At 58.9% G+C, this 56,284-nt stretch carries 57 protein-coding genes and 1 tRNA gene (2 of these 58 cut by a window edge); 30 read left to right on the plus strand and 28 right to left on the minus strand.

The genetic code is table 11. The annotated features are described in order from the left end of the window. The 11 genes from ychF to GLW01_RS06730 all read left to right on the plus strand — a co-directional run. A protein-coding gene (ychF, locus tag GLW01_RS06680; RefSeq protein WP_160898572.1) for a redox-regulated ATPase YchF crosses the window boundary here: on the plus strand, positions 1-94 show its 3' portion. The gene continues 998 nt to the left of window position 1, outside the view; 94 of the gene's 1,092 nt are visible here — the last part of the coding sequence; the start codon falls outside the window, past its left edge; its stop codon occupies positions 92-94. Between the two features lie 188 nt (positions 95-282). Then, positions 283-1,398 carry an alanine dehydrogenase gene (gene ald / locus GLW01_RS06685; protein WP_160898573.1) on the plus strand — a complete coding sequence of 372 codons (1,116 nt, stop codon included), beginning with the start codon at positions 283-285 and terminating at the stop codon, positions 1,396-1,398. A 40-nt stretch (positions 1,399-1,438) separates the two neighbouring features. Further along, the gene (locus tag GLW01_RS06690) at positions 1,439-2,794 is read left to right on the plus strand and encodes an alanine/glycine:cation symporter family protein (RefSeq protein WP_151441349.1); all 1,356 of its coding nucleotides are present in this window, start codon (positions 1,439-1,441) and stop codon (positions 2,792-2,794) included. A 102-nt stretch (positions 2,795-2,896) separates the two neighbouring features. Then, a tRNA-Met gene (locus GLW01_RS06695) sits at positions 2,897-2,973 on the plus strand. Positions 2,974-3,026: 53 nt separating this feature from the next. Next, the gene (locus tag GLW01_RS06700; RefSeq protein WP_160898692.1) at positions 3,027-3,824 is read left to right on the plus strand and encodes an undecaprenyl-diphosphate phosphatase; all 798 of its coding nucleotides are present in this window, start codon (positions 3,027-3,029) and stop codon (positions 3,822-3,824) included. Between the two features lie 97 nt (positions 3,825-3,921). Further along, on the plus strand, positions 3,922-5,571 hold the full coding sequence (locus GLW01_RS06705; protein ID WP_160898574.1) for a fatty acid--CoA ligase: 1,650 nt from the start codon (positions 3,922-3,924) through the stop codon (positions 5,569-5,571). Between the two features lie 71 nt (positions 5,572-5,642). Then, on the plus strand, positions 5,643-6,443 hold the full coding sequence (locus GLW01_RS06710; protein WP_151441676.1) for a dienelactone hydrolase family protein: 801 nt from the start codon (positions 5,643-5,645) through the stop codon (positions 6,441-6,443). Positions 6,444-6,466: 23 nt separating this feature from the next. Then, a complete protein-coding gene (locus GLW01_RS06715) occupies positions 6,467-7,588 on the plus strand; it encodes an MlaE family ABC transporter permease (RefSeq protein ID WP_160898575.1) in 1,122 nt (373 codons plus the stop codon). Then, positions 7,582-8,379 carry an ABC transporter ATP-binding protein gene (locus tag GLW01_RS06720; protein ID WP_202405602.1) on the plus strand — a complete coding sequence of 266 codons (798 nt, stop codon included), beginning with the start codon at positions 7,582-7,584 and terminating at the stop codon, positions 8,377-8,379. The genes GLW01_RS06715 and GLW01_RS06720 overlap by 7 nt, the downstream gene beginning before the upstream one ends. Continuing rightward, positions 8,380-9,321, plus strand: a complete 942-nt coding sequence (locus tag GLW01_RS06725; protein WP_151441678.1) for an MlaD family protein — start codon at positions 8,380-8,382, stop codon at positions 9,319-9,321. Continuing rightward, positions 9,318-9,926 (plus strand): ABC-type transport auxiliary lipoprotein family protein, encoded by a 609-nt coding sequence (locus tag GLW01_RS06730; protein WP_160898576.1) that lies wholly within the window; start codon positions 9,318-9,320, stop codon positions 9,924-9,926. Before GLW01_RS06725 ends, GLW01_RS06730 begins: the two co-directional genes overlap by 4 nt. Here GLW01_RS06730 and GLW01_RS06735 read toward each other — a convergent pair. The 4 genes from GLW01_RS06735 to dauA all read right to left on the minus strand — a co-directional run bounded on the left by GLW01_RS06735 (position 9,923) and on the right by dauA (position 13,929). Further along, on the minus strand, positions 9,923-11,005 hold the full coding sequence (locus GLW01_RS06735; RefSeq protein WP_160898577.1) for a hypothetical protein: 1,083 nt from the start codon (positions 11,003-11,005) through the stop codon (positions 9,923-9,925). The two genes, GLW01_RS06730 and GLW01_RS06735, sit on opposite strands and share 4 nt — an antisense overlap. A 7-nt stretch (positions 11,006-11,012) precedes the next feature. Further along, positions 11,013-11,450, minus strand: a complete 438-nt coding sequence (locus GLW01_RS06740; RefSeq protein WP_160898578.1) for a DUF488 domain-containing protein — start codon at positions 11,448-11,450, stop codon at positions 11,013-11,015. After that, the gene (locus GLW01_RS06745; RefSeq protein ID WP_160898579.1) at positions 11,447-12,118 is read right to left on the minus strand and encodes an META domain-containing protein; all 672 of its coding nucleotides are present in this window, start codon (positions 12,116-12,118) and stop codon (positions 11,447-11,449) included. Before GLW01_RS06745 ends, GLW01_RS06740 begins: the two co-directional genes overlap by 4 nt. A gap of 68 nt (positions 12,119-12,186) precedes the next feature. Beyond that, positions 12,187-13,929, minus strand: a complete 1,743-nt coding sequence (gene dauA, locus GLW01_RS06750) for a C4-dicarboxylic acid transporter DauA (RefSeq protein ID WP_160898580.1) — start codon at positions 13,927-13,929, stop codon at positions 12,187-12,189. Between the two features lie 147 nt (positions 13,930-14,076). Here dauA and GLW01_RS06755 point away from each other — a divergent pair, with 147 nt between their 5' ends. Beyond that, positions 14,077-14,307: a hypothetical protein gene (locus GLW01_RS06755; RefSeq protein ID WP_151441684.1), complete on the plus strand. Its 231-nt coding sequence runs from the start codon at positions 14,077-14,079 to the stop codon at positions 14,305-14,307. Between the two features lies 1 nt (position 14,308). Here GLW01_RS06755 and GLW01_RS06760 read toward each other — a convergent pair whose 3' ends face one another. The 4 genes from GLW01_RS06760 to GLW01_RS06775 all read right to left on the minus strand — a co-directional run bounded on the left by GLW01_RS06760 (position 14,309) and on the right by GLW01_RS06775 (position 18,574). Then, the gene (locus GLW01_RS06760; RefSeq protein ID WP_095617633.1) at positions 14,309-14,494 is read right to left on the minus strand and encodes a ribbon-helix-helix protein, CopG family; all 186 of its coding nucleotides are present in this window, start codon (positions 14,492-14,494) and stop codon (positions 14,309-14,311) included. A gap of 119 nt (positions 14,495-14,613) precedes the next feature. Beyond that, a complete protein-coding gene (locus tag GLW01_RS06765) occupies positions 14,614-16,320 on the minus strand; it encodes a sensor domain-containing diguanylate cyclase (protein ID WP_286173233.1) in 1,707 nt (568 codons plus the stop codon). A gap of 292 nt (positions 16,321-16,612) precedes the next feature. After that, a complete protein-coding gene (locus GLW01_RS06770; protein WP_160898582.1) occupies positions 16,613-17,491 on the minus strand; it encodes an alpha/beta hydrolase in 879 nt (292 codons plus the stop codon). 57 nt (positions 17,492-17,548) lie between these two features. Continuing rightward, on the minus strand, positions 17,549-18,574 hold the full coding sequence (locus tag GLW01_RS06775) for a Fe(3+) ABC transporter substrate-binding protein (RefSeq protein WP_160898583.1): 1,026 nt from the start codon (positions 18,572-18,574) through the stop codon (positions 17,549-17,551). Positions 18,575-18,762: 188 nt separating this feature from the next. On the opposite strand from GLW01_RS06775, the gene GLW01_RS06780 reads away from it, so the two are divergent. Beyond that, positions 18,763-19,908 carry an ABC transporter ATP-binding protein gene (locus tag GLW01_RS06780; RefSeq protein ID WP_237416516.1) on the plus strand — a complete coding sequence of 382 codons (1,146 nt, stop codon included), beginning with the start codon at positions 18,763-18,765 and terminating at the stop codon, positions 19,906-19,908. 20 nt (positions 19,909-19,928) lie between these two features. On the opposite strand, the gene GLW01_RS06785 is transcribed toward GLW01_RS06780, so the two are convergent. Further along, positions 19,929-21,578, minus strand: a complete 1,650-nt coding sequence (locus GLW01_RS06785; protein WP_295717028.1) for an ABC transporter permease — start codon at positions 21,576-21,578, stop codon at positions 19,929-19,931. A gap of 435 nt (positions 21,579-22,013) precedes the next feature. Between GLW01_RS06785 and GLW01_RS06790 the strand changes: the two genes are divergently transcribed. After that, positions 22,014-25,325 (plus strand): methylmalonyl-CoA mutase family protein, encoded by a 3,312-nt coding sequence (locus tag GLW01_RS06790; protein ID WP_160898585.1) that lies wholly within the window; start codon positions 22,014-22,016, stop codon positions 25,323-25,325. 51 nt (positions 25,326-25,376) lie between these two features. Here GLW01_RS06790 and GLW01_RS06795 read toward each other — a convergent pair whose 3' ends face one another. The 3 genes from GLW01_RS06795 to GLW01_RS06805 are packed head-to-tail and all read right to left on the minus strand — an operon-like array spanning position 25,377 to position 28,574. Further along, on the minus strand, positions 25,377-26,264 hold the full coding sequence (locus tag GLW01_RS06795) for a hypothetical protein (protein WP_160898586.1): 888 nt from the start codon (positions 26,262-26,264) through the stop codon (positions 25,377-25,379). Positions 26,265-26,275: 11 nt separating this feature from the next. Next, positions 26,276-27,382, minus strand: a complete 1,107-nt coding sequence (locus GLW01_RS06800; protein WP_160898587.1) for an AAA family ATPase — start codon at positions 27,380-27,382, stop codon at positions 26,276-26,278. Beyond that, complete coding sequence (locus tag GLW01_RS06805) at positions 27,375-28,574, minus strand: DUF262 domain-containing protein (protein ID WP_160898588.1); 1,200 nt, start codon at positions 28,572-28,574, stop codon at positions 27,375-27,377. Before GLW01_RS06805 ends, GLW01_RS06800 begins: the two co-directional genes overlap by 8 nt. 391 nt (positions 28,575-28,965) lie before the next feature. Here GLW01_RS06805 and dcm point away from each other — a divergent pair, with 391 nt between their 5' ends. The 3 genes from dcm to GLW01_RS06820 are packed head-to-tail and all read left to right on the plus strand — an operon-like array spanning position 28,966 to position 32,190. Then, positions 28,966-30,402, plus strand: a complete 1,437-nt coding sequence (gene dcm / locus GLW01_RS06810) for a DNA (cytosine-5-)-methyltransferase (protein ID WP_160898589.1) — start codon at positions 28,966-28,968, stop codon at positions 30,400-30,402. A 57-nt stretch (positions 30,403-30,459) separates the two neighbouring features. Continuing rightward, positions 30,460-31,674 carry a type II restriction endonuclease gene (locus tag GLW01_RS06815; protein ID WP_160898590.1) on the plus strand — a complete coding sequence of 405 codons (1,215 nt, stop codon included), beginning with the start codon at positions 30,460-30,462 and terminating at the stop codon, positions 31,672-31,674. Between the two features lie 30 nt (positions 31,675-31,704). Then, positions 31,705-32,190, plus strand: coding sequence for a very short patch repair endonuclease (locus GLW01_RS06820; RefSeq protein WP_340162438.1), 486 nt, complete (start codon positions 31,705-31,707; stop codon positions 32,188-32,190). On the opposite strand, the gene GLW01_RS06825 is transcribed toward GLW01_RS06820, so the two are convergent. Both GLW01_RS06825 and GLW01_RS06830 read right to left on the minus strand, forming a co-directional pair. Beyond that, a complete protein-coding gene (locus tag GLW01_RS06825; RefSeq protein WP_160898591.1) occupies positions 32,171-33,124 on the minus strand; it encodes an HNH endonuclease in 954 nt (317 codons plus the stop codon). The two genes, GLW01_RS06820 and GLW01_RS06825, sit on opposite strands and share 20 nt — an antisense overlap. Positions 33,125-33,284: 160 nt before the next feature. Beyond that, positions 33,285-34,643, minus strand: coding sequence for a hypothetical protein (locus GLW01_RS06830; RefSeq protein WP_160898592.1), 1,359 nt, complete (start codon positions 34,641-34,643; stop codon positions 33,285-33,287). A gap of 293 nt (positions 34,644-34,936) precedes the next feature. On the opposite strand from GLW01_RS06830, the gene GLW01_RS06835 reads away from it, so the two are divergent. The 5 genes from GLW01_RS06835 to GLW01_RS06855 all read left to right on the plus strand — a co-directional run bounded on the left by GLW01_RS06835 (position 34,937) and on the right by GLW01_RS06855 (position 38,077). Further along, a complete protein-coding gene (locus GLW01_RS06835; protein WP_160898593.1) occupies positions 34,937-35,953 on the plus strand; it encodes a hypothetical protein in 1,017 nt (338 codons plus the stop codon). A 9-nt stretch (positions 35,954-35,962) separates the two neighbouring features. Next, positions 35,963-36,388: a hypothetical protein gene (locus GLW01_RS06840; protein WP_160898594.1), complete on the plus strand. Its 426-nt coding sequence runs from the start codon at positions 35,963-35,965 to the stop codon at positions 36,386-36,388. After that, positions 36,385-36,906, plus strand: a complete 522-nt coding sequence (locus GLW01_RS06845; protein ID WP_160898595.1) for an ankyrin repeat domain-containing protein — start codon at positions 36,385-36,387, stop codon at positions 36,904-36,906. Before GLW01_RS06840 ends, GLW01_RS06845 begins: the two co-directional genes overlap by 4 nt. 269 nt (positions 36,907-37,175) lie before the next feature. Continuing rightward, a complete protein-coding gene (locus GLW01_RS06850) occupies positions 37,176-37,601 on the plus strand; it encodes a hypothetical protein (RefSeq protein WP_160898596.1) in 426 nt (141 codons plus the stop codon). Between the two features lie 65 nt (positions 37,602-37,666). Then, complete coding sequence (locus GLW01_RS06855) at positions 37,667-38,077, plus strand: hypothetical protein (protein WP_160898597.1); 411 nt, start codon at positions 37,667-37,669, stop codon at positions 38,075-38,077. A gap of 233 nt (positions 38,078-38,310) precedes the next feature. Here GLW01_RS06855 and GLW01_RS06860 read toward each other — a convergent pair whose 3' ends face one another. Genes GLW01_RS06860 through GLW01_RS06870 form a run of 3 tightly spaced genes read right to left on the minus strand, consistent with a single transcriptional unit; the run spans position 38,311 to position 40,484 of the window. Beyond that, complete coding sequence (locus GLW01_RS06860; RefSeq protein WP_160898598.1) at positions 38,311-38,931, minus strand: MarR family transcriptional regulator; 621 nt, start codon at positions 38,929-38,931, stop codon at positions 38,311-38,313. A 45-nt stretch (positions 38,932-38,976) separates the two neighbouring features. After that, positions 38,977-39,822 (minus strand): hypothetical protein, encoded by an 846-nt coding sequence (locus GLW01_RS06865; protein ID WP_160898599.1) that lies wholly within the window; start codon positions 39,820-39,822, stop codon positions 38,977-38,979. Next, positions 39,822-40,484 carry a hypothetical protein gene (locus GLW01_RS06870; protein WP_160898600.1) on the minus strand — a complete coding sequence of 221 codons (663 nt, stop codon included), beginning with the start codon at positions 40,482-40,484 and terminating at the stop codon, positions 39,822-39,824. Before GLW01_RS06870 ends, GLW01_RS06865 begins: the two co-directional genes overlap by 1 nt. Positions 40,485-40,900: 416 nt before the next feature. Here GLW01_RS06870 and GLW01_RS06875 point away from each other — a divergent pair, with 416 nt between their 5' ends. The 4 genes from GLW01_RS06875 to GLW01_RS06890 are packed head-to-tail and all read left to right on the plus strand — an operon-like array spanning position 40,901 to position 42,584. Continuing rightward, the gene (locus GLW01_RS06875; RefSeq protein ID WP_160898601.1) at positions 40,901-41,767 is read left to right on the plus strand and encodes a hypothetical protein; all 867 of its coding nucleotides are present in this window, start codon (positions 40,901-40,903) and stop codon (positions 41,765-41,767) included. Between the two features lie 9 nt (positions 41,768-41,776). Then, positions 41,777-42,202, plus strand: a complete 426-nt coding sequence (locus GLW01_RS06880) for a hypothetical protein (protein ID WP_160898602.1) — start codon at positions 41,777-41,779, stop codon at positions 42,200-42,202. Between the two features lie 8 nt (positions 42,203-42,210). Then, the gene (locus GLW01_RS15840) at positions 42,211-42,306 is read left to right on the plus strand and encodes a type II toxin-antitoxin system RelE/ParE family toxin (protein WP_353653835.1); all 96 of its coding nucleotides are present in this window, start codon (positions 42,211-42,213) and stop codon (positions 42,304-42,306) included. Continuing rightward, positions 42,303-42,584, plus strand: coding sequence for a helix-turn-helix domain-containing protein (locus tag GLW01_RS06890; RefSeq protein WP_160898603.1), 282 nt, complete (start codon positions 42,303-42,305; stop codon positions 42,582-42,584). The genes GLW01_RS15840 and GLW01_RS06890 overlap by 4 nt, the downstream gene beginning before the upstream one ends. 290 nt (positions 42,585-42,874) lie before the next feature. Here GLW01_RS06890 and GLW01_RS06895 read toward each other — a convergent pair whose 3' ends face one another. Next, entirely contained in the window at positions 42,875-43,609 is a 735-nt protein-coding gene (locus GLW01_RS06895) for a DUF429 domain-containing protein (protein ID WP_160898604.1), read from the minus strand. Positions 43,610-43,734: 125 nt separating this feature from the next. Here GLW01_RS06895 and GLW01_RS15500 point away from each other — a divergent pair, with 125 nt between their 5' ends. Continuing rightward, positions 43,735-43,902 carry a hypothetical protein gene (locus GLW01_RS15500; RefSeq protein ID WP_202405604.1) on the plus strand — a complete coding sequence of 56 codons (168 nt, stop codon included), beginning with the start codon at positions 43,735-43,737 and terminating at the stop codon, positions 43,900-43,902. Between the two features lie 109 nt (positions 43,903-44,011). Here GLW01_RS15500 and GLW01_RS06900 read toward each other — a convergent pair whose 3' ends face one another. Further along, positions 44,012-44,503 carry a metallophosphoesterase family protein gene (locus tag GLW01_RS06900; RefSeq protein ID WP_340162439.1) on the minus strand — a complete coding sequence of 164 codons (492 nt, stop codon included), beginning with the start codon at positions 44,501-44,503 and terminating at the stop codon, positions 44,012-44,014. A 221-nt stretch (positions 44,504-44,724) separates the two neighbouring features. On the opposite strand from GLW01_RS06900, the gene GLW01_RS06905 reads away from it, so the two are divergent. Then, complete coding sequence (locus tag GLW01_RS06905; protein WP_151440931.1) at positions 44,725-44,961, plus strand: YdcH family protein; 237 nt, start codon at positions 44,725-44,727, stop codon at positions 44,959-44,961. Positions 44,962-45,124: 163 nt separating this feature from the next. Here GLW01_RS06905 and GLW01_RS06910 read toward each other — a convergent pair whose 3' ends face one another. Genes GLW01_RS06910 through GLW01_RS06925 form a run of 4 tightly spaced genes read right to left on the minus strand, consistent with a single transcriptional unit; the run spans position 45,125 to position 48,604 of the window. Further along, positions 45,125-46,021: an acyltransferase gene (locus GLW01_RS06910; RefSeq protein WP_160898605.1), complete on the minus strand. Its 897-nt coding sequence runs from the start codon at positions 46,019-46,021 to the stop codon at positions 45,125-45,127. A 57-nt stretch (positions 46,022-46,078) separates the two neighbouring features. Continuing rightward, entirely contained in the window at positions 46,079-46,546 is a 468-nt protein-coding gene (locus GLW01_RS06915; RefSeq protein WP_160898606.1) for a hypothetical protein, read from the minus strand. Positions 46,547-46,580: 34 nt separating this feature from the next. Beyond that, positions 46,581-48,137, minus strand: coding sequence for a BCCT family transporter (locus GLW01_RS06920; RefSeq protein WP_160898607.1), 1,557 nt, complete (start codon positions 48,135-48,137; stop codon positions 46,581-46,583). Continuing rightward, entirely contained in the window at positions 48,137-48,604 is a 468-nt protein-coding gene (locus GLW01_RS06925) for a YbhB/YbcL family Raf kinase inhibitor-like protein (RefSeq protein WP_202405605.1), read from the minus strand. The genes GLW01_RS06920 and GLW01_RS06925 overlap by 1 nt, the downstream gene beginning before the upstream one ends. Before the next feature lie 224 nt (positions 48,605-48,828). Here GLW01_RS06925 and GLW01_RS06930 point away from each other — a divergent pair, with 224 nt between their 5' ends. Further along, on the plus strand, positions 48,829-49,953 hold the full coding sequence (locus GLW01_RS06930; RefSeq protein ID WP_160898608.1) for a hypothetical protein: 1,125 nt from the start codon (positions 48,829-48,831) through the stop codon (positions 49,951-49,953). A 27-nt stretch (positions 49,954-49,980) separates the two neighbouring features. Here GLW01_RS06930 and GLW01_RS06935 read toward each other — a convergent pair whose 3' ends face one another. From GLW01_RS06935 to GLW01_RS06955, 5 genes are all read right to left on the minus strand, one after another. Further along, on the minus strand, positions 49,981-50,424 hold the full coding sequence (locus tag GLW01_RS06935; protein ID WP_160898609.1) for a response regulator: 444 nt from the start codon (positions 50,422-50,424) through the stop codon (positions 49,981-49,983). Then, the gene (locus GLW01_RS06940; protein WP_151440925.1) at positions 50,421-51,545 is read right to left on the minus strand and encodes a sensor histidine kinase; all 1,125 of its coding nucleotides are present in this window, start codon (positions 51,543-51,545) and stop codon (positions 50,421-50,423) included. The genes GLW01_RS06935 and GLW01_RS06940 overlap by 4 nt, the downstream gene beginning before the upstream one ends. Further along, on the minus strand, positions 51,538-53,595 hold the full coding sequence (locus tag GLW01_RS06945) for a putative bifunctional diguanylate cyclase/phosphodiesterase (protein ID WP_160898610.1): 2,058 nt from the start codon (positions 53,593-53,595) through the stop codon (positions 51,538-51,540). The genes GLW01_RS06940 and GLW01_RS06945 overlap by 8 nt, the downstream gene beginning before the upstream one ends. A gap of 131 nt (positions 53,596-53,726) precedes the next feature. Next, positions 53,727-55,238, minus strand: coding sequence for an ATP-binding protein (locus tag GLW01_RS06950; RefSeq protein ID WP_160898611.1), 1,512 nt, complete (start codon positions 55,236-55,238; stop codon positions 53,727-53,729). 125 nt (positions 55,239-55,363) lie between these two features. After that, complete coding sequence (locus tag GLW01_RS06955) at positions 55,364-55,807, minus strand: hypothetical protein (protein ID WP_160898612.1); 444 nt, start codon at positions 55,805-55,807, stop codon at positions 55,364-55,366. A gap of 227 nt (positions 55,808-56,034) precedes the next feature. On the opposite strand from GLW01_RS06955, the gene GLW01_RS06960 reads away from it, so the two are divergent. Beyond that, positions 56,035-56,284 carry the beginning of an SDR family oxidoreductase gene (locus GLW01_RS06960; RefSeq protein WP_160898613.1) on the plus strand. 815 nt of this gene lie beyond the right edge of the window, so only the first 250 of its 1,065 coding nucleotides appear in the window; it begins with the start codon at positions 56,035-56,037; the stop codon falls past the right edge of the window.

Raw genomic sequence — 56,284 nt, forward strand, 5'->3', positions numbered from 1 at the left:
GCACGGTGCCAAGGAAGCCGGCAAATGGCGGCTGGAGGGCAAGGAGTACATCGTCCAGGATGGTGATGTCATCCACTTCCGCTTTAACGTCTAGCCCCGTCCACCGGGTCTGACAGCATACTCGTTGTCAGACCCGGTAAACGCCCCCCCCCTGCCAGTCAGCCTTTTCTTTTCCGCCATTCCTTGCATTCCCCATCGCTATAAGCTTGATTTGGCAGAGACATTGCTTATGCAGATGCACTAGCATGAACGCTCGCACACAAGCCATCCGAGGACGACGACATGCAGATTGGGGTCCCGAAGGAGATCAAGAGCCAGGAGTTTCGGGTTGGGCTGACACCGGAGGCGGTCGGGGAACTGGCAGCAAACGGGCATTCCGTGTACGTGGAGACCGGCGCCGGCCAGGGTATTGACGCCAGCGACGAGCACTACCAGCAGGCAGGCGCCCATATACTGCCCCATGCTGAGGCAGTATTCAGCAACGCGGAACTCATCGTTAAGGTCAAAGAGCCCCAACCCAGCGAATGTGAGCTGCTGGGACCACAGCACATACTGTTCACCTACCTCCACCTGGCACCGGATAAGGCGTTGACCGACGCCCTCATGAACTCTGGTGCCACCTGTATCGCCTATGAAACCGTTACGGATGACCAGGGCCGCTTACCACTCCTGCGCCCGATGTCACAGGTAGCCGGTCGGCTGTCCGCCCAGGCGGGAGCACAGGCTCTGGAGAGCATCTTCGCGGGCCGTGGCCTGCTTATGGGAGGTGTTCCCGGGGTGATGCCAGCCCGGGTAACCGTCATTGGCGGGGGCGTGGTTGGGCAGAACGCCATCCAGATCGCGCTGGGCATGGGCGCGGAAGTCACGGTTCTGGATCGCAGTCCGGACGTCCTCGAGCGCCTGTCCCATCAATTCGGGCCAGCCCTGAAAACGCTCTATGCCACAGGATCCAGCCTGGAAGGGGCTGTTCTGGACAGTGACCTGGTGATCGGCGCTGTCCTTGTCAGTGGCGCCGGCGCTCCCAAGCTTGTTACGCGTGATATGGTCAAGCGGATGAACAGCGGTGCGGTGTTGGTGGACGTCGCCATCGATCAGGGCGGCTGCTTCGAGACCAGTCAGCCCACGACCCATGCCGACCCCACCTACGTGGTGGATGGTGTCGTCCATTACTGTGTGGCCAATATGCCAGGCGCCGTTCCCAGAACGTCCACACTGGCTCTCACCAATGCCACATTGCCACATGTCCTCAGCCTCGCTGACCAGGGCTGGCGCGAGGCATTGCGGGCGGACTCCAACCTGCGCAATGGCCTGAACGTAGCGGATGGCGTACTGACCTGCGTTCCGGTGGCACAAAGCCAGGGGCGGAGCGCCACCTCCCCTGAAGACATACTCGGCTGAAGCCGTCATTCCCATAGAAAAACCAGAACTGGAGGACTGCATGGAAACACTAATGAGCGCACTGGAGAGCATAAGCAGCGTCGTGTGGGGACCCGCGATGCTGGTTCTGCTGCTCGGCACCGGCCTCTTTCTGACGCTGGGGCTGCGCGGCATGCCCATACGCCGCATCGGTTACGGCTTCAAGCAAATGTTCCTGGGCCGGAGCTCCCAGGAAGAAGGCGAGATCACCCCTTTCCAGGCCCTTTCCACCAGCCTGTCCGCAACCATTGGTACCGGTAACATCGGCGGTGTGGCCACAGCCATTGCACTGGGCGGACCGGGCGCCGTGTTCTGGATGTGGATGACGGCGCTGGTGGGCATGGCCACCAAGTACGCGGAGGCCCTCCTCGCCGTTAAGTACCGCGAGGTTGATGAAGACGGGCGCTACGTCGGCGGGCCCATGTACTACATCAAGAACGGCCTGGGGGCGCGCTGGCACTGGCTGGGTGTCCTGTTCGCCTTCTTTGCCATGGTGGCGGCTTTCGGGATCGGTAACACTGTGCAGGCCAACGCCGTGGCGGATGTGGTCGAAGCCAACCTGTCGGTACCCCCATGGGTGACCGGAGTGGTACTGGCCGTGTTGGTGTTCCTCGTGATCATCGGTGGTATACGCCGCATCGCCCACCTCACCGAAAAGGTGGTTCCGCTGATGGCCGTGATCTACATCCTGGGCGCGCTTGCCGTCATCCTCTGGAACCTGCCCGAGGTTCCCGGCGCACTGGCAAACATCGTCACCGGCGCGTTCACTGGAACGGCGGCCACTGGCGGGTTCGCAGGTGCTGCTGTATGGGCAGCGCTGCGCTTCGGTGTGGCACGTGGCGTGTTCTCCAATGAGGCCGGCCTTGGCTCCGCCCCCATCGCGCATGCGGCGGCACAGACCAACAGCCCGGTACGCCAGGGCACCGTGGGCATGATGGGGACCTTCATCGACACCATTGTGGTGTGCACCATGACGGCCCTCGTGATTGTGCTTACCGGGGCATGGGAAACCGGCGAGTCAGGCGCGGCCCTGACCTCCATGGCCTTCAACCAGGGCATCCCTGGCGGTAACTGGGTGGTCACCTTCGGCATGATCTTCTTCGCCTTTACCACCATCGTGGCCTGGAGCTATTACGGCGAGCGCAGTGCCGAGTTCCTGTTCGGCGTCAAGGTGATCATGCCTTACCGTTACCTGTGGGTTGTCCTGCTGGTGCTGGGCGCCGTGGCCAACCTGGAGCTGATCTGGCTGATCGCGGATGTGCTCAACGCCCTGATGGCCATCCCCAACCTGATCGCACTGCTCGCCCTCTCCGGCACGGTATTCGCTGTTACCCGGGAGTACTTCGCCAAAGAGGGTGCTGAAGGTCATTCAGGCTGATCGGCCGTTCTGGCCACAATTCCCGGGGTGCCTTGACACCCCGGGGAAAAATCCAGAGAATACGCGCCTCAACGCCGAAGGTCAGGCGTTGGACGGGTTTGCGGCAAGGTAGCTCAGTTGGTTAGAGCACGGCACTCATAATGCCGGGGTCGGCGGTTCGAATCCGCCCCTTGCTACCAGTATTCAGAAAGCCGCAGTGAACGCTGCGGCTTTTTTTATGGGTCATCACGCCATGGACCTCTGGCAGATCATCGTACTGGCCATTATCCAGGGCCTGACGGAATTCCTTCCGATCAGCAGCTCGGCCCATCTCATTCTCCCCTCAGCGGTGCTCAACTGGCAGGATCAGGGCCTGGCCTTCGACGTGGCCGTGCACGTGGGCTCACTCTGTGCCGTGCTCAGCTATTTCCGCCGGGATGTGTTCCGCATGGGTAACGCCTGGGTACGGGATACCGCCCAGCGGACCGTCACCGAAGACAGCCGGCTGGCCTGGGCGGTCATCCTGGGCACCATTCCCGCGGGCCTGGCCGGTCTGCTGCTCAACGATTTTGTTGAGGACGAACTCCGCTCAGGCTGGGTCATCGCCGCCACCACCATCGGCTTCGGCCTGCTGCTCTGGTGGTCGGATGCCGCCGGTTCGCGCCGGCGCCAACTGAGCAGCGTTACGCTCAGGGATGCCCTGCTCATTGGTCTCGCCCAGGCCCTGGCACTGATCCCGGGGACCTCGCGCTCCGGCATCACCATCACCGCCGCCCTCTTCCTGGGCCTGCGGCGGGAAGATGCGGCGCGCTTCTCCTTCTGGCTCTCCATCCCGCTGATCACGGCCGCCGGTGCCCTCAAGACCCTGGAGCTCATCGAACAGGGCGGCGCCACGGACTGGCACGCCATCGCCTCGGGCACGCTGCTCTCGTTCATCAGTGCCCTGCTGTGCATTCACCTGTTCCTGCGCTTCCTGGAGCGGATCGGGCTCATGCCCTACGTCATCTACCGGCTGGCCCTGGGAGCGCTGCTGATCCTGGTTCTCTGGTGATGGATTCCGATTAAGATCCCTAAATGGGGGTGAATACGCGGCGTTTTGTATTAGGCTTGTCGGGTGCACATCCAACAACAAGCAAGAGAGGCGCCCAATGGCACAGCCCAAGACCCTGCCCGCCGCCGAGAACGCGCACAGCTACCCCCTGCTCATCAAACAGCTGCTGCTTTCCGGCCCGCGCTACAACCCGGACCAGGAGATCATCTACGCCAACCGCAGCCGCTACACCTACACCGACCTGGTCGAGCGCATCCACCGCCTCGCCCATGTGCTCACGGATGCAGGAGTTAAGCCAGGCGACACAGTGGCAGTACTGGACTGGGACACCCCGCGCTACCTGGAATGCTTCTTCGCCATTCCCATGATCGGCGCTGTGCTGCACACCGTGAACGTGCGCCTGTCACCGGAACAGATCCTCTACACCATGAACCACGCCGAGGATGACCTGGTTCTGATCCACGATGATTTCCTGCCCCTGGTGGAGGAAGTCAGCGACCAGCTGGAAACCGTCAAGGGCACCATCCAGCTCACGGACAACAACGCCGCGAAGAAAACCCAGCTGGAAACCCACGGCGAATACGAAGCCCTGCTGGGCAAAGCCAAGCCCTGCTTCGAATTCCCGGATTTCGACGAAAACGCCATCGCCACCACCTTCTACACCACCGGCACCACCGGCAACCCCAAGGGCGTGTTCTTCACCCACCGCCAGCTGGTACTGCACACACTGGTGGCCACCGGCACCCTGTCACACTTTGATGAACAGCCCCTGCTGCGCTCCAGCGACGTCTACATGCCGATCACACCCATGTTCCATGTGCATGCCTGGGGGGTGCCCTACGCCGCCACCATGATGGGTGTAAAGCAGGTCTACCCCGGCCGTTATGAGCCAGAGCTTCTGGTGGAGCTTCTGAAGACCCACAACGTCACCTTCTCCCACTGCGTGCCCACCATCATGCAGATGCTCATGGCCACTGACGGCATCAAGACCGCGGACCTGAGCAACTGGCATGTTCTGATCGGCGGCAGCGCCCTGCCCAAGGGGCTGTGTGATGCAGCGGCCAGGATGGGCATCAGCATGTACACCGGCTACGGCATGTCCGAGACCGGCCCACTGCTGACCGCCACCCACCTCAAACCCGAGGACCTGGACCTGCCGCCGGAACAGCAGACGGAGAAGCGCATCAAGACCGGTGTACCGGTGCCCATGGCCGAGATCGAAATCCACGACGAAGACGGCAACCCACTGCCGAAAGACGGCGTGGCCCAGGGCGAAGTCGTGGCCAGGTCACCCTGGCTGACCGCCAGCTACCTCAAGAATCCCGAAAAGGGCGAGGAACTGTGGGCCGGGGGCTGGCTGCACACCGGCGACGTTGCCAGCATCGAGCCGGACAACACCCTGGTGATCAAGGACCGCATCAAGGACGTGATCAAGACCGGCGGTGAATGGATCTCCTCGCTGGACCTGGAGAATCTGATCAGCCAGCATCCGGCCGTGGCCGCCGCGGCGGTTGTGGGCCTACCGGACGAGAAATGGGGTGAACGCCCGCACGCCCTGGTGGTCCTGAATCCCGGCCAGGATGCCGACGCCGAGACCATCAAGAGCCATCTCCAGGGCTTCGTGGACAACGGCACCATCAACAAGTGGGCCATCCCGCAGGGGATTGACTTCGTTGAGGACATCCCCAAGACCAGCGTCGGCAAGGTGAACAAGAAACTGATCCGGGACCAGCTCAGCAACGGCTGAGACAGCACTGGTCGGCAACCCCCGACCTGGCGTATGGTTTCGAACACAAGCCCAAACCAAGGGAGTTGAACATGACAGGCACATTGACCCGTGTGGGTATTCCGCTTGCTCTAACCGCATTAATCGCCGTGCCGGCAACAGCGGCCGTCCAGACCCAGGAGATTGAGTACAGCGTCCAGGGTCAGACCCACACAGGCTACATGGCCTGGGATGACAGCGTCAGCGGGGAACGCCCCGGTGTTCTGGTGGTTCATGAGTGGTGGGGCCACGGTGAGTTCAGCCGCAACCAGGCGGAAAAGCTGGCGGAAGAAGGCTATACCGCTCTGGCGCTGGATATGTACGGCGAAGGCAAACACGCCGAGCATCCCGAGAAGGCCAAGGAGTTCATGGAGCAGGCCAGCAGCAACATGGACCTGATGCAGGCCCGCTTCCGAACCGCCATGCAGCAGCTGCAGGAACACGACACTGTCGATCCTGACCAGATCGCCGCCCAGGGTTACTGCTTCGGGGGCGCCGTGGTCCTGAACATGGCCCGCCTGGGCATGGACCTGGAGGGCGTGGTGAGTTTCCACGGCAGCCTGGGCAGCCCCATCGAGGCGGAATCCGGTGAGGTGGAAGCAGCCGTGCGGGCCTATACCGGCGGCGCCGACCAGTTCGTCCCCTCTGAACAGGTTTCCGGCTTCGTTCAGGAAATGCACAGCGCTGACGTGGACTACGCGCTGCGCAGCTTCCCGGGCGTCCAGCACTCGTTCATGAACCCGAAGGCGGATCAGTACGCCAGGGAGTTCGACATGCCAGTGGGCTATGACGAACACGCGGCGGAAACAGCCTGGGAAGGGACCCTGCGTTTCTATGACGGGATCTTCGACTGACCAGCCATGGCCCCGGAGCCCCCATGGCGGGGACTGAACCGGGGCAGCTCCAGCGCGCCGACGACGGGCAGACGCTCCGGGCCACGGGTGACTGGACCCTGACCCATTACAGCGCCCTGCGCCGAAGCACAAGGGCCATCAGCAGCGCCCCCACCCAGGTGGTGCTCGACGGCATCCAGCATCTGGATACAGCGGGGGCCACCCTGCTGGCGGAACTGGTGGGCGGCGAGCGCCTGCGCCAGATCGCCGGGAACAGCCCGGAACTCCCGGAAGCCCGCCGGGCCCTGCTGATCACCGTGGCGAATGCCATGGCCGACTGTGGCACCCTGCCACCGGAGACCCGTTGGGGCCCCCTGGAGCTGCTGGCACGCATGGGCAAGGCGCTGACCGATGCCACCGCCAAGGCGCGGCTGCTGATCGGGTTCATCGGGGCCGTTATCGCCTGTGCCGGGCGCTGCCTGATCTCGCCCCGGCGCTGGCGGTTCACCGCGCTGCTGCACCACATGGAGACCACCGGCCTCAACGCCGTGCCGATTGTTGCCCTGCTCACCTTCGCCGTGGGCGCGGTCATCGCCTACCTGGGTGCCACGGTTCTGGGCCAGTTCGGCGCCAGCGTCTACACCATCGACCTGGTCGCCTACTCCTTCCTGCGGGAATTCGGTGTTCTGATCACCGCCATTGTCATGGCCGGGCGCACCGCCAGCGCCTTCACCGCCCATATCGGGGCCATGAACGCCAACGAGGAACTGGACGCCCTGCGCGCCCAGGGCCTGGACCCAGTGGAGCTGGAAGTCCTGCCACGGGTACTGGCCGTGGTGCTGGTACTGCCCATGCTCAGCTTCATCGCCGTACTCGCCGGTCTTGGCGGCGGTGGCCTCATTGCCCTGACCGTGGTGGATATTCCGGTTTCGCGCTTCATCACGGCCATCAGTGAAGTCCCGCTCAACCATTTCCTTGCGGGCCTGGTCAAAGCCCCCTTCTTCGCTTTCCTGATCGCCGTCATCGGTTGCCTGGAAGGCTTCAAAGCCGGGGGCAGCGCCCGCTCCGTCGGGGTACACACCACTTCCAGCGTGGTACAGTCGATTTTTGTGGTGATCCTTCTGGATGCCCTGGCGGCCATGTATTTCATGGAGATCGGATGGTGATGGATACCGCGCGCGGCGCCCTTATCGAGGTCAGCGGACTGAGTAACCGTTTCGGGGATCACAGGGTCCATGAGAATCTGGATCTGAGCCTGGACAAGGGGGAGATCCTGGGCGTGGTCGGCGGCTCCGGCTCCGGCAAGTCGGTACTGCTGCGCAGCATCATCGGCCTGCATGAACCCAATAACGGCCGCATCAACCTCGAGGGCGCCCCCCTGGACCACCGGGGCGCGCCGGATCCACGCCTGACCCGTCGTACGGGGGTGCTGTTCCAGCGTGGGGCTCTCTATTCCTCTCTGACCCTGTGCGAGAACATCTCGTTGCCCCTGCGGGAGAAGGCGGGCCTCGGAAAGGCCGATGCCGAAGCACTGGCGCTTACCCGGATCCGGCTCACCGGCCTGGAAGCCAAGACCGCAAGGCTCTACCCGGAAGCCCTCTCCGGCGGCATGGTCAAGCGCGCCGCCCTGGCCCGGGCGCTGGCGCTGGATCCGGATCTGCTCTTTCTCGATGAGCCCACGGCTGGCCTTGATCCCATCAGCGCCGCCGCTTTCGACGAACTGATCCTGACCCTGCGCGACGCCCTGGGCCTGACCGTGTTCCTGGTGACCCATGATCTGGACACACTCCACCGCGTATGTGATCGGGTAGCCGTGCTCGGCCAGGGGCACGTAATGACCATAGGTACCCTTGACGAGGTTGCCAACATGGACGATGAGTGGATCCGGGCCTACTTCCACGGGGCACGTGGCCGGGCGGCCATGCGCCAATCATCCACCAACCGGGAGAGTGCCTGAATGGAGACCCGTGCCCATCACATCCTGATCGGGCTCTTTGCCATCCTGATGGTGGCCGGTCTGCTGCTGTTCGGCTGGTGGTTGTCGGAAGGCGGTCTCCATCAGAAGCAGGCGGAATACCGCATCATCTTCAATGAGGCCGTCTCAGGGCTCACCGTTGGCAGTAACGTCAAATACAACGGCATTACGGTTGGTCAGGTCACCTCGCTTGAACTCGATCCGCGCGACCCACGCCGGGTGCTTTCCCGCATCGAGGTGGACCCAAGCACGCCCGTCAAACAGAACACCCATGCCCAGATCCAGCCCACGGGCCTGCTCTCCGGAACCGCCCATATCCGGCTCAGTGGTGGCACACCGAACAGCCTGGCCCTGGTGTCGGAACCCGGCACCACGCCGGAGATCCCGGCCCGTCCGTCGCCCTTCTCCCAGCTGCGCGAACAGAGCGGCGACATCCTCGCCAACATCAACCAGCTGGTGCAGCGCATGGAATCCCTGCTCTCCAGACGCAACCTGGAGAACATCGACCGGACCCTGGACGGCATGGCGGAACTGACCCGCAACCTGAACAACCAGCAGGAACGGATCAGCAGGACCCTGGAGACCTGGAACCGGACCGGCCAGCAAGCGCAGACAACCCTGAGCGAAGCACGGGCTCTGATCACGGATACCCGGCAGATGCTGAAGAAAGACGCGCCGCAGGCCCTGGCGGATACCGCGGAAGCCGCACGCGCCACACGCCGGGCGGTTACGGAGGTCGAGGCACTGGTCAGCGGCAACAGGGAAGCCCTGGAAAAGGCCATGCAGGGGTCCGCCAGCCTGGGCCCGACCCTGGAGGAAATGCGCCGGACCCTGGGCGCACTGCGTGATCTCAGCCAGCGGCTGGAATCCGATGCGGCCGGCACCCTCTTCAATCGGGACAAACTCGAGGAATACCAGCCATGAAACACACGGCCCATCTGCCGGCACGGCTTGTGATACTGCTTGCCGTCACCCTTGTGGGGGCCTGCAGCGTGCTGCCGGAACCCAACCGCTATGAGCTCTACCGGCTGCCGCCCTCCAGCCTGAACGAACAGCCCGTGGAGCCCAGCGCCACGTCACTGGTGATCCGGGCCCCCAGGGCAGACGACCTCACCAGCAGCAACCGGGTGGTCGTACTCCGCGAGGGGCAGCGCCTGAGCGCCTGGTCAGGCATCCGTTGGAGCGCGCCGGCTCCGGAACTCTGGCGGGATCAGGTTCTGGACGCCTTCCACAACACCGGCGCCTTCCGCACACTGGGCATCCGTGATGACAACCTGAACGCGGACCTGGCCCTGAGCGGCCATCTACGCGCCTTCCTGGTGGACCAGACCAGGGCAACGCCACGAGCCGTGATCCGGTTCGATGCGCAGCTGGTCGACAGACGGGAAGACGGCACCAGAGCCACCCGCCGGTTCAATGTCTCCGAACCGCTGGCGAAAAACACGCCCACGGCCGCAGCCCGCGCCATGGGCACGGCTACCGACCGCATGGCCGAACAGCTACTGGACTGGATGGCGTCCGAACGCTAGCGCCCGAAGCCGAACGCCTCCCCGAAGCTGGAGCAGCGTTCATACCGGACCACCTCACCGCTTTCCAGTTCCAGCGCCACCCGGTGATGGGTTCCGGTGTGGGGCCCGAAGCGCACCTCGCCATTACGCTCGGCACTGATGGCCACAACGCCACTGGCAGAGCAGGGGGCCTGTTGCTCCACCAGCCCCGTGCCGGTGGCGATATCCACCCAGCCCCCGAGCTCGGAACTGAACAGGCGCCCCTCAATCGTGGTCACGAAACGCGTGTTGAAGGAGGCGAAGTCACTGTCGCCCTCCCCTTCCTCCGGGGTGATCTCATCACGTACCCCCCTGAGAGCGGTATAGGTTTCGCCCAGCACCATCTCCATACGCTCGGTACTGCGCACCACACCGCCCTCAGCCGGGCGCAGGACCCGCTGCTCACCACGCAGAGCGATCGGCTGACGCTGGCTGCCTTCTCCCTGGTAGCCATGGACATCGAAGGACTCAATCACCTGCTCACGCCCTACCAGGGGGCGGAAGTCTCGCCGGTAATAACCGTTGAGCGATAGCATGGGGCCATCCCCAAAGTGACCACGGCACTGATCAAACTGGTAGAGCAGCTCCCTGGAGCCCGAGCGCTCGCCGTCCGGCCCCTGCCATTCCAGGTGGAAAACACCGCCGTCCGGGCAACGCCGGGTTTCACGGTCACCGCCTGAACCACCCAGATTCACGGCACCCTGAACATGGCTGGCCACGGGCGCCATGAAGGCCCGCGAGCGCATACGGTAGAACGCCGCCAGTGCGCGGCCCAGCGCCTCCGGCTCATCCAGCTGCGCGGGCCGGGAGACCTGCTCGCGTTGTTCAGCGAAGGAAGGTTTTGTCTCCCTGCTGCTATCGTCCGCGCCATCGCTGTTTTCCGCGGAGGCCGGTTCACTGGCGGCTTCATCCGCGGATTGGTGGGATTGTTGGCTCTGTTGGGGCACCTCGCCCACCCGCACAACCTTGGGGTCAACATCCGGCGGGCGAAGGCTGCAGCCTGTCAGGCCCACCAGCACCAGCGCTGCCAGCGCCAGTGCCCGACTTCCATCTGCTTTCAACAAAGATTCAACCTCGGTCGGCACCGGTGTCGGGGACCTGGTCCGCGTAACACACCGGTGAACTGGATTCGTTGGGGCCCATGGTCTCAGCCCACTCCTGTGCCAGAATCTCCGCCAATACCACCGCCTGGTTGTGCTCGCGGTCGCGGGCGGCATACAGGAGGGTCACGCAGCCCTTTTCCATCTGTTCCATAAGCCGGGAGAGCGCTTCAGGGCACTGGGCCAGCTCATCCCGGTAGGCCTCCCGGAACCCCTGCCAGCGTTCCGGGTCATGCCCAAACCATTTGCGCAGTTCCGTGGAAGGTGCCAGCTCACGGCACCATTCATCCAGTGCCGCTGCCTGCTTGCTGATGCCCCGGGGCCAGACCCGGTCCACCAGCACGCGGTAACCATCGTCGTCGGAGACGGAATCATGGATCCGCCGGGTCCTGATCCGGTCTGTCATTCCGGGCCTCCTTCCGCGGATGCCGAGGCCCTGATCAACCCGTTGTCCTCACGACCAACGAGCACCAACGTTCCATCCGCTTCCATGCGAGCGTTTTCAACCCGGCTCAAAGCCCCGATAAACCGTTGCTCGAAGCCCATGACAGAAGACGGACAGGCCATCCGGGTGGTGGCTGCCCGCTCAATAATCAAGCGATCCCCGACACGTTCCCAGGCCGCCATGAAGTGGTTGCAGCCGGACCGCCCCGCAAGACGGCCCTCCGGCATGAAGTTCAGGGTGACCGGCCGTGCCTGTTCCGGTACCGACGCGTCCTCCACCGCGAACACACGCCATTCGGGGGACTCCAGGCTCGCCCGGTCCGTATGCCTGCACTCGGGAAGACGCTCCCCGGCCAGGGTTACGGTAACCCGCTCGCCCTTGCTCCAGAACTCGGTGTCGCCGGAACGGCTGCGGTACAGGGCCCCAGTGGCACTTTCCTCGCGCCTGAGTTCCCGCCTGCCGTCCTCCATGTGCAGCTGCAGCCGGTCTCCGGCAACACTGTACCCCAGAGTGCGGTCACCACAGCTCAGCTGGTGATCCGCCGCCTCAGTCCCCTCCGGCATCAACTGACAGGCCGGCAACGCCAGCATCAGAACCAGAAGAGCAGGAACAGCCACGGGTATTCGCATGCACGGACTCCGGCAACCGCCTTTCAGAATGTGAAAACAGTATAAAGGCTTGATCGCCGGTTGTGGGATTACCTGTGCGAGTAACACCACCGCAGCGCCAGTGAGCGCGCGGCCGGAAGGCCGGAACAGTAACCGAGCCGCCCCTGCACGCTGCGCAACCCTGCACGGCGGAGCTTCAGGATGATGCGTGCGGGCAGCCCGGCCAGGATCAGGGAGACGCCATCGTGGTGCATTTCCCGGATCAGGGTTTCCAGCGCCACAATGGCCGTGCCGTCCATGCTGGGCACATCGTGCATGTCCAGGATCACGATACGGATTCTCGGGTCCACCAGACGCAGGGAGGTCACGGCCTTCTCGGCCGCACCGAAGAACATCGGCCCATCCACATCATAGACGGCCACCTCCGCAGGCAGCCCCTCCACCAGGGCATGGTCCTCAGCACTGACCTGCTCTACTTCCGTGAGCAGTGCCATGCGGCGGATGAACAGAGCGGCGGCCAGACCCACTCCCACGGCCACCGCCAGCACCATGTCGAACACCACGGTCAGGGTGAAGCAGACCAGCAGAATGGTCACATCCCCCGCCGGCGCGGAGCGCAGTGTGCGCACGAAAAGCCGTGCCTCGCTCATGTTCCAGGCAACCACGAACAGAAGTGCCGCCAGGGCCGCCATGGGCACCATTCCCAGAACGCCGGCCAATGCCACCACCGCAAGCAGCACCACCAGCGCGTGCACTACCGCCGCGATCGGCGAGCGGGCACCGCTGCGGATGTTGGTCGCCGTGCGGGCAATGGCCGCCGTGGCGGTAATACCACCGAAAAGTGGCGCGGCAATATTCCCCAGCCCCTGGCCAATCAGCTCCGCATTCGGATCATGCCGGGTCCGGGTCATACCATCCGCCACCACCGAACACAGCAGGGACTCGATAGCGCCCAGCATGGCAATGGCCAGAGCTGGTCCGATCAGCGCCTGGATCAGCTGGAAATCCACCGTCAGCGGCTGGCCATCAGGGCCCGGCAGGGACCACGGCGCCGCCAGCGTGGGCGCAATGGGCGGGATCCCGGTGCCGCTTTCGCCTCCCGCCTCCCAGGTGAAGCGCGAGGCAATGGTTTCCACTCCCGCACCACCGGCGAACCAGTGATTGATGGCATAGGCCGCAGTCGCCCCGGCAACCAGCCCCATCAGGGGCGCAGGCACCGGCAGCTTCAGGCGTGGCCACATCAGCAGTACCGAGAGCGTCAGCGCACCAATCCCCAGCTCGACCGGGTCAAAACGCGGCAGGGCCCCCAGTATGCGCCCCAGGTTGGCGAGAAAATGCTCTCCCATACTCACGCTGAGCCCCAGAAAGTCCGGCACCTGCAGTACCGCGATCACCACCGCGATACCAGCGGTAAACCCGAGGATCACCGGATAGGGAACAAACTCGATCAGCCGCCCCAACCGGGCCATGCCCAGTGCCACCAGCATGACGCCGGCCATCATGGTCGCGATGAGCAGCCCACCCAGCCCGTATTCCTGAACGATCGGGAAAAGAATCACCACGAAAGCCGCGGTAGGGCCGGACACGTTGAAGCGTGAACCTCCGGTCAGCGCAATCAGAACGCCGGCAACAATCGCTGTATAGAGACCGTGCTGGGGCGCCACGCCCGTAGCAATCGCCAAAGCCATGGACAGAGGCACGGCCACGGTCCCAATGGTGATTCCAGCCATCACGTCGTGGCGCAGATCGGAAAGGCCATAACCCTGTGCCCAGGCGGCACGCAGGCCAGTGGCGATGCCGGGAACATTCCTCAGGAAGGATCGATCAGTCATGGGAAAACAGACTCGCCTTTAGGGACTTCATTCAATGTTAATGGTATTAACATATAATACGCATACTATCATTGGAGAGCCGGAAATTCACCTCGCCACAGCGGCCACAGGCACCGAGACAAGCAACGAATACAACGGGGGAACCAGATGAAGCGCGAGGACATCATCGACCTGCACAGTCATCACAGGATTGATGCGGCACGGGTCATTCCCGCACCGTCGCAAAGTCGAAAGTGGATTCTTTTCTTTCTGGAAACAGAGGGGCGCAGTTATTTCCTGCTGAACGAGAACGACGACATCTGCCAGTTCCAGACCGTCGACGAGGCCATTGGGGAACTGCAGGCGCTCGGTTTCAAGTGGGCGGTGGTCCGGTTCTGAGCTACTTCTCCTCGCCGGAGACAGGAGTACGTGTGGGGTAATCCACACCATGGCGGGCGAGATAGTCCCGGATGAGCTGGCGCACCACCTGGGAGGTGGTCAGATCCTGGGAGGCGCACAGGTTTTCAAAGGCCTTCTTCTTTTCCGGATCCACCAGAACCGTCAGGCGTGCAGTCTTCGTTTCCATAACCATCTCCCGGCACAACGTATTTACATCGAATTATAATCCATTACCCATGCCATGTTCATCAACGCCCCGGTATGCCCCACCTGAACCCCATCCACTGGATAGGGCTTCTGGCCAACCTATCCGGCCACGACCCTGTTACGCCCCTGATGCTTGGCCGCGTACAGTGCCCTGTCAGCCCGGTCCTGCAGGGAGAAGAGATCTTCCCCCTGGCGCCACTGGGCTACGCCAAGGCTCATCGTGACCATGCCCGCGTCACCGAAAGGTTCATCACAGACAGCCGCCCGGACACGCTCCGCCAATTGGACACCCTGCTCAGCATCGGTTTCGGGCGCCAGAATCACAAACTCCTCACCACCCCAACGGGCCAGCGTATCAGCATCACGTAAAGTGCCTGCTACCCGCTGGGCGATGCTCCTGAGAACCGCATCTCCCTCGAGATGCCCAAAGCGGTCGTTCAGCGACTTGAAAGCATCCACATCCATCAGCACCAGGGTCACGTCCTGGTCATAGCGCGCTGCGCTTTTCAGGATGTTCTGCGCCAGCGCCTCAAACTTCCTGCGATTGAACAGGCCAGTGAGGAAATCGGTTTCCGCCTGCTTCAGCGTTGTTATATCCCTCACCACCGCATAGGCGCCGGCTACTTCACCATTACGCAGAATATGGGGCTCATACTGGGCATGAACGGTCTGATCACCACTGGCATAGGGGATTCGAGATTCATAGCTGACAGAGTTGCCGGACAGCGCAGCATCAAGATGGGGGCGGATGGTTTCATAAGCCTCATTACCCAGGACTTCCCATAAGTGCTTACCCCGGATGTCGGCGGCAGAAATGCCGAACCATTTTTCGTAAGCGGCATTCACTTCCTGGTAACGGCGGTCACGATCGATATAGGAGACGAGGATCGGTATCGCGTCCACCAGCAGGTTCCGCCGGCTGACTTCATCGTCAAAGGCTGCTGCGTTGAACAACGCTGATGCCAGAACGCCCGATGCCAGCTCAAGCAACTGGCAGTCTTCCTCGCCAAACGCGTGCGGTGTCGCCAAAAAGACCTTGAAAACACCATAACAACGGTGTTCATGAACCAGCGGCACCATAACCCCCGAAATAAACCCGATCCGCTGGGCCCCCTCCTTCAACCGGACCCGATCATCAGACCGCGAGTCTTCACAGAGCAGCACTTCCTGACGGCGGTAGCTCAGGCCGGAAAGGCTTTCATCGATCGGCAGACGCCAATGCAGTAATTCACCAGCGCGCCCCGCTACTGCGCGGTAAACCAGTTCATCGCCTTCCGCCTCTTCCACCGCGGCGGCATCAGCGTTGGTTATTTCCAGGGCTGTTTCGACAATCTTCTCGCGAACCCGCTGCAGATCCAGGCCACCCTGAGCAACCTCCCGCTGTATCCGGTTCACCGCTTCCAGTTGCTTGCTGCGACGCAATCGCGCGCGTCTGTCGGTAACATCACGCAGTGTCGCCAGATAATGAGTGACCGCACCACTATCATCCTTGACGGGGTAAACGGACCATTCCATCAGAAAGGGTGTTCCATCCCTGCAATAGTTGTAAGTCTCTCCCGTAAACGTTTCTCCGCGCTCCAGCGCCCCCTTGAGACGCTTCAGTACGGCTTTTTCCGTTTTCTCCCCCTGCAGAACCCGCGGCGTAGCTCCCAGAACATCCTCACGGGCGTAGCCCGTCATGGTTTCAAAAGCGCGGTTAACATAGAGGATCCGGGGCCCAGGGGTATCCAGTTGAGGGTCCGTTATCATGATCGCGTCATTGCTCTTTTCCAGAGCCTCTCTGAAAAGTCCGGGTGGCAACTCCATAGGACGTATCTCACTCGAAAGTACGACGAAGCATTCCCTCTGGACAGGGCCGCTGCCCCGTTAAACGCTCTAATGTAGCAGTCTAATACGGAATCGGGGATCCTGATTGGTTCCTGTCACCCCTGCTTGCGGTACCTGTATGGCGTCACCCCCGTCCACTGCCGGATCGGTTCCTCCAGCTTCGCCGCCGAGAACCGCATGCGCGTCACCGGCTGCTCGCAATGCACCGGCAACGGATCATGAACGAATCTGTCACATCATGACCATTCCCGGTCCGTTTTGACCAGCAGGATCAGCCCCCTGAATCACCGTTGAGGGACGCATCCAGAAAGTCCACTGCTTTTGCGGTTGCCCCGTCATTGAACAGGAAACTCAGCACGTGCCCGCGCAGCCAGAGCCGGTAGAGCCGCACGTCCACATCCTTCGCCCTCAGTGCCTGCGCGAAGTCTTCAGCGTGATCAATGGGCACCAGCGCATCCCAGGTGCCGTGGAACAGGAAGAACGGCGGGGCGCCTTCGTGGGCATGATGGATGGGCGAGGCTTCGCGATGCGCCTCCGGATTGGCCTCGTAGGTCACACCCAGCAACTGCTCCAGCCGCCGCCCGCCCTCGAACTTATCGAAGTCCGCCGGCAGGCCTCCCGCCACAACCGCACCGGGTTCCAGCTCGGCGCCACCCCAGGGCTCATTCAGCGGCGACTCCTTCCCGGAGACCAGGCCCAACATGCTCACCAGGTGCGCCCCTGAGGAAAAGCCCCAGGCCCCGACGCGCTCCGGGTCCAGGTCGTAATCACCGCCATTCTCCTGGAACCATCGCATCGCCACCTGGAGATCATGGAGTTGGGCAGGGAATTGGTATTCCGGCGCGAAGCGGTGATCGATGTTCATCACCACAAAGCCCTGCCGCGCCAGCGCATTCGCCCTATCACTCATGTCCGCGCGGGAGCGGTACTCCCAGCCGCCGCCATGTACCATCAGAACGCCGGCATGCTGTTTTTCCGCCTTGGTTTCGGGGTAATGGATGTCCGCCCTCAGGGTTTCAGGCCAGTCATCCGGCGTGAAAAGGATGGCCCGGGCAACGCCAACAGCGTATGGGGGTTCGTCAGGGATGCCAGGGCCACTGGCGCAGGCTACCAACAGGAAGGGTGCCAGAAGACCGATCGCAATGCGCATCGCAGGTCGCTTTTTACGAAAGTGGTCTTCTGGGTACGGCAGCGGGTAACGCCGGGATCAGCGCCAGCCCACCTCATCAAACAGCCGGACGGCCCGGGGATTATTGCGGCCAAGCACGCTGACATTAACGTCGTCCGTCTTGAAGTTGCCCCAGGATTCGAGAACCGGATCCGCGAAGGCGCTGTCCACCACCGGGAACTCATTGTTGCCGGAAGCAAAGATATTCTGGGCCTTGTCGGACGCCAGGAACTCCAGGAATTTCCGGGCCTCGTCCGCATTGGGGGCACCGGCTACCACACCCGCGCCACCAATATTGGCGTGGGCACCGCGACCTTCCTGGTTGGGGAAGATGATGCCGACCCGCCGGGCCGCCTTGCGGTCAGCGATCTTGTCGGATTTCAGAAGGCGCACGTAGTAATAGTGGTTCGCCACGCCAACACTGCACTCGCCCGCAGCGACAGCGCGGATCTGGTCCGTATCGCCACCAGCGGGGGACCGTGCCATGTTGTCAACGACGCCCTGGGCCCATTCCTTCGCCTTTTCCTCACCGTGATGGTGGATAAGACTGGCCAACAGGGACTGGTTGTAGATGTTGGAGGAAGACCGGATGCACACCTCGCCCTCAAGCTCGGCGCGGGTCAGGTCCTCGTAGCGCTGGACCAGCTCGGGATCGATGTTCTCCCGGTTGTAGAAGATCGCCCGAATGCGCTGGCTGAAACCAAACCACAGGCCCTCGGGATGGCGGAGTTGGTCGGGCAGGCGCTGCTGCAGGACCGATGACTCCACGGGCTGGAAGACACCCTCCTCCTCGGCACGCCACAGCCGCCCCGCATCCACGGTCATCAGGATGTCGGCCGGGCTGGCCGCGCCCTCGCGCTTGATCCGCTGGATCAACTGGTCCGAATCACCCTCCAGGGTGTTCACCTCAATGCCCGTCTCTTCGGTGAACGCGCTGTAGAGCGCCTCATCCGAGTCATAATGGCGCGCGGTGTAGATGTTGAGCTCTTCCGCGAGTCCAACACTGGGCAGGGAAAGTACGGTTAGAAACGGAGCCAGAACAAGGCTCTTTCGCCATGATGTCATTGCCGGTGCCCTCTTTCTCTGGTTGGTTCAGGGTTGATGTGATGGCTAGCATACCCGAACGAGAATGATTTGCATATCTGTTAATCGTCCTTCGCTGCCCCGGTACCGCGTCCAATAGGCGTTCTCACTTGAATTCATGTTATTCTGAGCTGTTTGGATTATTTCGCCGCATTGGTTGAGAAATCACTATGAACAGCCCGCGTGACGCTGCCTCCATGCCTTCCGATGCTCCCCCGGAAGCTGGGACTGCGACTGCCGCCACCGTACTTGCCCTGGAGGATGCCGGGTACGCAGCCGATGGTCACAGGATCGTCGAGCACGCCAACCTCGAAGTGCGGGCCGGTGAGGTCCTTTGCCTGCTGGGCCCCTCCGGGTGCGGCAAGACGTCGCTGCTGCGAACGGTTGCGGGTCTCCAGCCGCTTTCCGAGGGCCGGATCCTCATCGATGGCCACTGTGTTGCCGAGGCCGGTGGCGCCCACCAGCCGCCGGAGCACCGCCGTGTCGGGCTCGCATTCCAGGAGCCGGCGCTCTTTCCGCACCTCAGGGTCCTCGACAACGTCACCTTTGGGCTCAAGGGAACCAGCGAGAAGGAACGCCGCCAGCGTGCACTGCACCTTCTTGAACTCTTTGGAATGAGCGAATGGGCCCAGGCCTACCCCCACACGCTCTCCGGCGGCCAGCAGCAGCGCGTTGCGCTGGCACGGGCCCTGGCCCCCTCGCCCAAGATCATGCTGCTGGACGAGCCCTTTGCCAGTCTCGACGCGCGCCTGCGCGACCAGATCCGCGACGACACCCTCCACGTGCTCAAACGCCTTGGGGCCGCCACCATGCTGGTGACACACGACCCCGAGGAGGCCATGTTCATGGCCGACCGGATCGCGCTGATGCGTAACGGCCGAATCGTCCAGACAGGCACACCGCGACAGCTCTTCCGTGAGCCCAGCGAGCCCTTCGTGGTCTCGTTCTTCGGCGCCGCCAACGAATGGCAGGGTGAAGTGCGCAACGGGTGGGTTGAGACGCCGGTTGAGCCTGTCGCCGCAGGCAATCTCGCCGAGGGCACCCCGGTCCAGGTCATGGTGCGCCCCGAAGCCATACAGGTGACCCCTCTTCCAGAGCAACCGGGCGAAACCGACTCGAGCCACGTGCTGATGGCCCGTTTCCTGGGCCGGGGCAGCATGCTCCACATCTGCGCCCACGGCAGCGGCGACCAGGAGGCGCACGTGCATGCCCGCGTCCCCGGCCTGTTCCTGCCCCAGGAGGAGCAACCGGTTTCCCTGTCACTGGACCACGATCAGACCTTTGTCTTCCCGCTGCCCCAGGATCCCCCGCAGTAGGAGCCGGCGAGTCAGCCCCGTCAGCCCGTCCGGCGCTCTCCAGGGCGGGCGTGGCGCATGGCCCGGCTCAACAGGATAACCGGAATGATGCCCACGGCAACGATCACCAGTGATGCCGTGGCAGACTCCGCCAGACGTTCATCGGAGGCCAGGTTGTAGGCCCGGATCGCCAGCGTGTCGAAATTGAACGGCCGCAGGATGACCGTTGCCGGGAGCTCCTTCATCACATCCACGAACACCAGAATCCCCGCCGCCAGGAGGCTGCTTCGCATCATGGGCGTGTGGACGCGCCAGAGCGTGCCCAGCGGACTCTGCCCGAGCGTCCTGGCGACCGCATCCATGGTCGGCGTCACCTTGCCCAGGCTCGCCTCCAGCGTATTGAACGAGACCGCCAGGAAACGCACCGCGTAGGCATAGATCAACACAAAGGCACTGCCACTGAAGACCAGCCCCGCCGTCACGTCGAAGTACTCCCTGGTGAACAGGTTCAGGTGGTGGTCAAGCCAGGCGAGCGGAATCAGGATGCCCACCGCGATGACCGAGCCGGGAACCGCATAGCCACTGGCCGCCAGGCGCGTTGCCAGCCGGATCGGCTTCGTCGGGTTGAGACGGCTGCTGTAGCTGAGCATCAGCGCCAGCACCACGGCAACCACCGAGGCCACGGCGGCCAGCACCACACTGTTGAACGCGAATTCCAGAAAGCGCACCCCGAACAGCGGATCGCCTGTGTTGATTGCCATCTGCAGCAGCAGCGCCCCCGGCAGCAGAAACCCAACCAGCACCGGCAGCGCGCAGACCAGGAACGCCCCCAGCGCCTTCGCGCCACGCAACGGGTATTCCGGCAGCTGCTGGTACTTGCTCGTCGTATGGTGGTACTGCCCTCCACCCCGTGAGACACGCTCCAGCGCCAGAACAATCACCACGAAGACCAGCAGGCACGCGGCCAGCTGCGCCGCCGCCACCTGCTCACCCAGCCCGAACCAGGTGCGATAGATGCCCGTGGTGAAGGTATCCACCCCCAGGAACTGCACCGCGCCGAACTCATTGAGGGTCTCCATCATCACCAGCGCCACGCCGCCCACAATCGCGGGTCGGGCCAGCGGAACCGCGATCCGGCTGAACATGCGCCACTTACCCAGCCCCAGCGTCCGCCCCACATCCAGGACACAGACGGATTGCTCCGTGAACGCGGCACGCACCAGCAGGTAGACGTACGGATAGAGAACCACCGAAAAGAGAACCACCGCCATGCCCAGCGAACGCACTTCCGGGAAGGCGTAATCCCCGTGCTCCCAGCCGAACCACTCCCGCAGGGTCGTCTGCAGCGGCCCCGCATACTGCAGGAAATCCGTGTACGCATAGGCAATGACATAGGTCGGAACCGCCAGGGGAAGCAACAGCGCCCACTCGAACACCCGCCGGCCCGGAAAGCGACACATCACCACCAGCCAGGCGGTGCCCGTCCCAAGCACCAGGGTGCCAATACAGACCCCGATACCGAGCAGCACCGTATTCGTGATGTAGCGCTGAAGCACCGTGTCCGCCAGATGGCTCCAGATCTCACCGGAAGGCACAAAGACATGGAGGGCAATAACCGCCACCGGCAACCCAACCAGAGCGGCGACAACAAGCGTTCCCCACGTCCAGAAACCACCGCCCCCGGATTTCACCGACCCCGATTGATGCAGCCCCTCGCTCAACGAATGCCCCCACTCACGCCCAAGGACAGCGCCACCCGTCGTATACCGCGGGCGCGCCACCACAAAATTCGAGCGAATACTAACACAGCCAAAAGATAACCCTTCCCATCCACGCAACCGTAAAGGGATCAAACGCCCGGAACGCAACCATGACACCCACGCCAAAACTGTCATTTAATGACAACTTATTTGACCCCAAACGCCATGGATGGCGGCTTTTTTCCCCTTCAAACTGACAATAAATGCCGATTTTAACACCGCCGGCCGACCAATCCGGGCCACCCTGTAGGAGCGAGCTTGCTCGCGATATTTCCGGATCACTCGCGATTTTTCCGGATCACTCGCGATAGTTTCAGTATCGCTTGCAAGCAAGCTCCTACAGGCTGGACGTAAACGGGACGAATAATGACAACAACACCACTGCGCTTCATCACCTCCACCTCCCTGTTCGACGGCCACGACGCCGCTATCAACATCATGCGCCGCCTGATCCAGCAGAAAGGCGCGGAGGTCATCCACCTTGGCCACAACCGCAGCGTCGATGACGTGGTCAAAGCCGCGCTCCAGGAAGACGCGGACGCCATCGCCATCTCCTCCTACCAGGGCGGGCACAACGAGTTCTTCCGTTACCTCATCGACCGCCTGAACGAGGAAGGCATCGGCCATGTGGCCGTCTTCGGCGGCGGAGGCGGCACCATCACGCCGGAGGAGATCACCGAGCTCGAAGCCTACGGCATCGAACGCCTCTACCACCCCAACGACACCATGCACACCGGCCTCGTCGCCATGATCGACGACGTCGTCCAGCGCGCCGAGCAGCGCCGGAACCAGACGCGCAACCAGACACCGTCCGAGGTGGCTGCCCTGGCCCAGGACCTCTCCGCCCTCGAACGCGGCGACTACAACCACCCGATCCCGGACAGCACCACCCCGGTCATCGGCATCACCGGCACGGGCGGCTCCGGCAAGTCCAGCCTCACGGACGAACTCCTCAACCGCTTCCTGCGCTTCTGCCCGGACAAACGTGTGGCCGTCCTCGCCATCGACCCCACACGCCGGCGCACCGGCGGCGCCCTGCTTGGCGACCGCATCCGCATGAACAGCCTCCAGAGCGAGCGCGCCTTCTTCCGCTCCATGGCCACAAGGCGCCAGAACCTCGCCACCAGCGCCGAGCTGAACAACGCCATCGCCTACCTCAAACAGGCCGGCTTCGACCTGGTGATCGTGGAGACCGCCGGCATCGGCCAGTCCGACTCCGAGATCGTCGACCTGGTCGACCTGCCCCTCTACGTCATGACCAGCGACTTCGGCGCCGCCAGCCAGCTCGAAAAGATCGACATGCTCGACCTGGCCGACGTCATCGTCATCAACAAGTTCGAACGTGGCGGCTCCCTGGATGCGCTGCGCGACGTGCGCAAGCAGTGGAAGCGCAACCACGTGCGGTTCGATGTGGAAGATGAACAGATCCCCGTCTTCGCCACTAACGCCAGCCAGTTCAACGACGCCGGCGTCAGCGGCCTCTTCACGCGCCTCGCCGACTGGCTCCAGTGGGACGCCACCGACCGCTTCCCCTGGGCCCTGCCGGACAGCAACCCCCTGATCGCCGCCGACCGCACCCGCTACCTCGCGGACATTGCCGAGAACAGCCGCGCCGAACGCGACCGCATCGAGACCATGGCCGAGGCCGCCAACCAGGCCCAGGTCACCTGGAACGCCCTTCACACACTGAAGGACCCGGAACTGCCCGAAGCCCTGACCGCCTTCGACAACACCGAACACGAGAACGACGCCTTCACCACCCTGCGCCGCCAGTACAACCATGCGCTGAACCAGCTCGACCCAACCATGCTCGCAGAACTCCGGAACTGGCCCGAACGCAAGGCCGGCGTGGAAGCCGAACGCTACCAGTACCAGGTGCGCGACAAGCTCATCGAAGGCGACAACTACAAAGAAACCCTCAGCGGCCTCGAGATCCCCAAGGTCGCCCCACCCCAGACCCACAACTGGGGCGAACTGGTGCGCTTCCTCGGAAGGGAAAACCTCCCCGGCCACTACCCCTACACCGCCGGCGTCTTCCCCTACCGGCGCGAAGGCGAAGACCCCACGCGCATGTTCGCCGGCGAAGGCACCCCCGAGCGCACCAACCGCCGCTTCCACTACCTGGCCCTGAACCAGCCCGCGGCACGGCTCTCCACCGCCTTCGACTCCGTCACCCTCTACGGCGAAAACCCCGCGCCGCGGCCGGACATCTACGGCAAGGTCGGCAACAGCGGCGTCTCCATCGCCACCCTGGACGACATGAAGAAGCTCTTCTCCGGCTTCGACCTGTGCGACCCCACCACCTCCGTCTCCATGACCATCAACGGCCCGGCGCCCACGATTCTGGCCTTCTTCATGAACGCCGCCATCGACCAGCAGGTGGAACAGCACCTGCGCGACACCGGCCAGTGGGAAGAGGTGCAACAACGGATCGCCGACCGGGACCGCCCCGTCTACCAGGACGAACTCCCCGAAGGCCACAACGGCCTGGGCCTCGGCCTGCTCGGCGTGAGCGGCGAGGAAGTGGTGGACGCCGAAACCTACGAGCGCATCCGCGAACACACCCTCAAACAGGTGCGCGGCACCGTGCAGGCGGACATCCTCAAGGAAGACCAGGCCCAGAACACCTGCATCTTCTCCACCGAATTCGCCCTGCACATGATGGGCGACGTGCAGCAGTACTTCACCGACCACGACGTGCGCAACTTCTACAGCGTCTCCATCAGCGGCTACCACATTGCCGAGGCCGGCGCGACGCCCGTCACTCAGCTCGCCTTCACCCTGGCCAACGGCTTCACCATCGTCGAGTACTACCTCTCACGCGGCATGTACATCGACGACTTCGCGCCCAACCTGAGCTTTTTCTTCAGCAACGGCATGGACCCGGAATACGCCGTCATCGGCCGCGTCGCACGCCGCATCTGGGCCCGCGCCATGAAACACCGCTACGGCGCCAGCGAACGCTCCCAGAAGCTCAAGTACCACATCCAGACCAGCGGCCGCAGCCTCCACGCCCAGGAGATCCAGTTCAACGACATCCGCACCACCCTGCAGGCGCTCTACGCCCTCTTCGACAACTGCAACAGCCTGCACACCAACGCCTTCGACGAGGCCATCACCACCCCCACGGAAGATTCCGTGCGCCGCGCCGTCGCCATCCAGCTCATCATCAACCGCGAACTCGGCCTCAACGCCTGCGAAAACCCCTGGCAGGGTTCGCACATCATCGAGAAGCTCACGGACAAGGTGGAAGAAGCAGTACTGGCCGAATTCGAACGCCTGAACGAACGCGGCGGCGTGCTCGGCGCCATGGACACCATGTACCAGCGCGGCAAGATCCAGGACGAATCCATGGTGTACGAACACAAGAAACACGACGGCACCCTGCCCATCATCGGCGTGAACACCTACCTCCCCAAGGAAGGCCAGGAAGCCGGCGGCGAACTGGAACTGATGCGCTCCAACGACGACGAAAAACACCAACAGATCGACCAGCTCCGCGCCTTCCAGGGCATCCACGAAAGCAAGCGGGACCACTGGCTGGACCAGTTACAACAGGTGGCCGCCAACCGGGGGAACACCTTTGAGGTGTTGATGGAGGCGGTTAAGCATTGCTCGTTGGGGGAGGTTTCGGAGGTGTTTTATGGGGCTGGGGGGGCTTATCGGAGGAATATGTAAAACAACGATTTAGGCCTCTAATCCAAAATTAGACTGTGAACCTAACTTGCTTCATAGCTTACTACCAATATAAGCAATAACTGCACTCTTTTCTTCAACGTCCTCAAACTTTAAATGAATGCGTCCTGGCGAGGGAGTATATCTAGCATGATAATCAAAACACCTTTCCGCCCATCTGTGTTCATCCCAAAAATAACACAACCGCTTTCTAGCCTCATGCTCCGGAGTTATTCTTCCCCCAGTGGATGGGATAGCTCCACCGTCCCGCTGCCACTTTTTTACCAACTCATCAATAAACCATAACTCTTGTTTCACACCCCTAACATCGTTTGATTGTAATTCAATAAGCTCCGCCTTAACGTGCTCCAAAAACCTAACCCTTGGAAAAAGAATTCGTCTGAAATTCCAAATTTCTTCGCCATTTGAAATTCTGTTTAACACAACATTCCGGACACAATCTGATATTTCTTCATTCCCTGCACTTACACTCCGGCAGAAGACTCTATATTCCAAAACACCTTCTTTCTCATCTAAGACAAACTTATCCCCTTCAACAACTTCAACCCTATTCAGAGCTCCACCAACCCTAACCAAAAACTGACCATTTTCAACTGCAACACCAAAACCTCTTACATGCTTTCCATCTAAATAATAATCAGACTCTTCGTCCTCAAAGATTCCATCGGTTCTATCTTCTAAAGTTAATGCTAGCATATGCTTATCACTAACATCTTCGGACCACATCCTCTTCGAGACTTCGTGATTCAACTCAAGTGATCTATTAAAACAAAAACCGTAGTTCCAAACACCGAAACTATAGAGTTTATCTTTAAGGCCGGAAACGGTATCTACAAAAAACCAAAGATTATCAATAAGATTATCAATTATCACATCCTGACCCTTCAAAAAGGTATCATCAGAAACAAATATCGGTTTCATCACCCCTCCCACTACATTAACAGCCTTTCTAAAGACTTACCCCATTCATCAAAGAACCCATCAGGCCAATAAGAAAGCTTTCCACTATTTTTTATCTTCGGGCTTTCAACACTGCTTCTTCCTTCCGACACATTTCTGGAGAAATAATTCAAAACGACTTTATTGGCCGGAATATAATTCTCTTTGACTGAAAGGCGAATCCCATTAAGGACGTGATCACTATGAGTTTCGATTATTATTTGAACTCCTTGATTTGCAGCCTGAGACAGCATTCTTCCAATCTCAAATTGACCCTTAGGATGCAAGTGCGCCTCTGGATTTTCCACAACTAGAAGCGAGCCTTTTGGAAGAGCGAGACAAGACACAATCACCGGAAGCACATACGTTATCCCAAAACCAACGTTAGTAGGCCGATACCAATTAGTAGACCCCAGTTTGTCCACGCCTTTATATCGAAAACGAATGGAAACATTATCAGTACTAGGGATACTGCTAGCTTCCAATGAGACCTCTGGACTAATAACATCTAACCATTGGGCAACAGCATCAATGAGCTTCACTTTCCGTTCATCAGAATCGGCCATATCTCTTAACCTATCTCGATCCACAAAATGATCGCTATTCTTAGAAAGAAAGTCACCTGCGTATTCACCAAACTTGCCGATATAACAAGCGCCATAGCGTGAAGACGCCTTCTCATTGTAAATTGTCGCAGGAGAAACTCTATCAGCTGCTAAATACTGAAAGTCTTTATTTAAGACCGAATCCAAAACTGCATTATCGTCTTCGAGCGAAACATTCAAGCTACTCGAATCCTGATTTCCGTCAAACTCTATGACCGCCTCCCCGATATAATTTTTTAATTTAATACTGACAGAATCAGAATCACCAAATTCAGACAACAAATCACTGCCTTTCCCTAGAGCCACAAAGTCTCCATTCAAATTTATTTTTTCAAGTGACTTATTTTCAAAGTGACTTTGAAAGACCAAACAAATAGCCTGAACACAAGAACTCTTGCCTGATCCATTCAGACCAGCCAGCAAGGTTATATTACCAAACCATATCTCTTGACTGACAAATCCTTTAAAATTAAACAGCTCTACCGAATCAATCATCAACAATCTCGCTTATTGACTCATTTAAAGCTTCAATCCTAGTATTGGACGCCCACCCCCTGCCGGTTGCAGAATACATCGACTTATAAAAATCACCTTCCGCATCCAAAGACATCGCTGCAAACTTTTCCATGAACTGATCATTTTTATCTTGTAACTTAGCGAATTGATCACTATCCATTAGGGCCATAGCTACCGATTCGCTTTCAAAGAGCCCCTTGTTTATTGGTTTTCTAGATTGCGTCTTGTCGCTATATTTCCGGAACGCCAACCTTCCAAAAATCTGAACGGATCGCTCCATAGCCACAAAAAATGCAGACTTTACATTTTTCCAATCATCTTCCGTTAACTTTTGCAGCGTATCCTCTACCATATCATTCAGAAACGAATCCAAGTTCTGATCATCTTCTCTTTTTTTTGAGCTTGAAAACAAGATGTAATGACACACAAACCTCAAAACCAGTTCGTGATCTTCAAGCCTACTTCCTTTCACCTTGTACTCAGTAGCCTTCTTGAACTGCTCACTTTCAGCCAACTCCCTGACCACTTCTCTCCATTTTCCGGAAAATATCGCATTCCGAATTTCTTGTCCCTTCAGGGGCAAACCACCTCTATTGATTCTGGAAAATATATTAAATTTTACTTTTTTAGGTGTCCCAGGACGGATTATGTGAAGCGTCAACTCAGTCTCTTCAATCCTCCGCTGAAAAGGGCGAGGTAACTTTCGGAACACGTCACCCTCAAAATCTGTCAAAGAATTGAGCCGTCTCAATTTTAATGGATCCAGAGCAGTCCCCACTTCCTTATTGAGATCATGCACGTCATAGAAATGTGCTATTGCGCATAATCGCTGAAGCCCATCAACCACTTCATAATTGCCTTCCTCATCTTCCGATACATAAAGCGATGGTATCGGAATTCTTAGAAGCATAGATTCAATGAGTGAGCTCTTCACCGCGTCGCTCCATAGATTTGCTTTTCTCTGGAAATCCGGGCTTAAATTGAGCTCCCCCTCCCTTAACCGCTTCATTAGCAGATCCACAGTTCTTTGCTGAGTAATAACATCGATCTTCTTGGGATCAAAAGGTGTCTCAATGCCATCCTCGTCAAAACTATCTTCTGCTTCTATTCCTGTCCCTTCTCCTTTTCCATCGGTTTCTTCTAAAATTTCCTCTAGTGCCTTATTGCTCATCTAATCCTCCATAAAAAGCTGCGTACTTTAGAGCCTAGTTTGACCATGCTTGGCCCATGCCTAGCCGCACCAATTCAAGGATCGGATGCAGGCTAAAACGGGTCAACTCCACGCCCGATCTTTTTGGTGTTTTTGTTCCAAAAACACTCAAGTTCGGCCCATCTGTATCTATCCAGCGCCCCTGATGAGGACTACGACCAGGATCGATTTTTGCTCGGTGGTCCACATTGCCCACTTACTGACCACCCAATAACTTCTACGCCTCACCTACTTGAACCACCGGCCTACACTGTACATAATTACAGCTACGTTATTGGTTGATTGCATGGATCAAGTAGGGAAAAATGCGTGATATGCGATCACACGATCAACCCAGAGAAGGGACAAGGACATGCTGACTTCCCCCGATACCCCGTCAAACCCCTCTGAAAGCGCAGCTACGCAAGCTAAACAGTCGAACAGTGATGATCTCAACCTTCTGCAGCGGATTCATGAGATTTATGACCAGAAGCAGATCGCAGAAATGCTCGGAACAGTTTCACCGGGGCACTGGACTCGTGAAACCATCAACCGTGCATTACAGGGGAAAGCGGCGCCCCGTTTTTCGCATCATGAGTTTAACTACCTGCAGAGTATTCTCCCCTCCCGACCTGCACACTACGATGACCCGGAGTTCCGGTTCATCGATCTTTTTGCAGGAATCGGAGGCATTCGGAAGGGGTTCGAATCAGTGGGCGGCAAGTGCGTTTTCACGTCTGAATGGGATCACAGTGCGCGTCGCACGTATAAAGCCAATTTCTATTGCGACCCGGATCATCGGGAGCATGTATTCAACCACGACATCACAGACGTCACACTGAGCGCCGTCCCTGACATTGATGAAGAAGAGGCGTATCAGTTCATTGACGGGCAGATACCGGATCATGAGGTGCTTCTGGCGGGATTCCCGTGTCAGCCCTTCTCTCTTGCAGGCGTATCCAAGAAGAATTCCCTGGGGCGTCTTCACGGCTTTGAGTGCGATACACAGGGCACCCTGTTTTTCGATGTTGCAAGAATCATAGCCGCCAAGAAACCGCCGGTTTTTCTTCTCGAAAACGTCAAGAACCTCAAGAGCCATGACAAGGGTAAGACCTTCCGGGTTATCTGCGAGGCTCTCGATGAACTCGGGTACGAAGTGGCCGATGTGGATGCGCCGAAGGGACGCGACCCGAAGATCATCGATGCCGCAAATTTTCTCCCCCAGCATCGTGAGCGGATCGCCCTCATCGGTTTCCGACGTGATCGCGGGCTCCATGAGGGATTCTCACTCCGAAACATTTCCGAACACTTTCCGGAACGCATCCCCCGGTTCGGAGAACTTCTCGACTCCAACGTGGATGACAAGTACATCCTCACACCGAAGCTGTGGCAGTACCTTTACAACTACGCCGCCAAGCACAAGGCCAAGGGAAACGGCTTCGGCTTCAGCCTCACAAGTGCGAATGATACGGCCAGAACACTTTCTGCCCGTTATCACAAGGATGGCTCGGAGATTCTTGTGGATCGTGGCTTTGACCCGAATCAGGCATTTGATTCGAAGCATAACCTTGAATTCCGGCCACGGAGACTGACGCCGAGAGAATGCGCCAGGCTCATGGGGTTCGATGCACCCGGTGAAAGCACTTTCAGAATTCCAGTCTCGGATACCCAAGCCTACAAGCAGTTCGGCAACTCTGTTGCAGTGCCGGTTTTCACCGCGGTAGCTGAAATGCTGAAGGAACGGATCCCTGCGCCCCGCACATCGGAACCTGAAGCACCACAGCAACTCCGGATACCTCTTGCGGTTTAATGCTCCCGTCGGGCAGGATCAGTACAGATCTCTGCCCGACAGGAACAGCCGCAACTAATGACAAGACTCTCCGACCACTTCAGCGGCGTATCAGCAAAACGCCTCAGCATTGTTGAAACCAGCCGCAGCGACTCCAACCAGCACGAGTTCAACGGCACGGCCGGGATGAGGCAATATCTCGGCAAAGAGCGATCAACTTTCCCCGCCCGCTTTATATACATCGGAAATGATGAAGAAGATCGCCTGATGGTTGATGACCATGTCACCTGGTACGACTCCAGAGAGCGTCATCCGAATCGTTCCGAGCATCGTCTCTACTTCCGGGACAATGACGTAATGAACCTCGCCTCTGAAGGTGATGTCATGATTGCAGCACTCGACCGGGAAGGGAACATGCTGCTTGTTATCGTCAGTGATGTGAGCCAGTTGCTGGGAGACGTATTATGGCTTTTCGGTCTTGGTGAGCTTCCCGGCTCCGCTTTCATAACCATTGAGACAGCGGAAAGTTCTCATGCCTCAGATGCACTGTTCTACTACATTGCAGAACAGGCCGGGATTCAGATTGAGGAGAAAGTCAGCGATTCCTGGCTGGATCTGATTTTGGAAAGATTCGGCCCCGTCTTTCCCAGAAGCCGCCAACTCTCCGCCTTGGCCCTTGAGTCGCTGGACGGAGAAATATCCCCGGTTGAGGAGCCCGACAACACACTTATTCGGTTGCTGGACCGGGAAGAAAGGATGTTCCGGGAGCTTGAACGTCATATCGTTTCCAGTGAGCTCCGAAACAGGACTGAAACCTGGGCGGAGAACGTGGATGATTTCATTTCGTTTTCTCTGGGAGTACACAATCGCAGGAAATCCCGTGCAGGCCATTCACTGGAGAATCACCTTGAATGGATCTTCACGGAGAACAGGCTTGAATTCCAGCGAGGCGTTCATACCGAAAATCGATCCAAGCCGGACTTTCTATTCCCTGGATCCGCACATTATCAGGACCCGAACTGGCCCGCAGACCGTCTGACAATGCTGGGAGTAAAAACCTCATGCAAGGATCGCTGGCGCCAGGTTCTGAACGAAGCAGCCCGAATCCCCGAAAAGCATCTTCTCACCCTCCAGCCGGGAATATCCGAACACCAGACTCGAGAAATGGACGGAGCGAACCTTAGACTGGTGTTGCCGAGAAATCTCCACCGAACATACTCAACTTCTCAGCAAAGCTCTCTGATGGATCTGGATCTGTTCATCAATGAGGTTTTGAAGAAACAGGCGGCTTAAGGAGCAGCACCGACTCCGGGAGAAAAAAGCGTGGTGGACATCAAGAACAGGGACCAGCGCTCACACAATATGTCTGCGATCCGCGGGAAGGACACTAAACCGGAAATGCTTGTCCGGCGGTATCTTCATTCCTGCGGCTACCGGTTCCGCCTTCACCGAAAAGATCTCCCAGGCAAACCGGATCTGGTCATGCCGAAGTATCAGCTCGTCATTTTCGTGCATGGCTGCTTCTGGCACAGGCATGAGAACTGTCGATACTCAACAACCCCCTCCAACAGATCCGAGTTCTGGCAGGAGAAATTCGCGAAGAACGTTGAACGGGATTCCAGAAACAGGGAGGCGCTTCTTGAATCCGGATGGAGGGTGCTGATCATCTGGGAATGCGGGCTTAAACACGCTAAAGACGAACTGCCGGAGCTTTCCCGTCTTATTGAAAATAACACTGGTTTTCAGGTCTGGCCTGCAACTCCCCCAAAGCCGAGAGCGCTTTCTAACGTTATTCAAAAACGTGGCTAGCATGCCATTCCAATGCCGTCTCGTGCGGCATAAACCTCTCATTTTCCGGACGTCGCACAAACTGCCCGGAAAGCTCTTTCAGCTCATTATTGACCGGCAACGCACTCGCTGCCTCGGAGACCTGTATCTGCATCTCAGGTGTCACAGTAAAGAGACCGTTATCAAAAGCCCAGTGATGATTCGGGCACAAAGCCAATCCATTACGTGGATCATCAGTGCCTCCTGCCGCCACAGGAATAATGTGCGCCGCCTGGGCTGCTGCCGGTCCCTCGGGGACACTTAATCCCGAACCACAGACGCAGCAGCGATAGCCATATTCACTTAGAACCAGTCTGGAGAATGCTGCTCTTCTGACAGGCTTGCGTGCATTACTATTACGATGGTTTCGATCTGCAAACCCGAGGAATTCTTCCTGTGTCTGCGCCCAGAGGGTTGATTCTTCGTTCTCAATTCCATTCGTGCTTAAGACTTGCTCGCCAAGCACCCCGGAACGTCTATTGTTAACGCGAGATTGCAACTCCGCGTATCCGGAATCGTTTCGCCGAATAAGCTGAAAGCAATAACGTTCTGGCTGGTCAAGATGTCTCCGTATAAGAAGGAAGTCACCCGCTACTGCCTCGTTTAGTAGAGGGCGCAAGTTGTCAGTAACACGTGTCTCCGGGTTACGGGTAGCTCCCCATGTCTGGTACTGATACCGTGAGTTTACTCGTTTCAGGAACACAAGCCCCAGATAAAGGTCCGCCTGAATCCTCACGCCGGCAGTATTTTGTCCAAGTGGTAGTTCCGGAAAATATTGCCGAAGATCTGTAGGCAAAAGAAATCCGGCTTGATGGCCTCTTGCTTGCCCCGTGTCATTACGAGGCAAACGCTTAAAGAGGGGGTTGTCCCAGTCATTGACATTTGGGAGCTCGTTAAGAATTTCAGATAATGACATATAAAAAATTTCCGAAATTGAGCCAGAGCTCTACTTCTAACATTATAGAAAGAAGATTTTTTCATACATTGACCGCACCTTTAAAAGGGGGACGCTCACGATCGGTGCCGCTACTATAAGGTTGCAATTGTGTAGCTACCCATAATCATCCCTACAAGCGCTACTGCTCGGCAGCCCCATCCAAATCTTTACCGGGATCGTCATCCTCCTCCTTCTCAACCGGATCCCGCCGATTAATCCTAGGGGGCGGCGCCACCCAGGCCCGGAGCCTCTGCCCTACCTGTTCATAGAATCGCGGCACCGCTGCTTCCAGTTCATCAATGAAGACCTTGTTCCCGGCGAAGCGTCCGGCCAGGTCGACCATGTAGAAGACTTCAAACTTCGAGGGCACGACGTTGGTGGTGTCGGAATCTAGGGCGTTGGCGTCGTTCATCAGTGTTTCCAGTGGCGCCTGGGTTTCCTCGGCGTTGCCAGTGCGGAAGGCTTTCACGAACATGTCATTGGTTTCGGCCTTGGTGAGCTGTCGTGTCAGCCAGTTGACCCGGGCCGATGTGCGTTTCTTGTCCTTGGGCGCGCTTAGCTTCATGGAGCAGGAAATGGTTCGCTTGGTGAGGTTGGCAACCACCTCGATGTCCGTGGCGGCGTGGGGCACGTCCAGCACGCAGCGCAGGACCTGTTCGTTCACCAGCGTCTCGCAGTCGTCCTTGAGCCGTGCCTGGGGGTCGGTGCGGTGCGCGCGTGAGAGCTTGAGGCCGACGTTCTGGCCCAGCTTGCGGCTCATAATCAGGCAGAGATCACGCTGTTCCTGGTGCCAGCAGGAGACGGTGTTGATCACATCCTCGGAGTTCTTGCCCAGCGATGCCCCACTCTTCACGTGCCCGACCACGTCCTTCCATTCCGGGTTCATGCGGTCGAAGTTGGAGACGCCGCTGGAGTCGTGGCTGAGGTACCGCTGGACTTCCTCCAGCACGAACTGCTGGTCCTCGGATTCAACGCCGTCCTGTTCCAGCAGCAGGGTCGCCTGGGTGAGCGCGTACATCCAGGACCAGTGATAGAGTTCGACGCTCTTGAGGTATTTCTTAGGGAGCTTGATGGGGTGATGGGTGGGCAGCGCGACAAACTGGTTGGAGATGGTGATGACAGCGTCCAGCTTGTTCTCCTTGGCGATCTGCAGGTACTGCTTGAGCTGTTCCTCCCCCACCTCGGCGTTGCCGATCTTGGCTTCAATCAACGCCCGCCACTGCTTCTTGCCCGTGTCCAACACCAGCAACCCGTCCGGCCGCTCCTGCTTGGGCACCTTGGGATCAGACTGGAAGACCACCTCCGTCCACGCCTCCACCTTCGCCTTCTTCCCGACCCGTATGCCCAGGGAGTTGAGCATGATCTTCTGGAACTCATGCACACCCCGGAACGCGGCCAGCAGGATGGAGGCGGCGCGTTGCTCTTTGTTTGAGTCGGCGGTGACGGGGATGAGGCGGGCAATCTCGCCACGGGTAACGCAGTCCGGCAGGTCGATCATGGCTGCTTGTCCCTGGTTGGTGGTTCTCACGTCGCTGTGCAATGCAGCGGCTGAATACCCTGCCTTGCAAACCGGCCTTGCAAACCGGCCTTGCAAACCGGCCTTGCAAACCGGCCTTGCAAACCGGCCTTGATTCAGCGTAGCAGACAACAGTGCAATGGGGATCATAAAAGGCCATGGCGGTAGGGCCTTCGCTTGACACCGGAATCGACGGTTTGGAAGATACGCCTGTCGTCACGGAGACAGGGAAGACGACACCCAAGGACGAAACAGATTCAAGGAGCGAGCCCACCATGCCCCACGTTGTAAGCGCCCCCTGCGGAATGAGCAGTCGCCGGCTGGCGGAACGCCACCTCCGGAGCAACGACGACGAAACCACCCGGCAACTCCAGGAAAACCTCGAACGGAACAACTCTAGCAAGCTCAGTAATGGCACCACCAAGATGCCGGCGCTGATCGTAACGCCGGATGGAACCCGGGTGAGCGAGCGAGAGGAAACCGAATGCGACCGCCTGAGCAAGGACCTGGATCGGCTCCAGAGGCGGCTTGGCCAGGAGAACTACCGCAAACTTGTTGAGCTTACCAACACTGCCGGTCCGGAGGCGCTCAGCGTTGTTATGGCGGCCGAGCGGTGGGTTCAGAAGCATAAGGACTCACTGTCTATGGGCCTTGGCCTGACAGGTGGTGCGGTTTCCGGCGCAAAAAGCCGACTGGACGAGTTCGGCAAATCGCTGGCCCGTTACGAGGATGCCCTTAATACCTATCTGCTCAGTAAACATACACCAGCTGCCAAGCGTGCCAAGGCAAGAGAAGCGGCTCAGCGAGCCTTTAAGGATCTCAACAGTCGCTTTGCGGCGGAACTGGAAACGATGGCTCAGAGTTCCCGCTACAAAAATTGGGTCCACAATCCTTTCCGGAGCTTCGCTGGTGGCGTTGAAGCTTCCTTCAATAGCAGTGGCAGCCCCATCAATTCCCTGCCCGAAACCAAAAGGCTCAACCTGGGTCTTAGTGCAACGCGGGTTCTGAGTAAAGGGACGTTTGCGCTTGACCTTGTGAGTCGTGGGACTCGGGTCATGTACAGTGACAACAAGGATTATCAGCTGGCCAAGGAAGCAACGAGCCTTGCGTTTTCTCTGGGCGGTGCCTCAATTGTAGCCCAGGGCGTAACGCTCGGTTTAACCCTGGTGTTGGCTCCAACTGGGCTGACGCTAATCGTCAGCGTCGCAGCCGCATCCGCACTTTCTGCTGTCATTATCGATCTCCTTGTCCGAGATATTTTTGACGCGTCCGCTAACGCGTTAACCGACTGAGAGGGTTTCGTGATATTCATAGCCAATCCGTGCGACAGCGTCATTCTGGGTTATCTGATTCCGATTGTGATGTTCCCGGTTATCCCACTCATGATATTGGCGTATCCCATTTTAGGCCGACATTTTGACGAGAAAGTACACAACCGGGAATCTCCGGATTTCTGGATTGGGCCAATAGGGACTTTCATCGCGCGACCGGTGGGCTATGCGTTCTATATCGTCGTTAACGTTGATTGGGACAAGCTCGAAGCACGTGCGAGACGGCGTAACCCTGACCACAACCCTGTAGCCCTGCTTACCAGAACCTATGGCCACATTGATTTTCGCGGCGAGGCTAACACCCTGCAGATCGGGCTGAGCTGGCTTTACGTGCTATCGCTTTCCTTAACGGTGCTACTCGCTTTCATTCATGCTTTCTGCAAATACGTACTATGAAATGGCTATCCTCAATCGCCGGTCTACTGATTGTTGGCCTTCTCGGCTATTCCGGCCTGAGCTTCTACGTTCTGCAGGCAAGCAGCCCAGATACCAACGCGTCCTGCGCTATCGGTGACAGCGGGACTCATATCCCTCAATTCGCCTGCCGTTGGTATCTTGAGCATCAACTGACTAGTAAAAGAGAAAGCGGCGATGCCCAGAGTGTGCTTCACTTGGCAATCGGCGCTTACCCAACAGATCCCGAGCAAGCTCAGGAGATTATGGAGCTGGCCCTTTCTGAAGGCGCACAGATCAACGATTTCTCGCCGGTGACCGGTTATCCCCCATTGCATGAGGCGGTCCTGCTCAACGAGCCGCGGCTTGCTGAATTCCTCCTCCAGAGAGGAGCCGATCCGGAGATAGAGGATCAAAACAAGGAGGTGACGGCGCGTGAACTGCTGTCGGCTATTGAGGAGCGGAATCCGGAAAAGGATCTGTCAAGGATGGTGACACTGTTACAAGAGGAACGAGAATAGGAAAGCGGCAGGAACGGGAACATACGGCTGTCAATTCACTCGAGGCAGGTCAGCTCAAGCTGATCGAAGGCTTATGGCCAGAGCCGCTGCGGACAACTTTTTTCAGGGAACCTGTTTTTGTCTTTGCTCTTGTAGGCGGTCCAGGAGGGCTTGTTCTTCTAATCAGCACGGCTGCAGTTGGCAGGTTGGCCGCTTACGGCGGGGACTCCTTTGGACGCCTGCTGTTTGATACCGCTGCAGAACCACTGGTCGACTGAAAGGTCATTGTTATGGATGCCAGTTCGTTGTGTGAAAGCACCTTTGTTGGGATCCTGGTTCTCATAGTCGGGCTCCCTCTTCTTCCTTGTGTGCTGCTCGGCTATCCACTGCTTGGCCGACATTTCGACCCGTTGATCCGCGAAAGGGCCTTCCCTGATTTCTGGCTAGGACTCCTCGGGACGCTCATCATGCGACCGATTGGGTACGCCCTACTCGTTGTAGTGAATCCCGACTGGGAAAAGATCAGGGCCAAGAACAGCCATCGGGATAACAAAGGGGTTGATCTGGTCGCGATGTACCTCCGGACCTATGGCGGTATCGACTACCGCAATGAATCCAGTTGGCTGCAGTTCGGATTCAGCCTGATTTATGTGTCGTCGTTACTCCTGATAGTGCCGCTGGGCCTACTGCTTGCTCCATGCAGTTGGTCTGGATAAAAAAAAGCATGACTTCGGTCTTTTGCCTGACATTGACCTGTTCAGGCTGTGTAACAGCAGAACCCATGCCGGCGAAAGCCCGGTATATGGCTTTTGAGGAGGCCCTTAGCGATACAGACGATAACCGCACCTACGGCAAGTACCTCTCGAACCGACTTATGTCCTTTCATAAAAAGGCTGCGTCGAAGGAAGAGCAGGATTCCTACCGAAAACCGGGCGCTTTCCCGTTGTGGCTAACGGAAGAAACCGCATTCCACGAACGCAGCCGTGCTGAAGGGCAATGCGTGACGGTTTCAGGTAAGACATATGATGGCAAACCGGGCTATGTAGCCATTCGCTATATCAAGGAGCACGGCTCCTTGAAGGCAGATGACATTCACTATGAATACCTGGAAACGCGCCAGGATTTCCCTTCGGAAGCCATATGCCCGGATGAGATAACGCTGTCATTTCCCAGCGACGAAGATGGGCAATGAACAGCACCAAAGGACCTGGAATCTCGGTCCACAAATGGTTTTCCCTCTCGCGGGTACACTGGTTGTTGGTTTCCTCGGCTATACCGGGCTGGGGCTGGGGTTGCGGAGCCTGCACACTGCGGACATAGAGGATGTATCACTCTGCGTGACCGAGGACAATACCCACGAGGCCAAACAACGGTTAAGAATTCAATCTGGAAATGCTGCCCTGTGTCACCCCCCTTACTACAACACTATTCGAGCCACTCAATGCTCCCATCCAGCGCAACGAGTAAGAGTGAGAGTGTTGTCCTGGACTTGGCAAGGTCTGGGAGGCGATGCCACAAACCGCGGTACTGTTTCAGATCTGGCAGGGCGATAGAATATGAAGCATTAGGATCATCCATCCGTTGAAGCGTCTCTCCAAGGATCCCGAGAAAATAGTTAACCCTCATTGGCGATCTCGACCCCGGTCCTTTCACTTCAATGATCCAGCGCTCGGAACCACGATTGGCCTCGATATCGATACCCTGCACGCTGCCCCAGGCCACTTGAGTGCTCCAGCGGGCACGCTGAAGCCATTGATCCAGTACTTCCTTGATCTCATCTTCGGATAGCGCCTCCAGGTCATGGTTCTTCTGCTGGCTTCTGCCAGTAGGCGCCTCATGACGTTCAGCATTGCCTTTATAATTCCCAATCAGGCCATCTGCGCGCCTTTGCCTGACGACAACTCCTTTGGACTCCAATCCCCGCGCAGTCTGATTAACAGGTTGTTGAGGAGCACTGGCGCCTCGTAGCTGACTGGTAATCTCACGATCAGTCATCCCGGGTGATTTGGAGATGAGCTGAAGAATTTGGTCGGTCAGACTCCCCATTGGAAGACCTCCTAAGCTTCCGTTCCTATAAGCAGGACAGACACGCTATTTCACCAGTGACTCTATCCAGGAGAAAGCTTCCGGGTAATCACTCGTATCAAGCACAAACTCCTGTCCACGCGGAACACACTGGAGCCGGCACTGCTCCCCGTCCAACTGCCAGCGGCTCAGATCGTCATGCTGGCTCAATGGCCGTTTCCCTTCGGAAGGATAGAAAAAGCCTGGGAGTTGCCACACGCTGACCTTTTTGCTGCCCGGCACGGTAAGCCGTAGCTCATCGTTCATACTCTGGAACACGCCTGCACCCTGAATCCTCATGGGCCCTCGCCCCAGATCCAAGCTCTCGCGCGCAATATATAGCGTATTAGAGGGTTTTGCCTCACGGTGAAAGTGTGGGTGATCCTGCACCCACGGCAACCTTTCTCCCAATGCTCCATCAACCGGACTGACCTCTTCAACCTGAAGCCATCCCCAGAGGGCATGGAATGGAGCCGATTGCCTGTCAAAGCGCCATCGCCCATCGACACGCTCAACGCGACGGAAAAGACCAAAGAACAGGAACAGGTCACCCTCCGAGACGCCTTGATTTCGCAGATGCCCCTGAGCCTGATCAATCTGCCCCAGGGTGGGACGCCAACCAGGTTTTCGGGAAGTCAGTTCAGGTGCCAGGTCCGGATCCAGGTGAGCCCTGTGATCCCTCCGTTTAGGATTCCCGGTCAGGTCGGCAACCAGTTCACCGACGTTGATGCCTTCATACTGCAGATCGCTGTAACGTACCGAAGATTGTTTATCCGGTATGGGTAGCGACAGGAAACTGCCATCCGGAAATACAGGGCTCGGGCAACCGCCTGCACTGGAATCGAAACCTTTACGGCTCAGTATCAGCTTCATCAGCAGCTTCCGCAGGACTGTATCTGGGACGTACTTTCTTCATCTTTCCAGTAATGCGGCAATCCGTGACAACCTGGCTTGAACTCAGAGCGGACGTAGTCAATAAATTCCCTAGCTCGCGCCCGCTCCGTCCCCCATCCATGGGCCGCCTGCCCTTTCGGCACCTTAGGTCGGATTTCAGGAGGAAGGTACATCGGGTCCCTTCCAAAATAATAGAATTCGTCTGCTATCAGCACATACCGGCCGCCGATATCCGTCTCGCGGTGACCCAAATCAGGCCCGGATTCTGTCCAATGATTAGGATTTATCAATTGCTCAAAATGCGCTGGCTCGTGAGCCCATTCGCTCAGGGGCCGATAAATATTATCTCCGGTTTTGGGATAGGGCCCTTTAGTCTTCATGTTGGGGATTTTGTCCTGAAACCGCGGGTCCCAGAAGTAATCGCGAATCAGTGTCTTCTCCCCTACCCGCATCAGGTACACCAGTCTTTCATCACCAACCGGGTCTCCGTTCAGTTCCCCTGATGTAAACCCCGCAATCCAGTCACCGACACGTTTACATCGGCGAATTTCAGGCTTACAGGTGGCAAGCGTAAGCGTGTGGCCAAAAGGGTTGGGTGCGAAGCCTGAGTCATGGGTTATTTTGTACGAGAAGAGTCTCATTAAGCTCCCTTGAGGGCCTCGGCTTGCGCCACGTGCCTTCGCTCAGGCCATGGCAGAAATTCCAAACCTTGGAGTGGAGTTGACCCGTTCTGAAACTGGCCTTGATCCAGCGTAGCAGAGAACAACGCAATGGGGATCATAGAAGGCCATGGCTGTAGGGCCTTCGCTTGACACCGGAATCATCGGTTTGGAAGATACGCTCGTCGTCACGGACACAGGGAAGACGACACCCCAAGGACGAAACAGATTCAAGGAGCGAGCCCACCATGCCCCACGTTGTAAGCGCCCCCTGCGGAATGAGCAGTCGCCGGCTGGCGGAACGCCACCTCCGGAGCAACGACGACGAGACCACCCGGCAACTCCAGGGAAACCTCGAACGGAATAACTCAAGTAAGCTCAGTAATGGCACCACCAAGATGCCGGCGCTGATCGTGACGCCGGATGGAACCCGGGTGAGCGAGCAGGAGGAAACCGAATGCGATCGCTTGAGCAAAGACCTGGATCGGCTCCAGAGGCGGCTTGGCCAGGAGAACTACCGCAAGCTGGCTGAGCTTACCAATACCACCGGGCCAGAGGCGCTCAGCGTTGTTATGGCGGCCGAGCGGTGGGTTCAGAAGCATAAGGACTCACTGTCTATGGGCCTGGGACTGACAGGTGGTGCGGTTTCCGGTGCAAAAAGCCGACTGGATGACTTCGGCAAATCCCTGGCCCAGTACGAGGATGCCCTTAACACCTACCTGCTCAGTAAGCATTCCCCGGCTGCACAGCGTGCTAAAGCAAGAGAGGCAGCTCAGCGAGCTTTTAAGGATCTCAACGGGCGCTTTGCGGCGGAACTGGAGACAATGGCCCAGAATTCCCGCTACAAAAGTTGGGTGCACAATCCTTTCCGGAGTTTCGCTGGCGGGGTTGAGGCCTCCTTCAATACCAGTGGTAGCCCTATAAGTTCCCTGCCCGAGACACAGAGGCTTAATATCGGCCTGGGGGCAACGCGGGTACTGGGCAAAGGGGCTTTTGGACTTGATCTTGTAGCTAGAGGCTATCGGGTCGCGTATAGCGACAACAAGGACTATACCCTCGCCAAAGAAGCAGCAACCTTTGCAGTTTCCGGGCTTGTCACTTCTATCGTCGTTCGAGGAGCTGCGTTTGGGCTTACCTTGGTTCTGGGGCCGAGCGGGCTTGTACTACTGATCACTTTAACCAGCATTGGCGCACTTACAGCCTACAACACTGATCTGATAGCCCGTGATTTGTTCGACGATACGGCTGAAGCCCTCCTGAAATAGGATAGCTCTATGATTTTTGCCTCGAATCCCTGTGACAGCCTGATTCTGGGATATCTGATTCCGATTGCCATGCTGCCACTGATCCCGATGATGGCTCTGGCTTACCCGCTACTCGGTCGCCATTTTGACCCGATGATCCAGCATCGCGAGTCGATTGATTTCTACATGGGGCCATTGGGGACATATCTCATACGTCCTGGTGGATATGCTCTTTTCATCGTCATGAACATGGACTGGAAAAAGCTTGAGGAACGTGCCACACGCCGTAATCCGGACGTAAACCCTATGGGTCCCACAATTCGGACCTACGGGAGTATTGATTTCAAAAGCGAGGCGAACGCCTTTCAGATCGGATTCAGCTGGCTTTATATCCTGCTGGTAGCGCTCACCGTAGTGCTCGGCTTCATTTATACGTTCTGCAAGCACTTTCTTTGAGCGGAGCAGTGGTTCTCCATAAATTCATGAAGAAGGATCAGAAAATACCTGCTAAGGACATAAAGCTCGCGCGAGAGCGCATGAAGGAGGTGAAAAAACGATGAGCCTCGATACGCTTAAGAAGGAGGCCCTTCAGGACGACAAAGTGAAGGCCGAGTACGACAAGCTGGCTCCGGAATTTGAGCTGATTGACCAACTCCTTTCCATGCGTAATAGCGCGGGCCTGACCCGGCAGGAACTTGCTGAACGCATGGGGACGCAGAAATCCAACGTGAGCAGGTTGGAGCACGGACGGAGCAACCCGAGCTGGAGGATGCTCACCCGCTATGCGCATGCCTGTGGTTATGAGCTAAAACTAACGACACTGGAGCGCTCAGCGTAACCGCTGTCATCGCTCCAGCGTCCCCTTGAATTCCCCAGCACCTGAAGCTCTCCAAAGGTTCTTATTCCATCAGCAGGCATGTTGCACTCTACTAGGGTCAATCCGGGACTTTGGCGATTATGGACGTCTCTGGGAGGCGTGAACAGCGCACACTAGGGCCAGCTCCTACCTACCTCTGGTGTCTTGCCATACGCTACCGGCGAACTGCCAAGAAATCCTTGGTAGTTGCCAACCGACTCGGCACCTAAAGCGTTACCATTGCAGCTGCAAAAACCAGAAAGCTACTGGCCTCAACACTCTTTAACCCATATCCACCCTTCCTTGGTGGCCAGGGCCTGGTCTTCTGGCCCCATCACCTTTCCCCACAGAAAGTCGTGGGCGGCAAGCAGGCAGATCACCGCATCTAATGCATCTGACTTACTTTCCATGGCCGGAATCGGCACATCAATCCTGATGAGGGAACCAACGGCGTGAGCCACACGCTCTCGCGCCTCTTGGCCTTTGGCGGCCTTATACCCGGTACTTTCAATCCCGTGAGCCACCAGGGTTGCGGCAGGATAGACTTCGATGGCGCGCAGTCCCTCGACCTCCGGCTGCCAAGCCAGTGTGATCGGCCGCTGCAGTAAATGGCGCAGGGATTCCAATAACTCAAGCGCGGCATGCGCGGTCCGGGCAATTCGGTCAGCACCCACATCCAGGGACTGTTTACCGATTCGCTCGCGGATGAACCGGTCTGTTTCTCTTCGGAACAGGTAATTGGCGCTGCCAGCCAGTGAGTCACCGGCATTGTGATTCACCAGCGACTGCGCCATTGGTTCGGGCCAGCCCAATGGGGCATCCATCGCAAGCAGGGTCGGCCCGCTTCGGTTGGAAAGCCAATCCGCAATCGCCTGCGCCGGGAGCAGATCATTGCTCCCCAGTGCCGCTCCCTCGACAACGGTGCCATTCTCCGAGAAGGTGCCAAAAGCGTAGCCGACATTCCTGGGGTCGGAGGCGCAGTCAATGCCGACGATATTGATGGTCATACTGGTTCGCCACGGTTATGAAATACGTTCTCCTTGACCTGAGAGGCTCCTATTCGCCTCTCAAATCCACGCCAGCATTTCTGCTATAATGCTTTAAAGAGAGACTAAAGGCTCAGGAGGCTCCTGTGGCTACAACGGCTAGTCGCAAAAATCGTCGTGATGTAACTCGCGCGTCCATTCGACGTTCTGTTGCCAGTTCCACTGCCATTGAAACGGGTGAGAGCATTCAGGCCCTGGAAACCAAGCTCAAGCGCAACCGCAAGAAATACAGCCACATCACGCTGGCAAGCTAAAGGCGAGGCGCCTGCTTACTGGCAGATATCCAAAGCCTGCCGCACGAAACTGCGACTATCCCCTTCGCTGTAGTCCAGCGTTCCGAAACCTGCCTGCGCTGACATGACACTACTTACGCTTTCGGGGCCCAGGAACATCCAGTTCCTGAATATGACACTCAACACCGCTCTCGGTAACCCGTAGTCGTCCAACCGTAACAGGCAGGCTGAAGCGGCGTGGGCCCGCGCTACCCGGGTTGAAATAGAGCACGCCATCCTGGATCTCATTGAAGGGTTTGTGGGAGTGCCCGAACAGGACGACATCGCAGGATCTGTCCGGGAGTAGGGTCTCGATGTCCTGATGACGATGGACCATCTGGATACGTAGGCCGTTAACGGTGAGCTCCTGCGTTTCCGGATAGACCAGGGCCCAGTCCCCGTGGTCCACGTTGCCCCGTATCGCCACGACCTGCGCCTGCTCGCTCAGGGCATCCATAACCCCTGGCTTGCCGATGTCACCCACGTGAAGAATCAGCTCACAGTCGGCCAGAGCACTCAGGGCCTCGGGCCTCACCTGGCCATGGGTATCCGCAATGACGCCGATATCACTGCTTATGCGCACGGTTTTCCTCTCCCAATTCCAACAAGACTACGGGGTCCACCCTAAGCTTCGCTCCGCGTCATCTTCGTTAAGATGATCTCGTCATCTTTCATCCGAAAGAGCATGCACCAGCCAGAGTTGCCAGGATTGAGAATCTGCAACGACAGCTCTCCGCAGTGATGGCAGACTGGTGATTGCGATCAAAAACTTTGACGCCAATCACCGAGTAAGATGGAGACCCTATGAGTCACACCCCGCACGAACTGGCGGAAGAATTCCCGGAACACACCGATCGCATCTCTGAGCTCAAACAGTCGGACGCACACTTTGCCGAACTGGTGGATGAGTACCACGAAATAAACCGCACCATTCACCGTATGGAAACGGAAGTTGAGCCGGTGGCCACGCCCACAGAGGAAGATGCCCGCAAAAAGCGCGTGGCGCTTAAGGACCAGATTGCGGCGTACCTCAACAAGTAGCCCAGCGACAGCCGAGCCGCGACCGGGCTCGCGCTGACCGAAAGCACCGCCGGTTCCACCCGGCGGCCTTATCTACCTGAGAGTCCCCCATCCGCCTCTCAAATCCGCGCCACCATTTCTATTAGGGTGCTTTAAAGGGCTATCTGGAAAAGCTGCCGGAGCGCTAATCCTTTGATTTCAGCTCATCGAGCAACTGATCCTTGCGCTCCCAAAGTGCTTCCTGCCACTGCTTGACCTGTTGGCGGTGGTTTTCATCCTCGTTGTAATTGCCGCCCAGCAGATGCTGTGGAATGGGCACCTGCTCAACACGGATGACGATATGGGTGACCCGCCCGCACATGAATTCCCAGAGCCCGGGGCGGCCGTTGGGGTAGGCAATGGTAATGTCGAGCAGAGTGGAGAGGGTGTCGCCCATGGCTTCCAGAACGAAGGCGGTGCCGCCGGCTTTGGGGCGCAGCAGATGCTTGTAGGGGGATTTCTGGCTGTCGTGTTTCTCGGGGGTGAAGCGGGTACCTTCCGGGAAGTTCATCACGCTGACCGGGGTATAGCGGAATTTCTCACAGGCGCGGCGGGTGGCCTCCATGTCCTCGCCGCGTTTCTCCGGGTGTTTCTGCAGATACTCCCGGGAATAGCGCTTCATGAACGGAAAGTCGAGTGCCCACCAGGCCAGCCCGATCACCGGCACCCAGATCAGCTCCTGTTTGAGGAAGAACTTCAGGAACGGAATGCGCCGGTTGAAGATGTGCTGCAGGGCGAAAATATCCACCCAGCTCTGATGGTTGCTCATCACCAGGTACCAGCCCTCGCGGCTGAGCCCTTCCACCCCGGAGACATCCCAGGTGGTGCGGTGGGTGAGGCGCATCCAGCCACTGTTGCAGGCCACCCAGCACTGCGAGATCCCGATGATCAGGCGCGTGCAGAACACCCGCCAGGCACGGATCGGGATGATCAGCTTCAGTATGCCCGGGATATAGAGCAGCACACACCAGAAGACGGTGTTCACCGCGAGCAGCAGGGAGTTCAGTACGCCGAGTAAGGGTTTGGGGAGAAAGTTGAGCATAGAGCAAGCCGGCCATCGAATGATTCATCGCCATTGTTCGATGAGTTGGGCCAGGGATCAATGGGGAGCAGCCAGGTTGTTGGCCTTGATCACGCTGCGGATGAGCCGGATGTAGCCTTCACCCTTGGCGGAGTATTTCTCAAGACCCGCTGCAAGATCGCTCCCCTCCGGGGCCTGGCCTTTGTTGCGCGCCTGAGCCCGCCGTTCCCTCAACGGTTCGTAGACCGGATGGCTGTTCAGGTGGTGGATGTAGTCATTGACGGCTTCCACAATGGGCGCGAGGTAATCGAAGAAAGCCTCCTTGCGCTCGGGCCCGGCGGGGATGTCCAGAAAGGCCGGCATCGATTGGGCTCCGGCGCCCTCGTCAATCCGGGGTGGAATGGCAACCTGTTCGGATTCAGGTGTCGTGGCTTCTGTCGTGGCTTCCTCGCTCTCCTCCACGCCGTTGTCACAGGCGGAGAGAGCGATGACAACACCGACCATGAACGCGGCCGACAGGTATTGGCGCCTTTTGTGACTCAACATGTATGCTCCCGGATCAATGGTATGTTCATCGGCCTCACCCCCAGGGCGGTTCGACACCCTCAACACGATACTCCCGCTTCAGCGCCCGCTGCAGGTTGATACAGGCGAACGCCAGAATCACTGCCACAGGCAGACCGGCCGTTACTGAAGCCGTCTGCAGGCTGTCGAGCGCACCCGCGCCGCCCACCAGAAGCAACGTGCTCGCGACCAGGCCCTCTGTAATCCCCCAGATCACGCGCTGACGACGTGGTGAACGCTTGCTGCCCCGTGAGATCAGTGCGTCCACCACGTGTGTGCCCGAGTCAGAAGACGTGACGAAATAGGTTGCGATAAGCAGTGTGGCAAGTGCCGAGGTAATACCGGCCAGGGGAAGCTGCTCCAGGGTCACGTACAGTGCCACTGTGGTGTCTTCAGCGACGGCCTCGGCGATGCCACCGCCGCCCTGCCCCAATGCCATCTCGAGGGCGGTGCCACCGAAGGTGGCCATCCAGACGAGCACGAAGGCGGTTGGCATCATCAGCACGCCCACGATGAACTCGCGGATGGTTCGGCCATGGGAGATCCGGGCGATGAAGATGCCCACGAAGGGGGACCAGGCAATCCACCATCCCCAGTAGAAGATGGTCCAGCTCTTCTGCCATTCGGAGCCGCCCATGGGGTCGGTGGACAGGCTGAGCTCAATGAGCTGTGTCAGGTAGCCTCCGGTCGCATCGAGCAGGAAGCGGATAATGAAGAGCGTGGGTCCCAGCGCCAGGACGAACAGCAACATGACGAGGGCAAGCCCGAGGTTGAACACACTCAGCCACTTGAGGCCACGGTCCAGGCCGGAAATCACCGACAGAACCGCGACCCCGGTAATAAAACCGATGATCCCCACCTGGGACCACTTGGACACCGGCAGGTCCACCAGCACATTGAGCCCGGTGTTGAGCTGCATGGCGCCGAAGCCGAGCGACGTGGCGAGGCCGAAGAGCGTTCCAAACACGGCCAGGATGTCGATGAGGTGGCCGATGGGCCCGTAGATCCGATCGCCCAGCAAGGGGTAGAAAATCGAACGGATGGTCAGTGGCAGGTGATGGCGGTAGCTGAAATAGGCAACCGAGAGTCCCAGCACAACATACACCGCCCAGGCATGCAGCCCCCAATGGAAGAAGGTGTAGATCATCGCCTGGCGTGCCGCCGCTGGTGTTCCACCCTCCCCCGTCGGCGGATTCTGGAAATGGAGAATGGGCTCGGCGATGCTCCAGAAGACCAAGCCGATCCCCATGCCGGTGCTGAACAACATGCTGAACCAGGCGGCTTTACCGAATTGGGGACGGGCGTCGGGCTCGCCCAGTCTGATGCTTCCGTAGCGGCTGAACAGCAACCAGACCAGAAACCCCAGGAACACCGTGACAGCCAGCAGGTACACCCACCCCAGATACTCGGTAATAAATCCCTGGATCTCCCCAAACACCCGCCCTGCCGTCTCGGGAGCGCCCACACCAAACAGCACGAAGCCCACGACAATGACCGCGGAGGCGACAAAGACTGTCGGATTGACCGTTGAAAAGAAACGCTCTGGTCTGGCTGGTCGAAGATCGCGTGCCATCAGTCCTTCCCACCGTTTTTTTCAGAGGGATTGGCATCAACGATGCCGTTCAGGGCGGCTTGATCGAGAACATGCGCCTTCATGGCCCGCTCAAGTGCAGGACGGGTGGCACCAGCCTCCAGCTTTAGCTTGGTGTCCAGGGCCAGCACCGAGAACCGATAGTGATGGCGCCCCTCAGGGGGGATGGGACCCAGGTAGCCTATCTTCCCGAAGCTGTCTCTGCCGATGCAGCATTCCGCCGGCAGATTCACCGCGTCCAGTGATTGGGTATCGGGTGGAATGTTCCAGGCCATCCAGTGCGTGAGCGTGCCCAGCGGAGAGTCCACGTCCTCAATCATCAGTACCAGGCTGCATGCCCGCTCAGGAACATCCTGGATTTGAAGCGGAGGTAGTTCGTTCGCCTTCGGGGCCGTGTATTGCCAGGGAATGGGATCACCTTCGGAAAATGCTGGGCTGGACAAACGCATGGTTCCTGCTCCCTTCCATCTATAATCACGCCCCAAGTGCGAACGCTGGCCACTTTCGGCTTACTCTACACTATTGGCAAAACCTTAAAGTACTGGAAAATAGCACATGATGGCCGGCTGTAAGCTCCTGCTCTGTGTCTGCAGGTTTCAGGCACAAGCAGGAGAGCCGAAATGACCCTGGGAGCTTTGTTCAAGCGAGGCTCCCCCATATTGATGAACCCCAGATGCGATACCTGCAAACCCTCACCACGCTAACCGTAATCCTGGCCATCTCCGCCGCGCCCACCTGGGCTGCCGAGACGCTCAAGACCAACCGCCAATGGGATGTATTGCCCTCGCCGAATGGAGACGAGGGGCGGCAAACCCTGGCGGCGGCCGCGCAATCCCTGGCCTCGCTGGATGTGACGCTGGCGGCGGAGCCACTGACAGAGCAACGGCTGAGCCGGTTGGCGGCCACACCAGCGGAGGCCCCCCTCATCCGTGCGCTGCGGGAGTCACTCGGCCAGGCCATTGATCGGCGGGACTTCCTGTTGTTCCTGGACGATGTGGCCCGAGCCCAGCCGGAACGCGTGCGTGTGCACTCCGGGCGTGCGCGGCGGGCGGGCATCCTTCTGCACCCCGATGACGTCTTCAAAGGCGAGCCCCGCCGTTACGGCGGTCAGACGCTGGCTATCGCGCCACCTCCTCGGCCCCCCGATCTCGATCCCGCACCGGACGGCGCGCCGCTTGGTGAGCGCTGGAGCGCACGTTATCCCAATCCACCCGATGAGACGGAGCGCCTGCGGGCGCTGGAGGCGGCAGGCGGCGGCGACTTCCGAGAACGCATCGAACAGCTGATTGACCAGCTGCGTGACCAGGGGGCCGAGGTCCACGTGCTGTCCACCGTCCGCCGGCGCGAGCGGGGGTATCTGATGTATGGGGCCTTCACCCTGAGCCGGGCCAGCACCCGGGCGCAGGTGGAGCAACGGACCGAGGAACTGGATCGACTCAACCGGGAATGGGGTCTGGATATCCCCATCCAGTGGCAGCATCCGGATGGCTGGCGGACCACCATTGAGGCCGCAAAAGAGATGGCTGAGGCCTATAACGTGGTCTACGCCACGCGCCACGGCGCGCGCCATTCCAACCATTACGGTGCCGGGGCCATTGACCTGTCGGTGACCCGCCTGCCACGAAACCTGCGGCTGCAGGCACCGGACGGTGCGGAGCGGACCTTCGATCTAAACGGGGCCGACGAGCCACGGGACCTCAACCTTACCCCGCGTCTCATCGAGTGGATCGAGGCGCACTACGGTGTCCGCAAACTCCGATCCGACTATCCCCACTGGGGGAACGCCAGCGGGGACTAGGATCACTGCCCTCGAAGCGTACCGAACTCAACGCTCGCTTGGCAGAACCGCCACATGTTGCCAGAACCCTTCAACGGCTTCTGCGATCCGATAGAACTGTGAGAGCCCGAGAGGCTTGGTGATGTAGCAGTTGGCATGCAGTTCGTAACTGGTGTTGATGTCTTTCTGGGCCTGGGAGGAGGTGAGCACAATCACCGGCAGTACCTTGAGCTCCGGATCGCTCTTGATGGCCTCCAGAACTTCGCGCCCGTCCATACGGGGCAGATTGAGGTCGAGCAGGACAAGATCCGGCCTACCCCCCTCTCCATACTCGCCCTCCTGGCGCAGGAAACGCATGGCGTCCTCGCCATCCCTGACCGGGTGCAGACGAGTGCCATTACCGGTCTCGGCGAAGCTTTCCAGGATCAGGTCCACATCCGCAGGGTTGTCCTCAACCAGCAGAATTTCGAGCGCCTCGGATTGTGGCTTCATGGGGATTCCCCTTTTCCGGTGCGCGGCGTCTTTGGAAGTGAGAAATGGAAGCGCGTACCCGTTCCGTGCTGGGACTCGAACCCGATCCTGCCACCATGGCGCTCCACAATGCGCTTGGCGACAGCCAGACCAATCCCCGTCCCGGGGTAACGGTCCCGTTCGTGCAGACGCTGGAATACCTGGAAGACCCGTTCCGCGTACTGAGGGTCGATGCCGATGCCATTGTCCTGAATATGGAAAAGCCATTCGGCCGGCTTTTCCTCACAGGAGACATGAACCCGGGCCGGCTCTTCCCCGTGGAATTTCAGGCCGTTGAAGATAAGGTTCTGGAACAGCTGGACCAGCATGGATTCGGAGGCCCTGACCGTTGGCAGTTCATCCCAGGTTATGCTCGCCCCGGGCTGTTCAGCCAGCGTGACACTGAGCAGGTTGAGCACGTGGTTGACCACGGCATTGACGTCCACCTGGGAAATCTCCAGCTCACCCCGCCCCACCCGTGAGTACAGCAGAAGGTCATCGATGAGCAGCTGCATCCGCTCCGCCCCTTCCACCACGTACTTCATGGCCTTGGCACTCTTTTCGTCCAGATCCTGCCCGAGGTGGCGTTCCATCAGCTCGGTGTAGCTGCGCACCATGCGCAACGGCTCCTGGAGGTCGTGGGAGGCAACATATGCGAACTGCTCCAGCTCGGCATTGGAACGCGCCAGCTCATCGGCCTGACGCGCCAGCGCCTCCTCGGCCTGCTTGCGGTAGGTGAGATCAATGATGGCGCTGAGCACATGGGTGCCATCCGGCATGTGGATGGGGGTGAGGCCCACTTCGATGGGAATTTCCTCACCGTCCCGGCCCATGCCGTAGAGATCACGGCCCTGCCCCATCATCCGGGGCTCGGGCGTGGCCAGGTAACTTTCCCGGTACTTATGGTGGGAGCCCCGAACGGAGGCGGGAACCAGCATCTCGACGGAATTGCCCAGGAGTTCCTCTCGCTCGTACCCGAACAGCCGTTCCGTGGCGCGATTGACCAGAACGATTTCCCCGGCGGGGTTCACCAGTACCAGGGCCGAGGGTGATGCGTCGATGATGTCCCGGTACCGCTGGATTTCCGCCTCGAGCTCATTCATCGCCCTCCCTCCCGGCCGACCTCAGCCAGCCATGGAACTGGGAAAGCTCAACGGGCCTGCCGATATGGAACCCCTGCAGATAATCGCACCCGATACCGCGCAGGAACGCCTGCTGCTCATCATTTTCCACCCCTTCAGCGACCACTCGCAGGCCCAGTGCCCGGGACAGGCCCAGAAGGTTCTCGATGATGGCCTCAGTCTGGCGGTTGCTGCCGATCTCCATGACAAAGCTGCGATCAATCTTGAGTACGTCGACTGGCAGCTTGCGGAGATAGCTGAGTGAAGAGTAGCCGGTGCCGAAATCATCAATGGCAATGGAGACACCGAGCTCCCGCAGCCGCCGAAGGGTTTCACAGGTGCGCTCAAGATCCGCCATGATGGAGCTTTCGGTCAGCTCCACCTCAAAGTTCCCCGGAGGCAGTCCAGTGGACTCGAGGACACCGGCGATCTGGTCAAAGAGCCCCGGGTCGTACAGCTGGCGCATGGACACGTTGACCGCCATCCGCAGTGTAATCCCCAGTTCCCGCTCCGTCGCGACGGCCATTTGCGCCGCCTGCTTCATAACCCAGTAACCAACACGCTCGATGAGCCCCACATCCTCCATCACCGGGATGAAGTCCGCCGGGGACAGGACCGGGATGGTGTCGCCGGGCCAGCGCAGCAGGGCCTCGACGCCTACGGCCTGCCCGTCCGACGCGCGTATCTGGGGCTGATAGGCCAGCCACAGGGTCTCGTCCGCAACGACCTGGCGCACGGCCTGCTCCCGCACAAGCCGGGTCTCCACATCACGCTGCAGCTGTTCCGAGAAAAACTGGTAGTGATTCTGCCCCCGCTCCTTGGCCTGATACATGGCGGTATCAGCCGCGGAGTACAGTTCCTGGGCGCAGCTACCGCAATGGGGATAAGTGGCGATACCGATACTCAGCCCAACCCCGACACTGCTTTCGCTCAACCTCACAGGTTCGCGAAACACCTCAATGAGTTTCTCGGCAACGTGGGCTGCATCATCAGGCTGTTCAACATCCGAAAGCACCAGCGCGAATTCATCGCCCCCCAGGCGCGCGATAAAGTCACTGCTTCGACTGTTCTGGCACAGGCGCTCCCCGACGAGTTGCAGCAGCTCGTCACCGGCACTGTGGCCCAGGGTGTCGTTGATGTTCTTGAAGTGATCCAGATCGATGTAAAGCACGGCCACCATGCCGCCTTCACGGTCCACATGGGCAATCAGGCGGTCGGTGTGATCGAAGAAATGGTTCCGGCTGTTGAGCCCTGTCAGCTGGTCGAACTGCACCAGCTGTTTCAGTTTCCATTCGACCTTCTTGCGTTCGGTGATGTCGTGGTAGGCGACGAGTGTTGCCGGAGTCTCATTCCAGTCGAGCGTTGCCCGGCGCACCTCGGCCACACGCCCCCCAACCAGCTCCAGTTCTTCACCTTCCTCTCCCATGAGGTCCTGGCTCAGCTGGGTACCGATGTCCTCAGGCGCCCTCAGCCCAAGCATATGGCTGGCCGCCTGGTTGAGAAAGAGCAACTGAAGGTCCTCACCCATAACCACCATGCCGTCCGGATTCGTCTCCAGGATCCGCGCATACTGGGTCTGAAGGCGATGGCGCTCCATGGCGTGGCGGATGGCCTGGGAAAGAACCGCGGCGCTGAGATCCTGTTTGGCGCAGAAATCCTGGGCATGCTCGCGGATAACGCGGACGCCCAGCTGCTGATCACGGCTGCCCGTGAGCACAATGATGGGAATCTCAGGGGCAATGGCCCGGAGTTTGATTACAGAGGTTACGCCGGAGCTGTCGGGCAGTCCCAGATCCAGCAACACGATGTCGACAGCATGCTGTTCAAGCAGCGGCTCGACCTGGGCAAGCTGGCTGGCATGCAGAACGTTCGCCCGGGAACCAAAAGCATCGGCCAGATAGAACTGGCACAGATCCGCATCCGCAGGATTATCCTCGATCAACAGGATCGTGAACGCATGCCCACGGCCGGAACCTGCACTGGCTCCCTGCCCGGAATCACCGCTGGTAAAACTGTATTGGGTTAGATTCATCGATACCGCCCGCCCCCGATCAAAGTCCCTGGCCGACCCCAACCTCTGCAACCAACGTAGCCCTCTTTGAGATGCAGTTCAAACGGTGGCGGGAGCCGGTAATGTCCGTGCAGACCACGGTTGATGCGGGATCAGGTGCCCGCCAGGGGCAGGCGGACCCTGACCGTTGTGCCCTGGCCCTGCTCGGACTCAACCGCGATATCACCTTCCATCGCAAACACAAGCTCCCGAACGAGGCTCAACCCCAGGCCCGTGCCACTCTGGTTACGGCGTTTGTCACTGCTGTCCGCCCTCGCGAACCGGTCGAAGATCTGGTCCCTGAAAGAGGCGGGGATGCCCGTACCTTCATCAATCACGAGTACCTGTGCCCAGTCCCATCGCCGCTGAATGCCGACTCTGATGACCTGCCCCGGGTCTGAGAACTTGATGGCGTTGGAAAGCAGGTTGTCCATGATCTGGAGAAACCGCTGACGGTCAACGCGGACATTCACGTCCGCCGCATCGCATTCGATCTCACAACGCAGGACCAACTCATCCTGGCCGGCGAGGTGTTCGTTATTTTCGACCGCCTGCTGGACCAGCTCCGGCAGCTGTTCAAGCTCCAGGTTCAGGTCCATTCGAGCGGCATCAAGCCGAACGATGTCGAGAACATCATCCACCAGGCTCTGGATCCGGATCAGGTTCCGGTTGGCCAGATTGAACAGCGAGGCGGCCTTGGGGTCTTCCGCGTACTGCTTCTCAAGAAGACCCACGGCGCCACGGATGGAGGTCAGTGGTGTGCGCAGCTCATGACTGACAGTGTGAATGAACTCGGTCCGTTCCGCCACGCTGCGCGCCTGGAGCTCGCGGGCCATCTGGCTTGACCGCCACCAATGCCAACCCACAACCCCGAAGATCAGACTGAGCCCCCAGAGCGCGCTGCGCGCCACCCAGAGCGATGAGGCATCGATCCTCTCACGCATGATCATGCGCCAACGGAGGTCGCCGGGCAGTGTAACCTCCAGCGACTGGTTGACCGCAGGTTTGCCCACCTCCAACTGGCCCGCGATCGTCTCGTTGCCTTCAGACGTAAGCCTGACAAGCTCATAAACGCCCGAGTGCGTCTCCATAAAGCGCTCAATCACCGCAATGACCGAGTCAAATTTCATGACGGTACTGATCATGCCCCAGTACTCATCGTCCACAAACACAGGGCGGCGGTAGATCAGGCCGCGGCCTCCCTGGACCAGATCCACCGGCCCCACCAGCTTAGCCTCACCGGTACGCATGGCAGTCTCAACACTATCCCACTGATCTGGGAGATCGCGGTATGCCACGCCAACTACATCCTGGTTTCCCTTTTTCGGAAATACCGCCGTAATCCGGTTGTCTGGCGCGATTCCGATATTGCGGAGATGACGTGTTTGCCCAAAAAGCGCAGCCATCCAGCTTTCAATTTCACCGTAATCCGGCTGGCCGTTCTGGCTCTGGATGAAACTCGCCAGACCAATGGTGATGTAGAGGCCTTCGCTGATCTCGGCTTCCATCAGCGCTCGCGCATCGACCAGCTGAGAAAGGAGCTCCTTTTCGGTTTCTGCTCTGTGATTGGCATCGAATTGCCAGATCAGAAGCTCGCCAACCGCAACGAGGAGAGCAACGCCCATCGACACGATCAGCCACCGTCGGGCGGCGGGTCCTTTGAACAGGCGAGGGAATATGGACGTTACCGGCATGAGGGTGTGCGATTCCTGCTGTCATCAGGTTTCAGCATAGTGCCCAATGGCAGCGTCTACCAGATCGCGATCAGGCCCCCGGAACCCAGCACCAGGGCCCCGCCCACTTCCGCCAAGATCAACAGCCCCATGAACCCGTGAATTACCCAGGGTGGCAGGGTTGTCTTACCCAGGCGGTGCGGCTTGCGCATCTGGTTGCTGGTGTCCTGCAGGAGGCCATGAACGATGTAGGTGCTGATCGCGAACGCAAAGAAGCTCAATGCCGCCACCGCTGCCAGGGTGTTCAGCCAGCCGGGATAGATGCTGTAGCGCGCAAAGGTTGCCAGCACCAGCGCGGCGAAGCTGTACATCAGTGAGCTGCGATGGGCGATGTCCACGTACCGCGGCGCGGTCGCCTTGGGGCTGGCGGTCATGGCCGCGTACTTCCAGATCCCGGTCAACAGGCCGGTCATGAGGAAGATGAAGGCTGCCGTGAGACTGATTTTTTCTGCAAGGGGCATTGGTGTCGTTCCTGAGCGATTCACTCGATGTGAGCCGAAAAACGGACGTATTCGGCTCACCCAATGAGCCGAATAGCACTCATAATCGGCTCATCCTTTCACGAAGTCTGCATCATTTCCCATGTCCGGACTGACGGTCGGCTTAGACAAACAGAACCGGTATGCTGTCCAGCGACACGCTTCACGAACCTTCGACGCACTTTGAGATGCCCTAAGGAGACCGGGTCATGACGGATCAGACACAACCCACCACGGTACTGGTAACCGGCGCTACCGGCTATGTGGCCGGCTGGCTGGTGAAGGCGCTGTTGAAGGAGGGGCATACCGTTCACGCGGCGGTGCGTGATCCCTCGAACAGGGATAAGGTGGCCCACCTCGATGCCCTGGCGGCCGAGCAGCCCGGTGAGATCCGGTATTTCCAGGGGGATCTGCTGGAGGATGGCTCCTACCATGACGCCATGCAGGGCTGCGAGATTG

The organism is Vreelandella halophila, assembly GCF_009856365.1.
Classification (GTDB): domain Bacteria; phylum Pseudomonadota; class Gammaproteobacteria; order Pseudomonadales; family Oleiphilaceae; genus Halospina; species Halospina utahensis_B.

What these genes read in the sequence shown, in the direction of transcription:
- ald (WP_160898573.1), top strand. Translation starts at nt 283, where the DNA reads ATGCAGATTGGGGTCCCGAAGGAGATCAAGAGCCAGGAGTTTCGGGTT.
- GLW01_RS06690 (WP_151441349.1), top strand. Translation starts at nt 1,439, where the DNA reads ATGGAAACACTAATGAGCGCACTGGAGAGCATAAGCAGCGTCGTGTGG.
- GLW01_RS06700 (WP_160898692.1), top strand. Translation starts at nt 3,027, where the DNA reads ATGGACCTCTGGCAGATCATCGTACTGGCCATTATCCAGGGCCTGACG.
- GLW01_RS06705 (WP_160898574.1), top strand. Translation starts at nt 3,922, where the DNA reads ATGGCACAGCCCAAGACCCTGCCCGCCGCCGAGAACGCGCACAGCTAC.
- GLW01_RS06710 (WP_151441676.1), top strand. Translation starts at nt 5,643, where the DNA reads ATGACAGGCACATTGACCCGTGTGGGTATTCCGCTTGCTCTAACCGCA.
- GLW01_RS06715 (WP_160898575.1), top strand. Translation starts at nt 6,467, where the DNA reads ATGGCGGGGACTGAACCGGGGCAGCTCCAGCGCGCCGACGACGGGCAG.
- GLW01_RS06720 (WP_202405602.1), top strand. Translation starts at nt 7,582, where the DNA reads ATGGTGATGGATACCGCGCGCGGCGCCCTTATCGAGGTCAGCGGACTG.
- GLW01_RS06725 (WP_151441678.1), top strand. Translation starts at nt 8,380, where the DNA reads ATGGAGACCCGTGCCCATCACATCCTGATCGGGCTCTTTGCCATCCTG.
- GLW01_RS06730 (WP_160898576.1), top strand. Translation starts at nt 9,318, where the DNA reads ATGAAACACACGGCCCATCTGCCGGCACGGCTTGTGATACTGCTTGCC.
- GLW01_RS06740 (WP_160898578.1), bottom strand. Translation starts at nt 11,450, where the DNA reads ATGACAGACCGGATCAGGACCCGGCGGATCCATGATTCCGTCTCCGAC.
- GLW01_RS06745 (WP_160898579.1), bottom strand. Translation starts at nt 12,118, where the DNA reads ATGCGAATACCCGTGGCTGTTCCTGCTCTTCTGGTTCTGATGCTGGCG.
- dauA (WP_160898580.1), bottom strand. Translation starts at nt 13,929, where the DNA reads ATGACTGATCGATCCTTCCTGAGGAATGTTCCCGGCATCGCCACTGGC.
- GLW01_RS06755 (WP_151441684.1), top strand. Translation starts at nt 14,077, where the DNA reads ATGAAGCGCGAGGACATCATCGACCTGCACAGTCATCACAGGATTGAT.
- GLW01_RS06760 (WP_095617633.1), bottom strand. Translation starts at nt 14,494, where the DNA reads ATGGAAACGAAGACTGCACGCCTGACGGTTCTGGTGGATCCGGAAAAG.
- GLW01_RS06765 (WP_286173233.1), bottom strand. Translation starts at nt 16,320, where the DNA reads ATGGAGTTGCCACCCGGACTTTTCAGAGAGGCTCTGGAAAAGAGCAAT.
- GLW01_RS06770 (WP_160898582.1), bottom strand. Translation starts at nt 17,491, where the DNA reads ATGCGCATTGCGATCGGTCTTCTGGCACCCTTCCTGTTGGTAGCCTGC.
- GLW01_RS06775 (WP_160898583.1), bottom strand. Translation starts at nt 18,574, where the DNA reads ATGACATCATGGCGAAAGAGCCTTGTTCTGGCTCCGTTTCTAACCGTA.
- GLW01_RS06780 (WP_237416516.1), top strand. Translation starts at nt 18,763, where the DNA reads ATGAACAGCCCGCGTGACGCTGCCTCCATGCCTTCCGATGCTCCCCCG.
- GLW01_RS06790 (WP_160898585.1), top strand. Translation starts at nt 22,014, where the DNA reads ATGACAACAACACCACTGCGCTTCATCACCTCCACCTCCCTGTTCGAC.
- GLW01_RS06795 (WP_160898586.1), bottom strand. Translation starts at nt 26,264, where the DNA reads ATGAAACCGATATTTGTTTCTGATGATACCTTTTTGAAGGGTCAGGAT.
- GLW01_RS06800 (WP_160898587.1), bottom strand. Translation starts at nt 27,382, where the DNA reads ATGATTGATTCGGTAGAGCTGTTTAATTTTAAAGGATTTGTCAGTCAA.
- GLW01_RS06805 (WP_160898588.1), bottom strand. Translation starts at nt 28,574, where the DNA reads ATGAGCAATAAGGCACTAGAGGAAATTTTAGAAGAAACCGATGGAAAA.
- dcm (WP_160898589.1), top strand. Translation starts at nt 28,966, where the DNA reads ATGCTGACTTCCCCCGATACCCCGTCAAACCCCTCTGAAAGCGCAGCT.
- GLW01_RS06815 (WP_160898590.1), top strand. Translation starts at nt 30,460, where the DNA reads ATGACAAGACTCTCCGACCACTTCAGCGGCGTATCAGCAAAACGCCTC.
- GLW01_RS06825 (WP_160898591.1), bottom strand. Translation starts at nt 33,124, where the DNA reads ATGTCATTATCTGAAATTCTTAACGAGCTCCCAAATGTCAATGACTGG.
- GLW01_RS06830 (WP_160898592.1), bottom strand. Translation starts at nt 34,643, where the DNA reads ATGATCGACCTGCCGGACTGCGTTACCCGTGGCGAGATTGCCCGCCTC.
- GLW01_RS06835 (WP_160898593.1), top strand. Translation starts at nt 34,937, where the DNA reads ATGCCCCACGTTGTAAGCGCCCCCTGCGGAATGAGCAGTCGCCGGCTG.
- GLW01_RS06845 (WP_160898595.1), top strand. Translation starts at nt 36,385, where the DNA reads ATGAAATGGCTATCCTCAATCGCCGGTCTACTGATTGTTGGCCTTCTC.
- GLW01_RS06850 (WP_160898596.1), top strand. Translation starts at nt 37,176, where the DNA reads ATGGATGCCAGTTCGTTGTGTGAAAGCACCTTTGTTGGGATCCTGGTT.
- GLW01_RS06855 (WP_160898597.1), top strand. Translation starts at nt 37,667, where the DNA reads ATGCCGGCGAAAGCCCGGTATATGGCTTTTGAGGAGGCCCTTAGCGAT.
- GLW01_RS06860 (WP_160898598.1), bottom strand. Translation starts at nt 38,931, where the DNA reads ATGGGGAGTCTGACCGACCAAATTCTTCAGCTCATCTCCAAATCACCC.
- GLW01_RS06865 (WP_160898599.1), bottom strand. Translation starts at nt 39,822, where the DNA reads ATGAAGCTGATACTGAGCCGTAAAGGTTTCGATTCCAGTGCAGGCGGT.
- GLW01_RS06870 (WP_160898600.1), bottom strand. Translation starts at nt 40,484, where the DNA reads ATGAGACTCTTCTCGTACAAAATAACCCATGACTCAGGCTTCGCACCC.
- GLW01_RS06875 (WP_160898601.1), top strand. Translation starts at nt 40,901, where the DNA reads ATGCCGGCGCTGATCGTGACGCCGGATGGAACCCGGGTGAGCGAGCAG.
- GLW01_RS06880 (WP_160898602.1), top strand. Translation starts at nt 41,777, where the DNA reads ATGATTTTTGCCTCGAATCCCTGTGACAGCCTGATTCTGGGATATCTG.
- GLW01_RS06890 (WP_160898603.1), top strand. Translation starts at nt 42,303, where the DNA reads ATGAGCCTCGATACGCTTAAGAAGGAGGCCCTTCAGGACGACAAAGTG.
- GLW01_RS06895 (WP_160898604.1), bottom strand. Translation starts at nt 43,609, where the DNA reads ATGACCATCAATATCGTCGGCATTGACTGCGCCTCCGACCCCAGGAAT.
- GLW01_RS06905 (WP_151440931.1), top strand. Translation starts at nt 44,725, where the DNA reads ATGAGTCACACCCCGCACGAACTGGCGGAAGAATTCCCGGAACACACC.
- GLW01_RS06910 (WP_160898605.1), bottom strand. Translation starts at nt 46,021, where the DNA reads ATGCTCAACTTTCTCCCCAAACCCTTACTCGGCGTACTGAACTCCCTG.
- GLW01_RS06915 (WP_160898606.1), bottom strand. Translation starts at nt 46,546, where the DNA reads ATGTTGAGTCACAAAAGGCGCCAATACCTGTCGGCCGCGTTCATGGTC.
- GLW01_RS06920 (WP_160898607.1), bottom strand. Translation starts at nt 48,137, where the DNA reads ATGGCACGCGATCTTCGACCAGCCAGACCAGAGCGTTTCTTTTCAACG.
- GLW01_RS06925 (WP_202405605.1), bottom strand. Translation starts at nt 48,604, where the DNA reads ATGCGTTTGTCCAGCCCAGCATTTTCCGAAGGTGATCCCATTCCCTGG.
- GLW01_RS06930 (WP_160898608.1), top strand. Translation starts at nt 48,829, where the DNA reads ATGCGATACCTGCAAACCCTCACCACGCTAACCGTAATCCTGGCCATC.
- GLW01_RS06935 (WP_160898609.1), bottom strand. Translation starts at nt 50,424, where the DNA reads ATGAAGCCACAATCCGAGGCGCTCGAAATTCTGCTGGTTGAGGACAAC.
- GLW01_RS06940 (WP_151440925.1), bottom strand. Translation starts at nt 51,545, where the DNA reads ATGAATGAGCTCGAGGCGGAAATCCAGCGGTACCGGGACATCATCGAC.
- GLW01_RS06945 (WP_160898610.1), bottom strand. Translation starts at nt 53,595, where the DNA reads ATGAATCTAACCCAATACAGTTTTACCAGCGGTGATTCCGGGCAGGGA.
- GLW01_RS06950 (WP_160898611.1), bottom strand. Translation starts at nt 55,238, where the DNA reads ATGGGCGTTGCTCTCCTCGTTGCGGTTGGCGAGCTTCTGATCTGGCAA.
- GLW01_RS06955 (WP_160898612.1), bottom strand. Translation starts at nt 55,807, where the DNA reads ATGCCCCTTGCAGAAAAAATCAGTCTCACGGCAGCCTTCATCTTCCTC.